The 57,671-nt window shown below is 53.6% G+C and carries 54 protein-coding genes, 1 other RNA gene and 1 other annotated feature (2 of these 56 running past the window's edge); of the genes, 29 read left to right on the top strand and 26 right to left on the bottom strand.

Features of this window, described 5'->3' with window-relative positions; translation table 11 throughout:
• From LCS67_RS16340 to amtB, 4 genes are all read left to right on the top strand, one after another.
• Window positions 1-913, top strand: partial view of a SmdA family multidrug ABC transporter permease/ATP-binding protein gene (locus tag LCS67_RS16340; RefSeq protein ID WP_001235559.1) — the 3' portion only. The gene continues 860 nt to the left of window position 1, outside the view; only the last 913 of its 1,773 coding nucleotides appear in the window; its start codon lies off the left edge, out of view; it ends in the stop codon at window positions 911-913.
• Window positions 906-2,687 carry a SmdB family multidrug efflux ABC transporter permease/ATP-binding protein gene (locus LCS67_RS16335; RefSeq protein WP_001256070.1) on the top strand — a complete coding sequence of 594 codons (1,782 nt, stop codon included), beginning with the start codon at window positions 906-908 and terminating at the stop codon, window positions 2,685-2,687. The genes LCS67_RS16340 and LCS67_RS16335 overlap by 8 nt, the downstream gene beginning before the upstream one ends.
• 212 nt (window positions 2,688-2,899) lie before the next feature.
• Window positions 2,900-3,238: a P-II family nitrogen regulator gene (gene glnK, locus LCS67_RS16330; RefSeq protein ID WP_000780341.1), complete on the top strand. Its 339-nt coding sequence runs from the start codon at window positions 2,900-2,902 to the stop codon at window positions 3,236-3,238.
• 31 nt (window positions 3,239-3,269) lie between these two features.
• Complete coding sequence (gene amtB, locus LCS67_RS16325; protein ID WP_000684912.1) at window positions 3,270-4,556, top strand: ammonium transporter AmtB; 1,287 nt, start codon at window positions 3,270-3,272, stop codon at window positions 4,554-4,556.
• A 99-nt stretch (window positions 4,557-4,655) separates the two neighbouring features.
• Here amtB and tesB read toward each other — a convergent pair whose 3' ends face one another.
• Window positions 4,656-5,516 carry an acyl-CoA thioesterase II gene (tesB, locus tag LCS67_RS16320; RefSeq protein ID WP_000084176.1) on the bottom strand — a complete coding sequence of 287 codons (861 nt, stop codon included), beginning with the start codon at window positions 5,514-5,516 and terminating at the stop codon, window positions 4,656-4,658.
• A 214-nt stretch (window positions 5,517-5,730) separates the two neighbouring features.
• On the opposite strand from tesB, the gene LCS67_RS16315 reads away from it, so the two are divergent.
• Window positions 5,731-6,300 (top strand): YbaY family lipoprotein, encoded by a 570-nt coding sequence (locus LCS67_RS16315; RefSeq protein WP_000779802.1) that lies wholly within the window; start codon window positions 5,731-5,733, stop codon window positions 6,298-6,300.
• A 32-nt stretch (window positions 6,301-6,332) separates the two neighbouring features.
• Here the strand turns inward: LCS67_RS16315 and LCS67_RS16310 are convergent, their stop codons facing one another.
• Entirely contained in the window at window positions 6,333-6,722 is a 390-nt protein-coding gene (locus LCS67_RS16310; protein ID WP_000961285.1) for an MGMT family protein, read from the bottom strand.
• An 84-nt stretch (window positions 6,723-6,806) separates the two neighbouring features.
• Here LCS67_RS16310 and ffs point away from each other — a divergent pair.
• Window positions 6,807-6,903: signal recognition particle sRNA small type (gene ffs, locus LCS67_RS16305), an RNA gene on the top strand.
• 49 nt (window positions 6,904-6,952) lie between these two features.
• Here ffs and LCS67_RS16300 read toward each other — a convergent pair.
• Window positions 6,953-8,503, bottom strand: coding sequence for an EAL domain-containing protein (locus tag LCS67_RS16300; RefSeq protein ID WP_000213131.1), 1,551 nt, complete (start codon window positions 8,501-8,503; stop codon window positions 6,953-6,955).
• A gap of 224 nt (window positions 8,504-8,727) precedes the next feature.
• Here LCS67_RS16300 and LCS67_RS16295 point away from each other — a divergent pair, with 224 nt between their 5' ends.
• Together LCS67_RS16295 and ykgO are read left to right on the top strand one after the other, a co-directional pair.
• On the top strand, window positions 8,728-8,988 hold the full coding sequence (locus LCS67_RS16295) for a type B 50S ribosomal protein L31 (RefSeq protein WP_000801415.1): 261 nt from the start codon (window positions 8,728-8,730) through the stop codon (window positions 8,986-8,988).
• A 5-nt stretch (window positions 8,989-8,993) separates the two neighbouring features.
• Window positions 8,994-9,134, top strand: coding sequence for a type B 50S ribosomal protein L36 (gene ykgO, locus LCS67_RS16290; RefSeq protein WP_001197749.1), 141 nt, complete (start codon window positions 8,994-8,996; stop codon window positions 9,132-9,134).
• 54 nt (window positions 9,135-9,188) lie between these two features.
• Here ykgO and LCS67_RS16285 read toward each other — a convergent pair whose 3' ends face one another.
• The 6 genes from LCS67_RS16285 to acrA form a co-directional block, all read right to left on the bottom strand.
• Window positions 9,189-9,659, bottom strand: a complete 471-nt coding sequence (locus tag LCS67_RS16285) for a YlaC family protein (RefSeq protein ID WP_000136183.1) — start codon at window positions 9,657-9,659, stop codon at window positions 9,189-9,191.
• Window positions 9,660-9,775: 116 nt separating this feature from the next.
• Window positions 9,776-10,327 (bottom strand): maltose O-acetyltransferase, encoded by a 552-nt coding sequence (gene maa, locus LCS67_RS16280; RefSeq protein ID WP_001278786.1) that lies wholly within the window; start codon window positions 10,325-10,327, stop codon window positions 9,776-9,778.
• A gap of 178 nt (window positions 10,328-10,505) precedes the next feature.
• Complete coding sequence (locus LCS67_RS16275) at window positions 10,506-10,724, bottom strand: HHA domain-containing protein (protein ID WP_001280991.1); 219 nt, start codon at window positions 10,722-10,724, stop codon at window positions 10,506-10,508.
• 27 nt (window positions 10,725-10,751) lie between these two features.
• On the bottom strand, window positions 10,752-11,126 hold the full coding sequence (gene tomB / locus LCS67_RS16270; RefSeq protein ID WP_000344807.1) for an Hha toxicity modulator TomB: 375 nt from the start codon (window positions 11,124-11,126) through the stop codon (window positions 10,752-10,754).
• Between the two features lie 495 nt (window positions 11,127-11,621).
• Window positions 11,622-14,771, bottom strand: a complete 3,150-nt coding sequence (gene acrB / locus LCS67_RS16265; RefSeq protein WP_001132508.1) for an efflux RND transporter permease AcrB — start codon at window positions 14,769-14,771, stop codon at window positions 11,622-11,624.
• A 22-nt stretch (window positions 14,772-14,793) separates the two neighbouring features.
• Window positions 14,794-15,987: a multidrug efflux RND transporter periplasmic adaptor subunit AcrA gene (gene acrA / locus LCS67_RS16260; protein WP_001039202.1), complete on the bottom strand. Its 1,194-nt coding sequence runs from the start codon at window positions 15,985-15,987 to the stop codon at window positions 14,794-14,796.
• 141 nt (window positions 15,988-16,128) lie between these two features.
• Here acrA and acrR point away from each other — a divergent pair, with 141 nt between their 5' ends.
• A complete protein-coding gene (gene acrR / locus LCS67_RS16255) occupies window positions 16,129-16,782 on the top strand; it encodes a multidrug efflux transporter transcriptional repressor AcrR (protein ID WP_000101760.1) in 654 nt (217 codons plus the stop codon).
• Window positions 16,783-16,900: 118 nt separating this feature from the next.
• Complete coding sequence (gene mscK / locus LCS67_RS16250) at window positions 16,901-20,263, top strand: mechanosensitive channel MscK (RefSeq protein WP_000178236.1); 3,363 nt, start codon at window positions 16,901-16,903, stop codon at window positions 20,261-20,263.
• 41 nt (window positions 20,264-20,304) lie between these two features.
• On the opposite strand, the gene LCS67_RS16245 is transcribed toward mscK, so the two are convergent.
• The 3 genes from LCS67_RS16245 to priC form a co-directional block, all read right to left on the bottom strand.
• Window positions 20,305-21,228: an Rpn family recombination-promoting nuclease/putative transposase gene (locus tag LCS67_RS16245; RefSeq protein ID WP_000440512.1), complete on the bottom strand. Its 924-nt coding sequence runs from the start codon at window positions 21,226-21,228 to the stop codon at window positions 20,305-20,307.
• Window positions 21,229-21,297: 69 nt separating this feature from the next.
• On the bottom strand, window positions 21,298-21,465 hold the full coding sequence (rsmS, locus tag LCS67_RS16240) for a pleiotropic regulatory protein RsmS (RefSeq protein WP_000051161.1): 168 nt from the start codon (window positions 21,463-21,465) through the stop codon (window positions 21,298-21,300).
• A gap of 13 nt (window positions 21,466-21,478) precedes the next feature.
• Window positions 21,479-22,006 (bottom strand): primosomal replication protein N'', encoded by a 528-nt coding sequence (priC, locus tag LCS67_RS16235; protein WP_001575715.1) that lies wholly within the window; start codon window positions 22,004-22,006, stop codon window positions 21,479-21,481.
• A gap of 68 nt (window positions 22,007-22,074) precedes the next feature.
• Here priC and LCS67_RS16230 point away from each other — a divergent pair, with 68 nt between their 5' ends.
• The 8 genes from LCS67_RS16230 (at window position 22,075) to hemH (ending at window position 30,196) form a co-directional block, all read left to right on the top strand.
• Window positions 22,075-22,452, top strand: coding sequence for a DUF454 family protein (locus tag LCS67_RS16230; RefSeq protein ID WP_001189860.1), 378 nt, complete (start codon window positions 22,075-22,077; stop codon window positions 22,450-22,452).
• 152 nt (window positions 22,453-22,604) lie between these two features.
• Window positions 22,605-23,156 carry an adenine phosphoribosyltransferase gene (apt, locus tag LCS67_RS16225; RefSeq protein WP_000127350.1) on the top strand — a complete coding sequence of 184 codons (552 nt, stop codon included), beginning with the start codon at window positions 22,605-22,607 and terminating at the stop codon, window positions 23,154-23,156.
• A gap of 113 nt (window positions 23,157-23,269) precedes the next feature.
• Entirely contained in the window at window positions 23,270-25,198 is a 1,929-nt protein-coding gene (dnaX, locus tag LCS67_RS16220) for a DNA polymerase III subunit gamma/tau (RefSeq protein ID WP_000121958.1), read from the top strand.
• Window positions 24,531-24,595: a sequence feature (DnaX frameshifting element), on the top strand. It overlaps the preceding gene by 65 nt.
• Before the next feature lie 45 nt (window positions 25,199-25,243).
• A complete protein-coding gene (locus tag LCS67_RS16215; protein WP_000467098.1) occupies window positions 25,244-25,573 on the top strand; it encodes a YbaB/EbfC family nucleoid-associated protein in 330 nt (109 codons plus the stop codon).
• Window positions 25,573-26,178, top strand: a complete 606-nt coding sequence (gene recR / locus LCS67_RS16210; RefSeq protein WP_001195023.1) for a recombination mediator RecR — start codon at window positions 25,573-25,575, stop codon at window positions 26,176-26,178. Before LCS67_RS16215 ends, recR begins: the two co-directional genes overlap by 1 nt.
• 110 nt (window positions 26,179-26,288) lie before the next feature.
• Window positions 26,289-28,163, top strand: a complete 1,875-nt coding sequence (gene htpG, locus LCS67_RS16205) for a molecular chaperone HtpG (protein ID WP_001610808.1) — start codon at window positions 26,289-26,291, stop codon at window positions 28,161-28,163.
• A 241-nt stretch (window positions 28,164-28,404) separates the two neighbouring features.
• On the top strand, window positions 28,405-29,049 hold the full coding sequence (gene adk / locus LCS67_RS16200) for an adenylate kinase (RefSeq protein WP_001220237.1): 645 nt from the start codon (window positions 28,405-28,407) through the stop codon (window positions 29,047-29,049).
• Between the two features lie 184 nt (window positions 29,050-29,233).
• A complete protein-coding gene (gene hemH, locus LCS67_RS16195; RefSeq protein WP_001250078.1) occupies window positions 29,234-30,196 on the top strand; it encodes a ferrochelatase in 963 nt (320 codons plus the stop codon).
• Here the strand turns inward: hemH and aes are convergent.
• Window positions 30,193-31,164: an acetyl esterase gene (aes, locus tag LCS67_RS16190; RefSeq protein ID WP_001529070.1), complete on the bottom strand. Its 972-nt coding sequence runs from the start codon at window positions 31,162-31,164 to the stop codon at window positions 30,193-30,195. The genes hemH and aes overlap by 4 nt on opposite strands.
• 152 nt (window positions 31,165-31,316) lie before the next feature.
• Here aes and gsk point away from each other — a divergent pair, with 152 nt between their 5' ends.
• Window positions 31,317-32,621 carry an inosine/guanosine kinase gene (gene gsk / locus LCS67_RS16185; protein ID WP_000671593.1) on the top strand — a complete coding sequence of 435 codons (1,305 nt, stop codon included), beginning with the start codon at window positions 31,317-31,319 and terminating at the stop codon, window positions 32,619-32,621.
• Window positions 32,622-32,669: 48 nt separating this feature from the next.
• Here gsk and ybaL read toward each other — a convergent pair whose 3' ends face one another.
• The gene (gene ybaL, locus LCS67_RS16180) at window positions 32,670-34,346 is read right to left on the bottom strand and encodes a YbaL family putative K(+) efflux transporter (protein ID WP_000546209.1); all 1,677 of its coding nucleotides are present in this window, start codon (window positions 34,344-34,346) and stop codon (window positions 32,670-32,672) included.
• A 214-nt stretch (window positions 34,347-34,560) separates the two neighbouring features.
• Entirely contained in the window at window positions 34,561-35,781 is a 1,221-nt protein-coding gene (locus LCS67_RS16175) for an MFS transporter (RefSeq protein WP_001251593.1), read from the bottom strand.
• Window positions 35,782-35,953: 172 nt separating this feature from the next.
• Here LCS67_RS16175 and ushA point away from each other — a divergent pair, with 172 nt between their 5' ends.
• Window positions 35,954-37,606, top strand: a complete 1,653-nt coding sequence (gene ushA, locus LCS67_RS16170; RefSeq protein ID WP_000670402.1) for a bifunctional UDP-sugar hydrolase/5'-nucleotidase UshA — start codon at window positions 35,954-35,956, stop codon at window positions 37,604-37,606.
• Window positions 37,607-37,722: 116 nt separating this feature from the next.
• On the opposite strand, the gene ybaK is transcribed toward ushA, so the two are convergent.
• From ybaK to copA, 4 genes are all read right to left on the bottom strand, one after another.
• Window positions 37,723-38,202 (bottom strand): Cys-tRNA(Pro)/Cys-tRNA(Cys) deacylase YbaK, encoded by a 480-nt coding sequence (gene ybaK, locus LCS67_RS16165; protein WP_000186618.1) that lies wholly within the window; start codon window positions 38,200-38,202, stop codon window positions 37,723-37,725.
• A gap of 201 nt (window positions 38,203-38,403) precedes the next feature.
• Entirely contained in the window at window positions 38,404-39,198 is a 795-nt protein-coding gene (locus LCS67_RS16160) for a TraB/GumN family protein (protein ID WP_000421865.1), read from the bottom strand.
• Between the two features lie 85 nt (window positions 39,199-39,283).
• Window positions 39,284-40,111, bottom strand: coding sequence for a lysozyme inhibitor LprI family protein (locus LCS67_RS16155; protein ID WP_000488532.1), 828 nt, complete (start codon window positions 40,109-40,111; stop codon window positions 39,284-39,286).
• Window positions 40,112-40,263: 152 nt separating this feature from the next.
• Window positions 40,264-42,765 (bottom strand): copper-exporting P-type ATPase CopA, encoded by a 2,502-nt coding sequence (gene copA / locus LCS67_RS16150; protein WP_000083913.1) that lies wholly within the window; start codon window positions 42,763-42,765, stop codon window positions 40,264-40,266.
• 109 nt (window positions 42,766-42,874) lie between these two features.
• On the opposite strand from copA, the gene cueR reads away from it, so the two are divergent.
• Window positions 42,875-43,291, top strand: a complete 417-nt coding sequence (gene cueR / locus LCS67_RS16145) for a Cu(I)-responsive transcriptional regulator (RefSeq protein WP_001026760.1) — start codon at window positions 42,875-42,877, stop codon at window positions 43,289-43,291.
• On the opposite strand, the gene LCS67_RS16140 is transcribed toward cueR, so the two are convergent.
• Window positions 43,292-43,744 (bottom strand): NfeD family protein, encoded by a 453-nt coding sequence (locus LCS67_RS16140; protein WP_000561177.1) that lies wholly within the window; start codon window positions 43,742-43,744, stop codon window positions 43,292-43,294.
• On the bottom strand, window positions 43,741-44,658 hold the full coding sequence (locus tag LCS67_RS16135) for an SPFH domain-containing protein (RefSeq protein ID WP_000906146.1): 918 nt from the start codon (window positions 44,656-44,658) through the stop codon (window positions 43,741-43,743). The genes LCS67_RS16140 and LCS67_RS16135 overlap by 4 nt, the downstream gene beginning before the upstream one ends.
• Window positions 44,659-44,804: 146 nt before the next feature.
• Here LCS67_RS16135 and fetA point away from each other — a divergent pair, with 146 nt between their 5' ends.
• The gene (gene fetA / locus LCS67_RS16130; RefSeq protein WP_000140195.1) at window positions 44,805-45,482 is read left to right on the top strand and encodes an iron efflux ABC transporter ATP-binding subunit FetA; all 678 of its coding nucleotides are present in this window, start codon (window positions 44,805-44,807) and stop codon (window positions 45,480-45,482) included.
• Window positions 45,469-46,248 (top strand): iron efflux ABC transporter permease subunit FetB, encoded by a 780-nt coding sequence (fetB, locus tag LCS67_RS16125; protein ID WP_001002130.1) that lies wholly within the window; start codon window positions 45,469-45,471, stop codon window positions 46,246-46,248. The genes fetA and fetB overlap by 14 nt, the downstream gene beginning before the upstream one ends.
• 85 nt (window positions 46,249-46,333) lie before the next feature.
• Here the strand turns inward: fetB and cnoX are convergent, their stop codons facing one another.
• The 3 genes from cnoX to tesA form a co-directional block, all read right to left on the bottom strand.
• On the bottom strand, window positions 46,334-47,188 hold the full coding sequence (cnoX, locus tag LCS67_RS16120; RefSeq protein ID WP_031564412.1) for a chaperedoxin: 855 nt from the start codon (window positions 47,186-47,188) through the stop codon (window positions 46,334-46,336).
• 59 nt (window positions 47,189-47,247) lie between these two features.
• Complete coding sequence (locus tag LCS67_RS16115; protein ID WP_001172804.1) at window positions 47,248-48,018, bottom strand: SDR family oxidoreductase; 771 nt, start codon at window positions 48,016-48,018, stop codon at window positions 47,248-47,250.
• A gap of 154 nt (window positions 48,019-48,172) precedes the next feature.
• Window positions 48,173-48,787: a multifunctional acyl-CoA thioesterase I/protease I/lysophospholipase L1 gene (gene tesA, locus LCS67_RS16110; RefSeq protein WP_001010574.1), complete on the bottom strand. Its 615-nt coding sequence runs from the start codon at window positions 48,785-48,787 to the stop codon at window positions 48,173-48,175.
• On the opposite strand from tesA, the gene ybbA reads away from it, so the two are divergent.
• The 6 genes from ybbA to LCS67_RS16080 all read left to right on the top strand — a co-directional run bounded on the left by ybbA (window position 48,758) and on the right by LCS67_RS16080 (window position 55,966).
• Window positions 48,758-49,444 carry a putative ABC transporter ATP-binding protein YbbA gene (gene ybbA / locus LCS67_RS16105; RefSeq protein ID WP_031564408.1) on the top strand — a complete coding sequence of 229 codons (687 nt, stop codon included), beginning with the start codon at window positions 48,758-48,760 and terminating at the stop codon, window positions 49,442-49,444. The genes tesA and ybbA overlap by 30 nt on opposite strands.
• Entirely contained in the window at window positions 49,441-51,855 is a 2,415-nt protein-coding gene (ybbP, locus tag LCS67_RS16100; RefSeq protein WP_000561766.1) for a putative ABC transporter permease subunit YbbP, read from the top strand. The genes ybbA and ybbP overlap by 4 nt, the downstream gene beginning before the upstream one ends.
• A 185-nt stretch (window positions 51,856-52,040) precedes the next feature.
• Window positions 52,041-53,174 carry a porin gene (locus LCS67_RS16095; RefSeq protein WP_000152866.1) on the top strand — a complete coding sequence of 378 codons (1,134 nt, stop codon included), beginning with the start codon at window positions 52,041-52,043 and terminating at the stop codon, window positions 53,172-53,174.
• 256 nt (window positions 53,175-53,430) lie between these two features.
• Window positions 53,431-54,261, top strand: coding sequence for a MetQ/NlpA family ABC transporter substrate-binding protein (locus LCS67_RS16090; protein ID WP_000524317.1), 831 nt, complete (start codon window positions 53,431-53,433; stop codon window positions 54,259-54,261).
• Window positions 54,262-54,297: 36 nt separating this feature from the next.
• Window positions 54,298-55,314, top strand: a complete 1,017-nt coding sequence (gene sfbB, locus LCS67_RS16085; RefSeq protein ID WP_000569660.1) for a virulence-associated ABC transporter ATP-binding protein SfbB — start codon at window positions 54,298-54,300, stop codon at window positions 55,312-55,314.
• Window positions 55,307-55,966, top strand: a complete 660-nt coding sequence (locus LCS67_RS16080; protein WP_000342247.1) for a methionine ABC transporter permease — start codon at window positions 55,307-55,309, stop codon at window positions 55,964-55,966. Before sfbB ends, LCS67_RS16080 begins: the two co-directional genes overlap by 8 nt.
• Before the next feature lie 38 nt (window positions 55,967-56,004).
• Here LCS67_RS16080 and mnmH read toward each other — a convergent pair whose 3' ends face one another.
• Window positions 56,005-57,090, bottom strand: a complete 1,086-nt coding sequence (gene mnmH / locus LCS67_RS16075; protein ID WP_000997740.1) for a tRNA 2-selenouridine(34) synthase MnmH — start codon at window positions 57,088-57,090, stop codon at window positions 56,005-56,007.
• Between the two features lie 95 nt (window positions 57,091-57,185).
• On the bottom strand, window positions 57,186-57,671 hold the final stretch of the coding sequence (gene purK, locus LCS67_RS16070; RefSeq protein WP_031564395.1) for a 5-(carboxyamino)imidazole ribonucleotide synthase. Its footprint extends 582 nt past the window's final position; the window shows 486 of its 1,068 coding nt (coding positions 583-1,068); its start codon lies off the right edge, out of view; its stop codon occupies window positions 57,186-57,188.

Below are 57,671 nucleotides of genomic sequence, written 5' to 3'. Positions count from 1 at the left end.
GATTTGGCCGATGCTGGCGCTGGCCTGGATGTTTAATATCGTGGAGCGGGGTAGCGCCGCATACAGCCGCATCCGCGCCATGCTGGCGGAAGCGCCGGTAGTTAAGGATGGCGAAGAGCCGGTCCCGGCGGGGCGCGGCGAACTGACGGCGGCCATTCGTGAGTTTTGCTATCCGCAAACGACGCATCCGGCGCTGGAGAATGTGAACTTTCGCCTTAAACCGGGTCAGATGCTGGGGATATGCGGTCCGACCGGCGCGGGGAAAAGCACAATATTGTCGCTTATCCAGCGCCATTTTGATGTGACGCAGGGAGAGATCCGTTTCCATGACATGCCGTTGACGCATCTGCAACTGGATAGCTGGCGTAGCCGACTGGCGGTCGTCAGCCAGACGCCGTTTTTGTTCTCGGACTCTATTGCCAATAATATTGCGCTCGGACGCCCGGAGGCGACTCAGGAGGAGATTGAACAGGTGGCGCGTTTAGCCAGCGTACATGAGGATATTCTCCGTTTGCCTCAGGGCTACGACACGCAGGTAGGTGAACGTGGCGTCATGTTATCGGGAGGGCAAAAACAGCGTATCTCGATTGCCAGAGCGCTGCTGTTGAATGCGGAAATTCTGCTTCTTGATGATGCGCTCTCAGCAGTAGATGGTCGCACGGAGCATCAGATTTTGCATAATTTGCGCCAGTGGGGCGAAGGGCGTACGGTCATTATCAGCGCGCATCGTTTATCCGCGCTGACCGACGCCAATGAAATTATCGTTATGCAACATGGTCATGTTGTTCAGCGCGGCGATCACGATCAACTGGCGCAGCAGATTGGCTGGTATCGCGATATGTATCGCTATCAGCAACTGGAGGCCGCGCTGGATGACGCGCCGGAACGCGGCGAGGAGGCGGCGAATGCGTAGTTTTGGACAGCTATGGCCGACGCTGAAACGGTTACTGGCGTATGGCTCGCCATGGCGAAAACCGCTCTCTGTCGCGGTGATGATGCTGTGGATTGCGGCGGCGGCGGAAGTTAGCGGTCCGCTGCTGATCAGCTATTTCATTGATAACATGGTGGCCCGCCACCATTTACCGTTGGGCAAGGTCGCGGGGCTGGCGGCCGCCTATGTGGGGCTACAATTTCTGGCGGCGGGTCTGCATTACGCCCAGTCTTTATTATTTAACCGGGCGGCCGTTGGCGTGGTTCAGTCCTTGCGCACGGACGTCATGGATGCCGCCTTGCGTCAGCCGCTAAGCGCCTTCGACACGCAGCCTGTCGGACAATTAATTTCACGCGTGACCAACGATACGGAAGTCATCCGCGATCTGTACGTCACGGTCGTCGCGACGGTATTACGTAGCGCGGCGTTGATCGGCGCCATGCTGGTCGCCATGTTCAGCCTTGACTGGCGGATGGCGCTGGTGGCGATTTTGATTTTTCCGGCGGTATTGACCGTGATGATCATTTATCAGCGCTACAGCACGCCGATTGTACGCCGCGTGCGGGCATATCTGGCGGATATTAACGACGGCTTTAACGAAATCATCAACGGGATGAGCGTAATCCAGCAGTTTCGCCAGCAGGCGCGCTTCGGCGAACGCATGGGCGAGGCCAGCCGCTCGCACTACATGGCGCGGATGCAGACGCTACGCTTAGACGGCTTTTTATTGCGTCCGCTGCTTAGCCTCTTTTCTGCGCTCATTTTGTGTGGTTTGTTAATGCTTTTCAGCTTTACGTCTGCCGGCACGATTGAGGTCGGGGTGCTGTATGCGTTCATTAGCTATTTGTCACGTCTGAACGAGCCGCTCATTGAACTGACCACCCAGCAATCCATGCTACAGCAGGCGGTTGTGGCGGGAGAGCGTGTTTTTGAACTGATGGATCGCCCGCGCCAGCGCTATGGCAGCGACGACAGGCCGTTACAAAGCGGGGCGATTGATATTGATCATCTGTCGTTTGCTTATCGCGACGATAATCTTGTTTTACAGGACATTACGCTATCAGTACCGTCCCGTAGCTTTGTGGCGCTGGTGGGGCACACCGGCAGCGGGAAGAGCACGCTCGCCAGCTTATTAATGGGGTATTACCCCCTGACACAAGGCGAAATTCGGCTGGATGGGCGAGAAATCGCCTCTCTTAATCATCGCGTTTTACGCCAGGGCGTGGCGATGGTTCAACAGGACCCGGTAGTGATGGCGGATACCTTTCTGGCTAATGTGACGCTGGGGCGCGATGTCTCCGAGGCGCAGGTGTGGCAGGCGCTGGAAACGGTACAACTGGCAGACCTGGCGCGCGGCCTGAGCGACGGGCTGCATACGCATCTCGGCGAGCAGGGAAATACGCTGTCCGTCGGGCAAAAACAGCTACTGGCGCTGGCGCGCGTGCTGGTTGACGCCCCGCAAATATTAATTCTTGATGAAGCGACGGCCAGCATCGATTCCGGCACTGAGCAGGCGATACAGCAGGCGCTGGCGGCGATTCGCGAGCGCACCACGCTGGTGGTTATTGCCCATCGGCTATCGACAATCGTGGAGGCGGATACCATTCTGGTTCTCCATCGCGGCCAGGCGGTGGAGCGCGGGACGCATCAACAATTGCTGGCGGCGCAAGGGCGCTACTGGCAAATGTATCAATTACAGCTAGTTGGCGAGGAGTTAGCCGCCAGCGTACACGAAGAACCCGGCCCTGCGGCGTAAGGTTTTGCGCCACAGGGCAAAACCTCGCCCATTATGCACCGTCGTGGTGCGTTTTTCTTTCCCTGCTTCAATGTTGGGGCGCGTCAATATAAAGACGCGCCGCTAACCGCGCTTTTCCTCGCTCGCCAGCTTCTGGCACATCCTTTGCAATATCCATTCTGAAGAGTCCATGCGCGGCGGCAGCCGTTACCTAATTCTGACTGGAGGGTTCTATGAAGCTGGTTACCGTGATTATCAAACCGTTCAAGCTGGAGGACGTGCGGGAGGCGCTTTCTTCCATTGGCATTCAGGGACTGACCGTCACCGAAGTGAAAGGGTTTGGCCGTCAGAAAGGACACGCCGAACTGTATCGCGGCGCGGAGTACAGCGTGAATTTCCTGCCGAAGGTCAAAATTGATGTGGCTATCGCCGACGACCAACTGGAAGAGGTGATCGATATCATCAGTAAAGCGGCTTACACCGGAAAAATTGGCGACGGCAAAATTTTCGTCGCGGAGCTCATGCGCGTTATTCGGATTCGTACCGGCGAAGCTGACGAAGCAGCGCTGTAAGACCCGCCACACAGCAACAGGAAATGAAAAAATGAAGATAGCGATGATAAAAACCACACTGGCTTCACTGGCGCTGCTGCCTGGGCTAACGATAGCCGCGCCGGCGGTTGCCGATAAAGCGGATAGTGCTTTTATGATGATTTGCACCGCGCTGGTGCTGTTCATGACGATACCGGGTATCGCGCTGTTTTACGGCGGATTAATTCGCGCTAAGAACGTGTTGTCAATGTTAACGCAAGTGACCGTCACCTTTGCGCTGGTCTGTATTTTATGGGTGGTGTACGGCTATTCGCTGGCTTTTGGCGAAGGGAATCATTTCTTCGGTAATGCCGATGGGGCGATGTTGAAGAATATCGCGTTGACGGCGGTAACGGGGACGATTTATCAGTATATTCATGTCGCGTTTCAGGGATCTTTCGCCTGCATTACCGTCGGGCTGATTGTCGGCGCGCTGGCGGAGCGTATTCGTTTTTCGGCGGTACTGATTTTTGTCGTGGTGTGGTTCACGCTCTCTTATATCCCGATTGCGCACATGGTGTGGGGCGGCGGCCTGCTGGCTGCTCACGGCGCGCTGGATTTTGCCGGTGGTACGGTGGTGCATATTAACGCCGCTATCGCCGGGCTGGTAGGGGCTTATTTAATTGGCAAACGCGTCGGCTTTGGGAAAGAAGCATTTAAACCCCATAACCTGCCGATGGTCTTTACCGGTACTGCGATTCTGTATATCGGCTGGTTTGGATTTAACGCGGGTTCTGCGGGGAGCGCAAACGAGATAGCAGCGCTGGCCTTTGTGAACACCGTGGTGGCGACCGCCGCCGCGATTCTGGGGTGGATTATCGGCGAGTGGACGCTACGCGGTAAGCCTTCCCTGCTAGGGGCGTGTTCCGGCGCGATTGCCGGTCTGGTCGGCGTGACGCCAGCCTGTGGCTATGTTGGCGTTGGCGGCGCGCTGGTTATCGGCGTTATTGCGGGTCTGGCGGGATTGTGGGGAGTCACCATGCTTAAACGTCTGTTACGGGTAGATGATCCGTGCGACGTATTTGGCGTTCACGGCGTTTGCGGAATAGTCGGCTGTATCCTGACCGGCGTTTTTGCCGCCAGTTCGCTGGGCGGCGTTGGCTTTGTCGACGGCGTTACGATGGGACATCAGGTGATGGTACAGCTGGAAAGTATTGCTATTACGGTCGTCTGGTCCGGCGTTGTCGCGTTTGTTGGTTACAAACTGGCGGATATCCTTGTTGGACTGCGTGTACCGGAAGAGCAGGAGCGCGAGGGGCTGGATGTGAACAGTCACGGCGAGAATGCGTATAACGCGTGATTGCGCAACATGCCTGATGGCGCTGCGCTTATCCAGTTTACCGTAGGCCGGATAAGCGCAGCGTCATCAGGCCATTAACGCCGCATAGCGGCATGTTTTTTAATTGTGATTACGCATTACCCCTTCCTGCACGGTTGAAGCGACCAACGCGCCATCCTGAGTATAAAACTCGCCGCGAACAAAGCCCCGGGCGCTGGAGGCGGAAGTGCTCTCCACGCTATAAAGTAGCCATTCATTAAAATTGAACGGACGATGGAACCACATAGAGTGATCGATAGTGGCGATCTGAATGCCCTTTTCCAGAAAACCGATGCCGTGAGGCTGAAGCGCGACGGGAAGGAAATTCAGATCCGAGGCGTATCCCAGTAAATATTGATGGACGCGAATGTCATCCGGAACGGTGCCGTTGGCGCGAATCCATACCTGACGCACAGGCGCGGCGACGTGACCTTTCAACGGATTGTGAAATTCGACGGGACGAATTTCCAGCGGGCGATCGCAGAGAAACTTTTCTTTCAGAATCGGCGGCAGTAAATGCGCCAGCGATTGCGCGATTTCCGTTTCTGACGGTAGTCCTTCCGGCCCGACTGCCGTCGGCATGGTTTTTTGATGTTCAAAACCCGGTTCCGGCGCCTGGAATGAGGCGGTCATATAAAAGATGGGTTTCCCGTTCTGAATAGCGGCAACGCGGCGGGCGCTGAAGCTGTTCCCATCGCGCAGCACTTCTACGTCATAGATAATGGGTTTTTGGCTGTCGCCTGGCCGCAGAAAATAACTGTGGAATGAATGCACCAGTCGCGCTTCCGGCACCGTTTCTTTGGCGGCATAGAGCGCCTGGCCCACCACCTGACCGCCAAATACCTGGCGCAGCCCTAAGTCTTCACTTTGGCCCCGAAAGAGTCCTTCTTCAATTTTTTCCAGATTCAATAATGTCAGCAAATTATTCAGTGTCTGACTCATACATACTCTCCAGGTGACAACGATGCCGAAGCGAGGTAGGGCAGAGTATAACGCAATTTTGCAAGTGGTCCGATGGGTACAAAAGTCTGAATAACAGACCAATTCCAGGCAAAAATGAGTGACATGTGCCACACTTAATCACGTTATGTTTCTGTTAACCACTCTTCCGGCGGGGGGAAAGGCCTGCTGGTGCATTGATGATAAGGAGAATTGAATGAAACTCGTGCACATCGTAAGTGGTTTAGCGGTTGCGATATCTCTGGCGGCCTGCGCTGATAAAAGCGCTGATATCCAGACGCCTGCGCCAAACCCTAACATGTCGATTACAGCTAACCAGTCTACTATTCAGCAACCCAATGTTTCCGGTACCGTCTGGATCCGCCAGAAGGTCGCTCTGCCGCCAGATGCGGTGCTGACCGTGACGCTTTCAGATGCTTCGCTGGCTGATGCGCCGTCTAAGGTGCTGTCGCAAAAAGCGGTACGTACCGAAGGTAAACAGGCGCCTTTCAGTTTTGTGTTGCCGTTTAACCCATCAGATATTCAACCTAACGCGCGTATTCTCCTGAGCGCGGCCATCACCGTTGACAATAAGCTGGTATTTATTACCGATAGCGTGAAACCGGTGATTAATAATGGCGGCACTAAAGCGGATCTGACGCTGGTACCGGTACAGCAAACGGCGGTGCCTGTGCAGGCCAGCGGTGGTGCGACGACGACGGTTCCATCGACTTCGCCGACCCAGGTCAATCCGTCTTCTGCCGTTCCTGCGCCTACCCAGTATTAATCCTGCGCCAACCCTCTCCGTTACGGAGAGGGTTAATACACCCAGCGATAGCGTTGTAAATCGATTTGTCCGCTTCCCGACACCACCACGCCTTCCGCCAGTAATGCCTGACGTTGCCGTTGTAGATCCGGCCCGGTAAGTGATATCGCGCCGTGGCGGTTCACCACCCGATGCCATGGTAAAGTGCTGCCTTCCGGCAGACGTTTTAAAACTCCGCCGACCTGACGCGCCGCCCGAGGCGAACCGGCAAGCCGGGCGACATCGCCGTAGGTCGTGACAAACCCTTCCGGGATCGAAGCGACGATTTGCCAGACGCGTTGAGGAAATGTGTCCTGAATATCCATAATAGAATCCTGCGTTAATGCTTCAGGATAATCTGGAATAAGGGGGGAGGAAAGCCCGGATGCGCAAGAAACCAGCATCCGATGCCTGATGGGTTGCAATTGCACGATATAGCAGTGATAATGCGCCTGCGCGTTGGTTCACAACGCTCTCAATGGGGGCTCTGTTGGTTCTCCCGCAACGCTACTCTGTTTACCAGGTCAGGTCCGGAAGGAAGCAGCCAAGGCAGATGACGCGTGTGCCGGGATGTAGCTGGCAGGGCCCCCACCCATTTGTGCCTCTCCACACTGTTCTTTTCTGCTGTGCGACGTTATAGCCGCTGTTCCGCCCAAAGAATAAATGCCGTAGCGGGTAGGGGTTTACTGTATAACCAGCCCTGACCATAATGCACGCCATGCTGGCGTAGCCACTGTTCTTGCCTGATCGTTTCGATGCCTTCTGCGACCATCTTAAGTTTGAGCGTTTTCGCCATTTCAATAATATGCGGCGTGACGTTTTTATATTCCAGCGCATCGACAAAAGATTTATCAATTTTAAGGACATCCACATCCAGATTTTGTAAGTAGCTGAGGCTGGAATAGCCGGTGCCAAAGTCATCAATATAAATGGAATGTCCCGCGTTACGGTATCTGGCGACAATGGGCGCGCTGGTTTTCGGATCGGCGAACTCGCGCTCCGTTAATTCAAGCGCGATTTGCGACGGAGAAATTTGGCTACGGTTCAGCAGCGTGCTTAACAGCGTCGGCAACGTTTCCGACGCCAGATCGGATGCCTCAAGATTGATTGAAATATGTTGTTCGGGATGGGACTTTAACCAACTCCCCATGTCTTCAAAAACGGTGTCGATGATTAGCCGGGTTAGCGGCTCTGTGAGCCCGGTTTGTTCAGCCAGCGCGATAAAAATTTCCGGCGAAAGGAAGGTGCCGTCCGCCTGTTGCCAGCGAGCTAAAGCTTCGGCACCGACAATTTTTCCGCTGTTCAGGGAGACAATAGGCTGATAGTGTACGTTAATTTCGCGATTGTCTATCGCATCCTGGAGACGGTGGCGGGGCGACTGTAGCCGACGCAAAATACGCAGAATAAAGGCCGCAGCCAGCAGACCCGTTACGATGCCCGCCGGTAGCCAGATAAATGCCTGTCGATACCAGCTCCTTTCCAGCGGAGCGGTCGGTGCCCAGCTTACGATAGTAATGCCCATTTCCGGAAAGGGGTGAATAGCATACTGAATGCCTCGGTTTTCCAGCCGCAGGGGCGTCTCATGGTGAATGAGCGGAAGAATAGCGAGGTCAAGGTTACCGCTGCTGGCAACCACAGTATTGCGTTCCCGGCCAATAATAGCGACGTCAATCGGCCATGCGCCAAACGGAATCACATCGATAAAGGACGCCGGGTCGATCATCACGATATAGCTGTCGCTCCCGAGTGCCGCCATATAGCGTTTTATACCCAGATCGTTTTGCGCCGTAAACCAGGCGCGATAACCGTCGCGAGTGATTTTCATGGGCGGAGGGAAAGCGGGAATATGGCTCTCTTTTTCAAGTGAGGAGCAAACGGGAATCGAATTTTTAAGATACAGAACTTCCTGGACATACCGAAAGCTATAAGACACGCGGCGCATGGCGAGTAAATGGGCGCTGCTGCAGGGCTCGCCTTTAAAGGAGGCAATATGCGTTAACGCGGCTTTTGCCTGGTCACTGACCCTTTCTGTACGTAGCGCCACCCGGGACGAGAAGATATCCAGCTCTTCGTTAAACCTTTTTTCAACTTGACGGTGCGCCAGCCACAGACTCAATCCTATCGGGAAAAGGACAGACAGGATAAGCACTCCCGTTACCAGGCTGACCAGATGTCGTGTTGTCACAGTGATGTCCTTATAAACACAGCGTAGAGAAAGTATATCCGATCGTAAATCGCGCCCTCGAATGATAAAGCTATTTTATCGATTTTACAGATATAGGGGCCAGACTAACGCGTTACGCCACATTGCTTTTGCCGCCAGGAAGAGATCGTGAATGTTTACCGGTTGAAAAAGGAGCGTTGATAGCGTATTTTATTGTTATGTTATAACATAATTGAGAGGGCGCAATGAAACCTGATATTCATCCTGTATACCGCACCGTCGTATTTCACGACACCAGCGCAAATGAATATGTGAAAGTGGGATCAACTATCAAAACTGAACGTGAAATCGAACTGGACGGCGTGACATATCCGTATGTCACTATTGATGTGTCATCAAAATCGCATCCTTTTTATACCGGTAGACAGAAAACGTTTGATAGCGAAAGTAGCGCCGCACGCTTCCAGAAACGTTTCGGTCATTTTATCGGCGCTAAAAGGGGGTAAATGAAATGCAGGTGTTAAACTCACTTCGCAATGCAAAACAACGGCATCCGGATTGCCAGATAGTCAAACGCAAAGGACGCTTATACGTGATTTGTAAAACAAATCCGCGTTTTAAGGCGGTTCAGGGGCGTAAAAAAAGACGTTAAAAACCAACAGTTCAGGGAAAGCAGTGCGTACCAGGGAGGGTGCGCACTTTTTTATTACCGGCTGGCTTCTGCGCGGGCCAGCGTAAAAATATCGTAGAAGGAAAGTTCGCCCTTACGGGCAACCATTTTTTGCAGCTGGACTTTATGTTCATTATCCACCTGTGGAGATTGAAGAATCGTCTCAATGAGCGTGGGGGGAACAAAGCGGGTGTTGTACCATTCGCCGTTGTAACAGACCCGGAGGTCCAGCACATCGATGTCGTTATAGTGATAACGCGGGGCGATGTCGAAAAAGAAGAAGCCATTAAATGCGATAAATAACACCACTAACAGCCACACTGACCCCACCAGCGTTTCTGATTGCAGCATGACCGCCAGCGTCGCAAACCAGGCCGCATACATCGCGATAAATAACCCAGGATGCTTGCGGATAAAACTGATACTAAAACGCGGCCTGTTATCGCGTTTTTCACGGACGTTTAAGTCATCAATAGTTTCGCTAAGCAGGCGCTGTATCTCTGTCATCTTTTGCCTTCATGATTTCTGCGACATAGGGGTAGTAACAGCCCATTTTAAAGGGAGGTGTAACGTGAAAAAAGTAACAGATTAACCACGAATTAGCATAACAGTTATCATTTTGACTACAATTTTTTAATGATTCGCGCCGGATTTCCGCCTACCACGACGTCTGGCGGTACGTTTTTTGTCACCACAGCGCCTGAAGCGACGACGACGTTATCGCCGATGGTTACGCCAGGATTAACGACGGCTCGTCCGCCTATCCAGACGTTATTTCCGATAGTGACGGGTTTACCGAATTCTCTGCCGCTGTTGCGTTCGACGGCGTCCAGCGGGTGCGTGGCGGTATAGATATGTACCCCTGGCGCGAGCATACAATTATCGCCAATATGAATTGGGCAAACATCAAGCATGACGCAGTCGAAGTTAGCGTAAAAGGAGTGACCAAGAAAAATATTATAGCCGTAGTCGCAACGGAAGGAAGGTTCAATATAGGCGTCTTCGCATCGACCCAACAGGTCGCGTAAAATCGCCTGACGCTTATTTATTTCATCAGGCGTACTATAATTGTATTGATGGATGAGTTGACGCGCCCGCAGTCGATCCTGGCATAAAGTTTCATCGGTCGGGCAATACAGTGCCCCAGCGATCATTTTTTGTTTTTCGTCACTCATCGCGCGCTCCCCTTGGTGGATATTATCGCAATAGAAGCAATAATAAAGCATTAGAGGGAACGTTCCCTGCTATTGGTATGTGATCTATATCACTGTTCTATAATAGCCCGTTGTGTTATTAGCCAGAACGAGGAGGCAGATAACACCTGCGTGTTCTCTAAAAAGTAATGTAGCGTGATTAACGAATGAATTTCCATACTGAAGAGGGGATCTTGTCGTAGAGTTTGTTCATCGTCAATTCTGCAAGACGGTGATCCGCAGCTGAGTAAAATACAGCCAGCTCATTGTCGGACAATTCATATTTATTTTTCTCAATGACGCGCTCCAGAGTGTCAATTGTCTGACAGCGCCGTAAACGCATCAAATAATCAGTTTTAGTTAATGGTTTATCAGACATAAATTCTACCTATGATTGTAATAATTTTTAACAAGACAAACTAACAGGATTAGCCCTGGTGGCGTTGACGAAACAACGGAACAGGCGGTTGCCCGATTTACGCCATTTTTGCAAATCCTGCGTATTAATACCATAGCTGCTGAACAACATAAAGGTGTCGTCCAGGTATTCATCTATCTGCGCAATCAATTTATTGTCTTCATTGTACTTAATTTTATAATTAAGAGCGAAAGTTGCAATATGCTCTATCAGCTCATTGAGCTGCAGGTTGACTGCTGAGGTCGGGTCATTAACCCAGCCATGGTTGCTTTCTTCAAGGTTTGCAAGACAGTCATGATACAGGGTTTCGCAAAGAAATTTAAGCTGTGCTATATCATGTCTTTTGGGTGAGTATTCGTCCATAATGCATCCCCTTTTTAGTGGCTTAAACTAACCGAACACCTTCGGGATGGATACAACTAACTAACCTGGTACTTCCCACGTCACCTTATGATTTAACTATAATCTACTCTAAAAAACTTTTCATCGTCATATTACGAAAAATTACAATTGCGTGAAAGCCGCGTGTTGCCATACTTTTTCGAATTTTAACAGTGATCGTCGGTCGCCTAAAAAGGAACCAGTTTTATTGTTTGTGTAATCATTGGGTTAACGTTTTTTAGCTTTTCAGGCTAAAACAATAGACTCTGACAGGAGAAAATAGCCAGGAATATTCTTAATATTTCTTAATTAATGGCTGAATTAAGAAATGGCCAACTTTCCTAAGAAAAGCCTTTAACGCAGTAAGGATTATACCTTTTATTAATATGGCAAAAAATAATCAATCTAACAATAAGCGTATTTTATGATTTTTGCGTAAAAAAGGCCGCTTGCGCGGCCTTATCAACAGTGAGCAAATCAGCGATGTTCTGTCGAATGACTATGCTCAATATCTTCGCTTTTACGGCTAAAGCGGCGGCGTACCACCACGAAGAAGACCGGTACGAAGAAAATAGCCAGTACGGTTGCCGTTACCATCCCGCCCAGTACGCCAGTACCTACCGCATTCTGCGCGCCGGAACCCGCGCCGGAACTGATAACCAGCGGCATAACCCCCAGCATGAACGCTAACGAGGTCATCAGAATCGGGCGCAAACGCATCCGAACGGCCTCCAGCGTCGCTTCTACCAGACCTTTCCCTTCTTTATCCATTAAGTCTTTGGCGAATTCGACGATAAGTATCGCGTTCTTCGCCGACAACCCAATGGTTGTGAGCAGGCCCACCTGGAAGTAAACGTCGTTAGTCAGTCCGCGGAAGGTCGCGGCCAGCAGCGCGCCGATAACCCCAAGCGGAACAACCAGCATTACGGAGAACGGGATAGACCAGCTCTCATACAATGCCGCCAGACACAGGAAGACGACGATCAGCGAGATAGCATACAGGGCAGGGGCCTGGTTGCCGGACAACCGCTCCTGGTAGGACATCCCGGTCCAGTCATACCCAATGCCTGACGGCAGCTTGCTGGCCAGTTCCTCCATCATCGCCATCGCTTCACCAGTACTCTTGCCTGGCGCCGCCTGACCCAGAATTTCCATCGAAGGCAGACCGTTATAGCGTTCCAGACGCGGCGAACCATATTCCCAGCGGGAAGAGGAGAATGCGGAGAATGGCACCATCTGACCATCGCTACCACGAACGTACCAGTCGTTAATATCATCCGGCAACATGCGGTATTTCGCTTCGGACATCACGTAAACTTTCTTCACACGACCGCGATCGATAAAGTCGTTTACATAGCTGCCGCCCCATGCTGCGCCCAGCGTGGTATTAATGTCGCTAATAGACACGCCCAGCGCCTGAGCTTTTTCCTGGTCGATATCGATTTTAAACTGCGGCGTATCTTCCAGACCGTTAGGTCGAACGCCGACCAGCAGATCAGGATATTTCGCCACCTCGCCGAACAACTGATTACGTGCCTGGGTGAGTTTTTCATGACCAAGTCCCGCCTGGTCAATCAACTCGAAGTCAAACCCGGTTGCGGTGCCCAGTTCAACAATCGCCGGCAGGTTAAAGGCGAAGACCATCGCATCTTTAATTTGTGAAAACGCTGCGGTTGCCCGCTGGGTAATCGCTTCAACCTTGTTTTTTTCGCCTGGACGATCGGCCCAGTCTTTCAACGACACGAATGCAATACCGGTATTCTGACCGCGCCCTGCAAAACCGAAGCCGTTGACGGCGAATACCGATTCAACGTTGGCTTTCTCTTTGTTCAGATAGTAATCCGTGACCTCATCCAGCACTTTTTGCGTGCGCTCTTGCGTCGCGCCGGCGGGGAGCTGGACCATTGTCAGGAATACGCCCTGGTCTTCATCCGGCAAGAAAGAGCTTGGCAGACGAACGAACAGATAAGCCATACCGACGACGATAATGAGATAGAGCAGCAGATAACGCCCGGTGCTGCGCAGAATATTACCTACGCTATCGGTGTAGTGATGCGTGCTCTTATCGAACAGGCGGTTAAACCAGCCGAAAAAGCCTTTTTTCCCTTCGCCATGATCGCCTTTGGCGACGGGTTTGAGCATCGTCGCGCACAGCGCGGGCGTCAGGATCAGCGCGACCAGCACCGACAGCGCCATCGCCGATACGATGGTGATAGAGAACTGACGATAAATTGCCCCGGTTGAGCCGCCAAAGAAGGCCATCGGAATAAATACCGCCGACAGTACCATCGCGATACCCACCAATGCGCCCTGAATCTGGCCCATGGATTTGCGCGTCGCTTCCTTCGGCGGAAGGCCTTCTTCCGTCATAACACGTTCGACGTTCTCGACCACCACGATGGCGTCATCCACCAGCAAGCCGATGGCGAGCACCATCCCGAACATCGTCAGCGTGTTTATCGAGAAACCGAATGCCGCAAGCACGGCAAAGGTTCCCAACAACACCACCGGAACCGCAATAGTCGGAATCAACGTCGCGCGGAAGTTCTGCAGGAACAGGTACATCACCAGGAACACGAGGATAATCGCTTCGACCAGCGTTTTTACCACTTCATGAATAGAGATCTTCACGAACGGCGTGGTGTCATACGGGTAGACGATTTTCATCCCTGGCGGGAAGAACGGTTCCATTTTTTTCAGTTCGGCGCGAATAGCGGTAGCGGTATCCAGCGCGTTGGCGCCGGTAGCCAGTTTGATGCCAAGACCTGACGCTGGCTGACCGTTAAATTTCGCGATGACGTCGTAGTTTTCGCCGCCAAGCTCAATTTTCGCTACATCCCGCAGACGAACCTGGGAGCCATCCTGATTCACCTTCAGCAGGATTTTGCCAAACTCATCCGTTGAGGTCAGACGCGTTTGGGCAATAATCGATGCGTTAAGCTGCTGGCCTTTTACCGGCGGCGTACCACCGAGCTGACCTGCTGCGACCTGGGCGTTCTGCGCTTTGATCGCGTTAATCACGTCGACCGGCGTCAGTTGGTATTTGGTCAGCTCTGTCGGATTCATCCAGATACGCATCGCATATTGCGAACCAAACAGCTGGACGTCGCCCACCCCAGAGGTACGGCTGATCGGATCTTTCATATTGGCGGCAACGTAATCCGAAATATCCTCCTGGGTCATGGTGCCGTCGGTGTTAATGACGCCCACTACCATCAGGAAGCTACTTGAGGACTTCTCAACGCTTACGCCCTGTTGCTGTACTTCCTGGGGAAGTAACGGCATTGCCAGTTGCAACTTGTTCTGAACCTGAACCTGCGCGATATCCGCATCGGTGCCGGATTCAAAGGTCAGCGTGATCTGCACGGTCCCCGTGGAGTCACTGTTGGAGGACATATACATCAGGTTATCGATACCGTTCATATTCTGTTCGATAACCTGCGTGACGGTATCCTGTACCGTTTTCGCATCAGCGCCAGGGTAGGTTGCGGAGATCGTCACTGCTGGTGGCGCAATCGTCGGATATTGCGCTACCGGCAATTTGAGGATCGCGAGCCCCCCTGCCAACATGATGATGATGGCGATCACCCACGCAAATATAGGGCGATCGATAAAGAAATTAGGCATGTCTTAACGGCTCCTGTTTAAGTTAAGACCTGGGCTGAGCAGGTTGATCACCGCTTGCGGCTTGCTGTTTGTTATCCGCGGTAATTTCCTGCACTTTAACCTGTGCGCCAGGACGTACTTTTTGCAGCCCGCTGACGACTACGCGGTCGCCCGCTTTCAACCCGTCAGTCACCAGCCACTTATCGCCGATCGCCTGGCTTGCGACGATTTGGCGGGTTTCCACTTTGTTATCAGCGCCAACCACCAGCACCGTGGCATCGCCGCGTGGAGTACGGGTAACGCCCTGTTGTGGAACCAGTAATGCCGTCGGTTTTGTCCCTTCCTGCAGACGTGCGCGAACGAACATTCCTGGCAATAAGGTGTGATCCGGGTTAGGGAAGATGGCGCGCAAAGTAATAGATCCGGTGGTTTGGTCAACGGTCACGTCGGAGAACTCAAGCGTACCGGATTGCGGGAATTTGATACCGTCGCTGGTCACCAGATCGACCTTCGCTTTGCCGTTTTCCTGCTTCAGCGAACCATTTGCCAGCTCCTGCTTCAGGCGCAGGAAATCATTGCTGGACTGGGTCACATCGACATAAATAGGGTCCAGCTGCTGCACTGTCGCCAGCGCCGACGCCTGACCGTTCTGTACCAGCGCGCCTTCCGTTACGGATGACTTACCAATACGACCGCTAATCGGTGAGGTGACTTTGGTATACGCCAGGTTGATACGTGCGGTTTCAACGGCGGCTTTTGCTGCGACAACGGCGGCAGTCGCTTGTTGCGCGTCAGCCAGCGCCTGATCGTATTCCTGCTTACTGATGTACTGCGTACCCAGCAGCTTTTGATAACGCTTCACCGTCAGTTCAGCGATATTCGCGGCGGCCTGCGCTTTTGCCAGATCGCCCTTAGCGCTGTCGTAAGTCGCCTGGTAGGTCGCAGGATCAATCTGATAGAGAGAGACTCCCGCTTCGATATCACTTCCCTCAACGAAATTACGCTTCAGGATAATGCCGCTTACCTGCGGGCGAACTTCGGCGATACGGTAAGCAACGGTACGACCCGGAAGTTCAGTTGTGATTTGCAGTGGTTCCGTTTTTAGTGTGACAACTCCAACTTCTGGCATCTGCTGGCCGCCTTGCTGGTCCTGTTTGTCGTCACATCCTGTTAGCGCTAAGCTGCCTGAGAGCATCAGAACGACCGCCAGAGGCGTTAACCCTCTGTTTTTGTTCATATGTAAACCTCGAGTGTCCGATTTCAAATTGGTCAATGGTCAAAGGTCCTTAAACCCATTGCTGCGTTTATATTATCGTCGTGCTATGGTACATACATCCATAAATGTATGTAAATCTAACGCCTGTAAATTCACCGACATATGGCACGAAAAACCAAACAACAAGCGCTGGAGACACGACAACACATCCTGGATGTGGCCCTGCGTTTGTTCTCGCAGCAAGGCGTATCGGCAACCTCGCTGGCGGAGATTGCGAACGCTGCTGGCGTGACGCGCGGCGCAATCTATTGGCATTTCAAAAATAAGTCGGATTTATTCAGTGAGATCTGGGAGCTATCAGAATCCAATATTGGTGAGCTTGAGATTGAGTATCAGGCAAAATTCCCCGACGATCCACTATCTGTATTAAGAGAAATTTTAGTTCATATTCTTGAAGCTACTGTAACAGAAGAACGACGCCGCTTATTGATGGAGATTATATTCCATAAATGTGAGTTTGTCGGAGAAATGGTTGTGGTTCAACAGGCGCAACGTAGCCTTTGTCTGGAAAGTTACGATCGGATTGAACAAACGTTAAAACATTGTATTAATGCTAAAATGCTGCCTGAAAATCTGCTGACCCGTCGTGCGGCGGTACTGATGCGCAGCTTTATTTCAGGGCTCATGGAAAACTGGTTATTTGCTCCGCAATCGTTTGATTTAAAAAAAGAAGCTCGCGCCTACGTCACGATCCTGCTGGAGATGTATCAATTGTGTCCGACGCTGCGCGCGTCGACGGTCACCGGCTCCCCCTGATAATATTCCAGGAAAACTCCTGGACATTTTCTGTGTCGCTATTCTGTTTGTTACAGGCGTGATATTCTTGCGACTCAATTATTTCCGGTCTGCTTGCCGGTTCAGACACTTCATTCTCATGACTATGTTGCAGCTTTATAAACGTTCACAGCATTTTGTTTTTATTACAATTAGCGTCCTTATTATCCTGCTGTCCTGTCAGTCTCTGGCATTTGCCCGGGGGCAAACGAATGGCGACCTGCCGTCAAAAGCGGATGTGCAAAACCAGCTGGATACGCTGAATAAGCAAAAAGATCTCTCCGCCCAGGATAAGCTCGTCCAGCAAGACCTTATTGATACGTTAGCTACGCTGGAGAAAATCGAGCGGGTGAAAGAGGAGACCGTACAGCTACGGCAGAAGGTGGCGCAGGCGCCTGAAAAAATGCGCCAGGCGACGGCTGCGTTGAATGCGCTGAGCGATGTCGATAATGATGCTGAAATGCGAAAAACGCTGAGTGCGCTTTCGTTACGTCAGCTTGAGCTGCGTGTGGCGCAGGTACTGGATGATTTGCAAAATTCGCAAAACGATCTTGCCGCTTATAACAGCCAGCTTGTTTCGCTACAGACCCAGCCTGAGCGCGTGCAAAACGCCATGTATACCGCCTCGCAGCAAATACAGCAAATCCGTAACCGTCTGGACGGCAATAACGTCGGGGAAGCCGCGCTTCGCCCCAGCCAACAGGTGTTATTACAGGCAAAACAGGCGCTGCTTAATGCGCAGATCGACCAGCAACGTAAGAGTCTTGAAGGGAATACCGTTTTGCAGGACACCCTGCAAAAACAGCGGGATTACGTGACGGCCAACAGTAATCGCCTTGAACATCAGCTTCAACTTTTACAGGAGGCGGTCAACAGTAAACGACTTACGCTAACGGAAAAAACGGCCCAGGAGGCCATTTCGCCGGACGAAACGGCGCGTATCCAGGCGAACCCACTGGTAAAACAGGAACTGGATATTAACCATCAACTCAGCCAGCGTCTGATTGTCGCGACCGAAAACGGCAATATGTTGATGCAGCAAAACATTAAAGTAAAAAACTGGCTCGATCGCGCGCTGCAGTCGGAAAGAAATATCAAAGAACAGATTGCCGTCTTAAAAGGCAGCCTGTTGCTGTCGCGTATTCTTTATCAACAGCAGCAAACCCTGCCCTCCGCCGACGAACTCGAAGATATGACCAACCGCATTGCGGATTTGCGTCTGGAGCAGTTTGAAATCAACCAGCAGCGTGATGCCTTATTCCAAAGCGATGCCTTTGTCGACAAGCTGGAGGAGGGGCATACCAGCGAGGTGAATGATGAAGTTCATGATGCGTTGCTTCAGGTGGTGGAGATGCGCCGTGAGCTATTGGATCAGCTAAATAAACAGTTGGGTAACCAGCTGATGATGGCGATTAACCTGCAAGTTAACCAGCAGCAGTTGATGAGCGTCTCGAAAAATCTGAAAGCCATTCTGACGCAGCAGATTTTTTGGGTGAACAGTAACCGCCCTATGGACTGGGACTGGCTTAAAGCGTTCCCCCAAACGTTAAAAGAGCAATTCAGCGCCATGAAAATCACGGTGAATTGGCAAAAAGCCTGGCCCGCGGTATTTATTGCTTTTTTGGCCGGGTTGCCGCTCTTGCTCATCGCCGGTTTAATCCGCTGGCGTCTGAAATGGTTAAAAGCGTATCAACAGAAGCTGGCCGCCGCCGTGGGATCGCTGCGTAACGATAGTCAGCTCAATACGCCAAAAGCTATTCTGATCGATCTGATCCGCGCGCTGCCGGTGTGCCTGATTATCCTCGCGCTTGGACTGATCTTGCTGACCATGCAGCTAAATATCAGCGATCTGCTCTGGGCCTTTAGTAAAAAGCTCGCGATGTTCTGGCTGGTCTTTGGACTGTGCTGGAAGGTGCTGGAAAAAGAGGGCGTGGCGATACGCCATTTTGGTATGCCGGCGCAGTTGACCAGCCACTGGCGTCGCCAGATTGTACGCATTAGCCTCGCATTGCTGCCGCTGCACTTTTGGTCTGTGGTGGCGGAGTTGTCGCCGCTGAATCTGATGGATGACGTGCTGGGGCAGGCGGTTATTTTCCTCAATCTGCTGGTCATAACATTGCTGGTGTGGCCACTGTGCCGGGAAAGCTGGCGCGATAAAGAATCTCACGGCATTCGACTGGTGACCGTGACGATTCTTTCCATCATTCCGGTGGCGTTAATGGTATTAACGGCGACCGGCTATTTCTATACCACCCTGCGCCTGGCGGGGCGCTGGATTGAAACCGTCTATCTGGTCATTATCTGGAACCTGCTTTATCAAACGGTGCTGCGCGGGTTAAGCGTAGCGGCGCGCCGGATTGCCTGGCGACGCGCGCTGGCTCGTCGTCAGAACCTGGTAAAAGAGGGAGCGGAAGGCGCGGAGCCACAGGAAGAACCCACCATCGCGTTGGAGCAGATTAACCAGCAAACATTACGTATCACGATGCTGCTAATGCTTGCCCTGTTCGGCGTTATGTTCTGGGCGATTTGGTCCGATTTGATCACCGTATTCAGCTACCTTGATAGCATCACGCTGTGGCACTACAACGGCACAGAAGCTGGCGCTGCGGTGGTGAAAAGCGTGACGATGGGCAGCTTGCTATTCGCCATTATTGCCGCGATGGTGGCCTGGGCGCTCATCCGCAACTTACCCGGCCTGTTGGAAGTGCTGGTGCTTTCACGCCTGAATATGCGCCAGGGGGCTTCGTATGCGATCACCACGATCCTTAACTACGTCATTATCGCTGTTGGCGCGATGACAGTATTCGGATCGCTCGGCGTCTCGTGGGATAAACTCCAGTGGCTGGCGGCGGCGTTGTCGGTGGGTCTCGGTTTTGGGCTACAGGAGATCTTCGGTAACTTTGTCTCGGGTTTAATCATCCTCTTCGAACGTCCGGTACGCATTGGCGATACGGTAACGATCGGCACCTATTCCGGCACGGTCAGTAAGATTCGTATTCGCGCCACCACTATTACCGATTTTGATCGTAAAGAAGTGATCATTCCGAACAAAGCGTTCGTAACGGAGCGGCTGATTAACTGGTCCCTCTCCGATACCACGACACGTCTGGTTATCCGGCTTGGCGTGGCTTATGGCTCGGATCTGGAGAAAGTGAAAAGAGTCTTGCTACAGGCGGCGATGGAGCATCCGAAGGTGATGCACGATCCGGAACCTGCCGTATTCTTCACCACCTTTGGCGCCAGCACTCTGGATCATGAACTGCGTCTGTACGTGCGTGAATTGCGCGATCGTAGCCATACGGTGGATGAACTGAACCGCGCGATCGATCGACTGTGCCGTGAAAATGATATCAATATCGCCTTTAACCAGCTTGAGGTACATCTGCATAACGCGAAGGGTGACGAAGTCACTGAAGTGAAGCGCGATCTCAACGGCGGCGATCTGGCGCCGGCGGCAAGCTAAAAGGCGGTGGGCTGCGCGCTTTATGAGTGCGCGCGGCGCCGCTAATGCGAAAGCGTAGAAAGCTCTTCCGGCGTAATGCCGGTGACGCTGGCGATGAGCCCGGGTTCCAGCCCGTTGGCAAGCATTTTGCGGGCAATAGCGCGCGCTTCGGCCTCACGGCCTTGTGCTAACCCTTGCTCAAGGCCTTTTTGCAACCCTTCCGTTCGGCCTTTTTCTTCCAGCCATTCCGCTATTGTCATCAGTTGTTCCTTATACTGCGGCGCGCCCTGCGCCAGTTGACGAATCAGCGCTCCGGGTTCTGCGGCGTTTCCTGCTTTCAACATATAGTTGATTAGTACACTGAGCTGCGTGTCCGTCAAATGATCCTGCGTTAAAAGCGTGATAAGGGGGTCGAGCAGTTCGCTTAAATCGCGTTGACGAATGTGTTTTTGCAGGAGCTCTAACATCGCTATCCGCCGATGCTGCAAAAGCTGATTATCCGGCATTATCGTCAGGTCGACCAGCGCAAATTCGCAGCTGTATAAGGCCTTCGCCATATCCGGTTTCACAAACATATTATGCCAGTTAAGGCTATAGGGCCACGGGCTTTCCGGACCGTGATAAAAGAGGATTGGTACCACCAGCGGCAAGGTATCATGACCGGCATCCAGATGACGCTGCATGGCGGCAATGGCGTACCGCATCAGGCGAAAAGCCATCAGCCGGTCTGATTTGCTCTGATGTTCAATGAGCGCGTAAACATACCCGGGGCCGTGTTGGGTATGCAGAGAGTAGAGAATATCTGAATAGCGGCTGCGTAAATTGTCTTCAACAAAACTCCCTGACTCCAGCTTCAGTGAATCCAGATCGCAGATTGCAAGAAAGTCTTCTGGCAAGTGGATAGCCAGAAAGTCGCGGGCGACCTCTTTTTGCATCAGCATCTGTCGAAATACCGCATCGTGCGGCGTGGTGGGTAGACGTTCCATGACCCGTCCCTTGTTGCCTGACTGTAGCGACCACTCTGTCAGCGACAACGAGGACAAACCAGAGGGCAATTACTCTGTTTGCGAGTCGTCTTCCGTACTTTTTAACTTGTTTTCATAATCTCGCATAACTATTTCCAGCGCGCGTAGCACCGTTCGTGCCGGTAAGCGATTCTCTTCAAGCAGCACAATTAAATCCACGGCCAGTTTGACTTCATCAGGGGCATTTTCAAGCGACATACTTTCTCCAGGGTTAACGGGTTAAACGCGCCAGTACGTTTTCTATTTTCTCCAGCGCATGTCGGCAGCGCGCCAGCCGTCCTTCATAGATCTCGACTTCCTTTTGCAGCGTTTGTTGTTCGACAAGGCCGGTCGCCTGCGCCAGACGAATTTTGCGCTCCTGTGTCATCGCCAGTAGTCGACGTTCAAACTCCTGATGCTGTATTCGTCTGCGCTGCCAACGGCCAAGCCCTGGCGCGGCGGCGTCCCACTGGCGCAGCGACCAGGCGGCGGTTTCACGCGATATCGCCTCCAGTTGCGAAGCCAGATGTTCCGCCAGCCAGGCGACTTGCGGCAGTTGCTCATGTTTTACCGCCTGACGCAACGCGGCGAGATTGGCGTCTGCCTCTTCCAGATATCCCTGCAACAGAGTACTGCGGGTACGGAAAAGGTGTCGGTCAAAGCGCGCGCTTAACGTCGCATGTTGCGCCAGCGGCGCGCAGCGTTGGCGTAGCGTCGCCAGCCTCTCTTCCAGCGTCTGTAACAGCATAGCGGTTTTCAATTCAACACCCCGATGAAAATAAGACAGGCTGTGCTACAGTAGCCTTCTGTTTGATAACGATTCGCATTATGCAACGTACTATTTTAATCATCATTGGCTGGCTGGCGGTAGTATTAGGGACATTGGGCGTGGTTTTGCCCCTGTTGCCGACAACGCCGTTCATTTTACTGGCGGCCTGGTGTTTCGCCCGCTCGTCGCCGCGTTTCCATGCCTGGTTGTTATACCGCTCATGGTTTGGCGGTTATCTGCGCCACTGGCAGCGCTATCGGGCCATGCCGCCGGGAGCGAAACCGCGAGCGATCGCGTTGATATTGCTGACCTTTGGTATCTCGCTGTGGCTGGTGAATATGATGTGGGTGCGGGTGCTGCTGTTGGTTATTTTGGCCTGCCTGCTGATTTTTATGTGGCGGATACCGGTGATTGATGAAAAGCAACAAAAGCGCTGAAGCACACGAATCGCTGTTGCAATTGTCGTTCACAGCCAGTAAATTCGACCGTTTTCGAGCACAGGCGCAGGCGGTCAAAGAGTAACCGAGCGTTACCCCTGACTGAAAAGTATTGCGCCGTGAGTAACACCGTACTTAGCAGGCATATATCCATGACCGCGACTGCACAGCAGCTTGAGTTTCTCAAAAACAGCATCAAAAGCATTCAGGATTACCCGAAACCGGGCATTCTTTTCCGTGATGTCACCAGCTTACTGGAAGACCCGAAAGCCTACGCGCTCAGTATTGAACTGTTGGTTGAGCGTTATAAAAATGCGGGTATCACCAAAGTGGTCGGCACCGAAGCGCGTGGCTTCCTGTTTGGCGCGCCGGTTGCGCTTGGGCTGGGCGTTGGTTTCGTTCCGGTACGTAAACCGCGCAAATTACCGCGTGAAACTATTGCCGAGACCTATGAATTAGAGTACGGCACCGATCAGCTGGAAATCCATGTCGACGCGATTAAACCTGGCGACAACGTGCTGGTCGTGGATGATCTGCTGGCGACTGGCGGCACCATTGAGGCGACCGTGAAGCTGATCCGTCGTCTGGGCGGGAAAGTCACCGATGCGGCGTTCATCATCAATTTGTTCGATCTGGGCGGCGAGCAGCGTCTGGAAAAGCAGGGGATTACCTGTTATAGCCTGGTGCCGTTTCCAGGGCATTGATTCAGGCTATCCGCACTGCTATTTTAGCCAGAGAGACAACCTCGCTGTATCGGCGAGGTTGTGTTAGCATTACCCTTCTATGAATCCACCTTCCAGCGTTTCAGAGCCTGCCAATGAGTTATCAGGTCTTAGCCAGAAAATGGCGCCCACAAACCTTTGCTGACGTCGTCGGCCAGGAACATGTGCTGACCGCACTGGCGAACGGCTTGTCGTTAGGGCGCATTCATCACGCATATCTTTTTTCCGGCACGCGCGGCGTCGGTAAAACCTCTATCGCCCGACTGCTGGCGAAGGGGCTGAACTGCGAAACCGGTATTACCGCGACGCCGTGCGGCGTTTGCGATAATTGTCGGGAAATTGAGCAGGGGCGTTTTGTCGATCTCATTGAGATTGACGCCGCATCGCGTACCAAAGTCGAAGACACCCGCGACCTGCTGGATAACGTCCAGTACGCGCCTGCGCGCGGTCGCTTTAAAGTCTATCTGATCGATGAAGTCCACATGCTGTCGCGCCACAGCTTTAATGCGTTACTTAAAACGCTTGAAGAGCCGCCAGCGCATGTGAAATTTTTACTGGCGACCACCGATCCGCAGAAGCTGCCGGTGACCATTTTGTCGCGCTGCCTACAGTTTCATCTCAAAGCTCTGGATGTTGAACAGATTCGCCATCAGCTTGAGCATATTCTCAATGAGGAACATATCGCTCACGAACCCCGCGCGTTGCAGTTGTTATCACGTGCGGCTGACGGCAGCCTGCGCGATGCATTAAGTCTGACTGACCAGGCGATCGCCAGCGGCGACGGGCAGGTTTCGACGCAGGCGGTAAGCGCCATGCTCGGTACGCTGGACGACGACCAGGCTTTGTCATTAGTCGAGGCAGTGGTTGACGCTAACGGCGAACGCGTCATGTCGCTTATCAACGAGGCGGCGGCGCGCGGTATTGAATGGGAAGCGCTGCTGGTCGAAATGCTTAGCCTGCTGCACCGTATTGCGATGGTGCAACTTTCGCCTGCCGCGTTAGGCAGCGATATGGCGGCTATCGAGCAACGGATGCGCGAACTTGCCCGGACGGTGCCTCCCGGCGACCTTCAGCTCTATTATCAGACGTTGTTGATTGGTCGCAAAGAATTGCCCTGGGCGCCGGACCGGCGGATGGGCGTTGAAATGACGTTACTGCGTGCGCTGGCGTTTCACCCGCGTATGCCCTTGCCGGAGCCTGAAACGCCGCGGCAGTCTTTTGCGGCCGTGGCCCCAACGGCGGTAATGACGCCGCCACAGGTGCAGCAGCAGTCGGCGCCCGCGCCGCAGACATCGCCAGCGCCGCTGCCGGCGTCTACCAGTCAGGTGCTGGCGGCGCGCAATCAGCTACAGCGCGCGCAGGGAGTAACCAAAACAAAAAAGAGTGAACCGGCAGCCGCATCCCGCGCGCGGCCGGTGAATAACTCTGCGCTGGAGCGGCTGGCCTCGGTTTCGGAGCGCGTACAGGCGCGCCCGGCGCCGTCTGCGCTGGAAACGGCGCCAGTAAAGAAAGAGGCTTATCGCTGGAAGGCCACCACGCCGGTAGTACAAACCAAAGAAGTGGTGGCTACGCCAAAAGCGCTTAAGAAAGCTCTGGAGCATGAAAAAACGCCGGAGCTGGCGGCTAAACTGGCGGCGGAAGCGATTGAGCGCGATCCGTGGGCGGCGCAGGTAAGCCAGCTTTCTTTGCCTAAGCTGGTGGAGCAGGTGGCGCTTAATGCCTGGAAGGAGCAGAACGGCAACGCGGTTTGTCTGCATCTGCGCTCGACGCAGCGGCACCTCAATTCCAGCGGCGCGCAGCAAAAGCTGGCGCAAGCGCTCAGCGATCTGACGGGAACGACGGTTGAACTGACCATCGTTGAAGATGATAATCCCGCGGTGCGTACGCCGCTGGAATGGCGTCAGGCTATTTATGAAGAGAAACTCGCGCAAGCGCGTGAGTCAATTATCGCGGATAATAACATTCAGACGCTGCGTCGATTCTTCGACGCCGAGCTGGATGAAGAGAGTATCCGCCCCATTTGATCGTAAGCCTGGCTTGCGATTGTGAACCATCAAGAGAGAGAGCTTATGTTTGGAAAAGGCGGTCTGGGCAATCTGATGAAACAGGCCCAGCAGATGCAGGAAAAAATGCAGAAAATGCAGGAAGAGATTGCGCAGCTGGAAGTGACCGGCGAATCCGGCGCGGGTCTGGTGAAGGTTACCATCAACGGCGCGCATAACTGCCGCCGCGTGGAAATTGACCCAAGCCTGCTGGAAGATGACAAAGAGATGCTGGAAGATCTGGTCGCTGCGGCCTTCAACGATGCGGCGCGCCGCATTGAAGAGACGCAAAAAGAGAAGATGGCCTCCGTCTCTTCCGGTATGCAACTGCCGCCAGGCTTTAAGATGCCATTCTGATGCAAACCAGTCCGCTGTTAACTCAGCTTATGGAAGCGTTGCGCTGCCTTCCGGGCGTCGGCCCTAAGTCGGCGCAGCGGATGGCGTTTACCCTGTTGCAGCGCGATCGCAGCGGCGGAATGCGCCTGGCGCAGGCGCTGACCCGGGCGATGTCGGAAATCGGCCACTGCGCCGACTGCCGCACCTTTACCGAGCAGGATGTTTGTAATATCTGTTCGAACCCGCGGCGTCAGGAAAACGGCCAGATTTGCGTGGTGGAGAGTCCTGCGGATATCTACGCCATTGAGCAGACCGGGCAATTTTCCGGGCGGTATTTCGTGCTGATGGGCCACCTGTCGCCGCTGGACGGCATCGGGCCGGATGATATCGGTCTCGATCGTCTGGAACAGCGGCTGGCGTCAGAAAAAATCAGTGAGCTGATCCTCGCGACCAACCCGACGGTTGAAGGGGAGGCTACCGCGAACTATATTGCCGAGCTGTGCGCGGAGGCCGGCGTCGAAGCCAGTCGTATCGCCCACGGCGTGCCGGTTGGCGGCGAACTGGAGATGGTCGACGGTACGACGCTGTCCCACTCGCTGGCGGGACGCCATAAGATTATTTTCTGAACAAACGGAGGCGGCATTCGCGGCCTCCGCTTGAAATCACACCCGCTTGTCCCCATCTCACCCTCAACGTATTTTTACCATTAAAAATGGCATTGTTGAGGTCTATCCACATGAAAGGACAAGAAACGCGTGGTTTTCAGTCAGAAGTTAAACAGCTTCTGCACCTGATGATCCATTCTCTTTATTCCAATAAAGAAATCTTCCTGCGTGAACTCATCTCTAACGCCTCAGATGCGGCGGACAAGCTGCGTTTCCGCGCTCTGTCAAACCCGGACCTGTATGAAGGAGATGGCGAGCTGCGTGTGCGCGTCTCTTTCGATAAAGATAAGCGTACGTTGACCATTGCCGATAACGGCGTGGGGATGAATCGTGATGAGGTGATTGACCACTTAGGCACCATTGCCAAGTCCGGCACCAAATCTTTCCTCGAATCAATGGGGTCCGATCAGGCGAAAGATAGCCAGCTCATCGGTCAGTTTGGCGTAGGCTTCTACTCAGCGTTTATTGTGGCCGATAAAGTGACCGTACGTACCCGTGCGGCAGGCGACAAGCCGGAAAATGGCGTGTTCTGGGAATCGGCAGGCGAAGGCGAATACACCGTTGCCGATATCACCAAAAATGACCGTGGTACGGAAATCACCTTACACCTGCGTGAAGGCGAAGATGAATTCCTCGATGACTGGCGCGTACGCTCGATTATCAGCAAATATTCCGATCACATCGCATTGCCGGTAGAGATTGAAAAACGGGAAGAAAAAGACGGCGAAACCGTGATTTCCTGGGAGAAAATCAACAAGGCCCAGGCGTTGTGGACCCGCAACAAGTCGGAAATTAAAGACGACGAGTACAACGAGTTTTACAAGCACATCGCGCATGATTTCACCGATCCGCTGACCTGGAGCCACAACCGCGTGGAAGGTAAGCAGGAGTACACCAGCCTGCTGTATATCCCGTCGCAGGCGCCGTGGGATCTGTGGAACCGCGATCACAAACATGGTCTGAAGCTTTACGTACAGCGCGTGTTCATTATGGACGATGCCGAGCAGTTCATGCCGAACTATCTGCGTTTCGTGCGCGGCCTGATTGATTCTAACGACCTGCCGTTGAACGTCTCCCGTGAAATCCTGCAGGACAGCACGGTAACGCGTAATCTGCGCAGCGCCCTGACCAAACGTGTTCTGCAAATGCTGGAAAAACTGGCGAAAGACGACACGGAAAAATATCAAACCTTCTGGAAACAGTTCGGTCTGGTGCTGAAGGAAGGCCCGGCGGAAGATCACGCCAACCAGGAAGCGATCGCCAAACTGTTGCGCTTTGCCTCCACCCATACCGACTCTTCCGCCCAGACCGTGTCGCTGGAAGATTACGTCTCCCGGATGAAAGAAGGGCAGGAAAAAATCTACTACATCACCGCAGACAGCTATGCGGCGGCGAAAAACAGCCCGCACCTGGAACTGCTGCGTAAGAAAGGCATTGAAGTGCTGCTGCTCTCCGATCGCATCGATGAGTGGATGATGAACTACCTGACCGAGTTTGACGGTAAAGCATTCCAGTCGGTCGCTAAAGCCGATGAGTCCATCGAAAAACTGGCAGATGAAGTCGACGAAAACGCGAAAGAAGCGGAAAAGGCGCTTGAGCCGTTCGTGGAGCGTGTCAAAACCCTGCTGGGCGATCGCGTGAAAGAGGTGCGTCTGACGCATCGTTTAACCGACACGCCGGCGATTGTCACCACCGATGCGGATGAAATGAGCACCCAGATGGCGAAACTGTTCGCTGCGGCCGGTCAGTCCGTGCCGGAAGTGAAATACATCTTTGAGCTCAACCCGGATCATGTGCTGGTCAAACGCACTGCCGATACCGAGGATGAAGCGCAGTTTAAAGAGTGGGTCGAGCTGCTGCTGGATCAGGCGCTGTTCGCTGAACGCGGTACGCTGGAAGATCCGAACCAGTTTATCCGCCGTATGAACCAGTTGCTGGTGTCCTGATAACGCTCATCTGATTGCCGGATAGCGACGCGAAGCATCTTATCCGGCCTACGGACGGGTACTGTTTGTAGGCCGGATAAGCGCCAGCGCCATCCGGCATTTTTTATAATACCTTCTCTTTTCTCGATTTCTCTTCGTTAACCGTTTCAGCATCAGGCGGCTTCCTTGAGCGAAATGCGTGATGGTGGTATCGTTTAGCGCTTTTTAAAAAATATCGACAACCTTTGAGGGGATTTTCGTAATGCGTATTATTCTGCTTGGCGCTCCGGGCGCGGGTAAAGGAACTCAGGCTCAGTTCATCATGGAGAAATATGGTATTCCGCAAATCTCCACTGGCGATATGCTGCGCGCCGCAGTGAAATCAGGCTCCGAGTTGGGCAAACAGGCGAAAGATATCATGGACGCCGGTAAACTGGTGACCGATGAACTGGTGATTGCGCTGGTTAAAGAGCGTATCGCCCAGGAAGACTGCCGTAACGGTTTTCTGCTGGACGGTTTCCCGCGCACGATCCCGCAGGCTGACGCGATGAAAGAAGCGGGTATTGTCGTGGATTACGTGCTGGAATTCGACGTACCGGACGAACTGATCGTTGACCGTATTGTGGGTCGCCGCGTACACGCCGCCTCTGGCCGCGTTTACCACGTAAAGTTTAATCCGCCGAAAGTGGAAGGCAAAGATGACGTCACCGGCGAAGATCTGACCACCCGTAAAGACGATCAGGAAGAGACCGTTCGCAAACGTCTGGTGGAATATCATCAGATGACCGCGCCGCTGATTGGCTACTACCAGAAAGAAGCGGAAGCGGGCAACACCAAATACGCTAAAGTTGACGGTACGCAGGCCGTTGCCGACGTGCGTGCAGCGCTGGAAAAAATCCTCGGTTAATTTTTTCGCGTAGTGAACCGCTTATCAGGCCTGCCATTATCCCGCAGGCCTGAACGCCTTATCCGGCCTACTGGCATCGTTAGCGCCATTCGGCAAATTCTCGTCTTACCTCTCGCAGCAATTAGTTCTTCTTTATCACTTTTCCGCTACAATTATCAACAATTTGAATAGATAAGAGGCGGCAATGCGTCAGACGAAAACCGGTATCCTGCTGGCTAACCTTGGCACGCCAGATGCCCCAACTCCCGAAGCGGTAAAGCGCTACCTGAAACAATTTTTAAGCGACAGACGCGTGGTGGATACTCCTCGTCTGCTGTGGTGGCCGCTGCTGCGTGGCGTTATTTTACCGCTGCGTTCGCCGCGCGTCGCGAAACTCTATCAATCTATCTGGATGGATGGCGGTTCGCCGCTCATGGTATATAGCCGCGAACAGCAACAGGCGCTGGCCGCGCGGCTGCCAGACACGCCCGTCGCGCTGGGGATGAGCTACGGCTCGCCCTCGCTGGAAAGCGCTGTCGATGAACTGTTAGCAAGCGACGTCGACCATATCGTCGTGCTGCCGTTGTACCCGCAATACTCTTGCTCAACGGTGGGCGCAGTCTGGGACGAACTGGGGCGGATACTGGCGCGTAAACGCCGTATTCCCGGTATCTCATTTATTCGCGATTACGCGGATGACGGCGCTTATATCGATGCGCTGGCGAAAAGCGCGCGTGAGTCGTTCGCCAGACACGGCGAGCCGGATGTGCTTCTGCTCTCCTATCACGGCATTCCACAACGTTATGCGGATGAAGGCGATGACTACCCGCAGCGCTGTCGCGATACCACGCGCGAACTGGTTTCCGCATTGGGACTGCCGCCGGAAAAGGTAATGATGACGTTCCAGTCGCGCTTTGGCCGTGAACCGTGGCTGACGCCGTACACCGATGAAACGCTAAAAATGTTGGGTGAAAAGGGGACTGGCCATATTCAGGTCATGTGTCCGGGATTTGCCGCGGATTGTCTGGAGACGCTGGAAGAGATAGCGGAACAGAACCGCGAGATTTTCCTTGAAGCGGGCGGTAAAAAATATGCGTACATTCCGGCGCTGAACGCGACGCCGGAACATATTGATATGATGTTAAAACTCACGGCGCCGTACCGTTAACGCGGCGTCTTCATCCTCGCCATAAAGAAGCGCGCGCCGTCCTGCAAGGCATCGTCGGCGATTGTCATCATTCGCGAATAGTGCAGAAAGGCGTGCAGCGTGCCGGGATACATTTTGTATTCGCAGGGCTGCTGGTGCGCCTGTAATGTCTGGTGCAGCAAGCGGCTGTCATCAATGAGCGGATCAAACTCCGCGCTGGCAATAAAGCAGGGCGGCACATCACGCGTGAGATCGTTATTAAACAGACAATACCAGGGCGATTCCCGATCGTCTTCGTTACGCAGATAGGCCTTTTCGTACATGTCCAGATCTTCACGCGTCAGGCCGTCCCACGCGCCGCCGAACAGACGGCGGCTTACCGAATCCTGCAACCCATACAGCCCATACCACAACAGAATCGCGATAACGTTACCGCAGCGAATGTGCTTATCACGTAGCCAGAGCGCGCTGGCAAGCGCCAGCATGGCGCCTGCGGAATCCCCGGCGAAACCGATTTTCTCCACGTTGAGCGAGTATTCATCGGCATGTTGAGAGAAGTAGCTGCATACCGCGACGGTTTCTTCGATGGCCTGCGGATAACGCGCTTGCGGCGACAGCGAATAATCAATACCGATCACGGTGCAGCCGGTATAACGCGCCAGCAGACGCATTATCCGGTCATGCGTATCCAGATTACCGAGGATAAATCCGCCGCCGTGCAGATAGTATAAGGTGGCCTGACTGGTCGGCTGCGGCGAGTAGAGCCGGGTTGTTACATCGCCATAAGGCGTAGGGACGGCGCAGGTGCGGGTGGTCATGGACGGCGCGTCGGCATTCCAGAAACGGCGCTCAAGAAGATAATACTGACGCTGAGTCTCAATATCGCCATCGGCAGGCCAGGGGGGAAGGCCTGGTTGCTGGAAGTTTACGACGGCTGTCATTTCGTCTGACAGTCGGGTGAGTACGGGAATTTTATTTTCCGGCTTCATAAAACGCTCCTTGTGAAAGTGAACCATTGTAAAAAACGCGGCCGGAGAAACTGCGATCTCGTCGTCCGATATTGAAACGCCATCGTCCGTCGCGCGCAGCGGGGGGAATGTGCTACCATGCAGCGCTCCGTTATTCATCCGTAAGCACAATCATGAAATTTCCCGGTAAACGTAAATCCAAACACTATTTTCCCGTCAATGCGCGTGACCCGTTGTTGCAACAAATTCAGCCAGAACAGGAAACCAACGCCTCCTGGGTCGTCGGTATCGACCAGACGTTGGTGGATATTGAGGCGAAAGTGGATGACGATTTTATTACACGCTATGGATTAAGCGCCGGGCATTCTCTGGTGATAGAAGACGAGGTGGCGGAGAAGCTGTATCAGGAACTGACGCGGGAAAATCTGATCACCCATCAGTTTGCTGGCGGCACCATAGGCAATACGATGCATAATTACTCGGTACTGGCGGATGACCGTTCGGTGTTACTGGGCGTGATGTGCAGCAACATTGAGATTGGCAGCTACGCTTATCGTTACCTGTGTAATACTTCCAGCCGTACTGACCTGAATTATTTGCAAGCGGTAGATGGCCCGATTGGCCGCTGTTTCACGCTAATTGGCGAATCCGGCGAGCGTACCTTCGCTATCAGCCCCGGCCATATGAATCAGCTACGGGCGGAAAGTATTCCGGAAGCGGTGATCGCTGGCGCTTCCGCGCTGGTGTTGACCTCATATCTGGTGCGCTGTAAGCCTGGCGAACCTATGCCTGACGCGACGATGAAAGCGATCGAATACGCGAAAAAGCATAACGTGCCGGTTGTCATGACGCTGGGCACCAAATTTGTGATCGCCGATAATCCGCAGTGGTGGCAGGCGTTTCTCAAAGAGAATGTCTCGATTCTGGCAATGAATGAAGAAGAAGCGGAAGCGCTGACCGGCGAAAACGACCCGCTGCTGGCGGCGGATAAGGCGCTGGACTGGGTCGACCTGGTGTTATGCACCGCCGGGCCGATAGGGTTATATATGGCAGGCTTCACCGAAGAGGAAGCAAAACGTAAAACCCAGCATCCTCTGCTGCCGGGGGCTATTGCTGAATTTAACCAGTATGAATTTAGCCGGGCAATGCGCCATAAAGATTGTACTAATCCGCTGCGCGTTTATTCGCATATTGCGCCGTATATGGGCGGGCCGGAAAAAATCATGAACACCAACGGCGCGGGCGATGGCGCGCTGGCGGCGCTGCTGCACGATATTACGGCGAACAGTTACCATCGTAGCAACGTACCGAACTCCAGTAAGCACAAATTCACCTGGCTGACCTATTCGTCGCTGGCGCAGGTGTGTAAATATGCTAACCGTGTCAGTTATCAGGTACTGAACCAGCATTCTCCGCGTCTGACACGCGGGCTGCCGGAGCGTGAGGACAGCCTGGAAGAGTCGTACTGGGATCGCTAATCTGGCTTGCCCGATAGCGCTGCGCGCATCGGGCCGTCCGGCAAACCCTTAACTGGCGACGACTTCACCTGCGGGCGGCGTTTCAAGCAGTTCCAACATCGCCCGGGCAATTTCTCGCTCGCCCATCACTACCTGATTGGCTCCCCGCTCGGTAATATATTTCACTTCATCATCATAGTGCGCGCGGGCGATTATCTCGATATCAGGACTTTTTTCCCGCGCTGAGGCGACAATCTCGCCGGCTTCGTAACCGTTGGGGATGGTCAACAACAGCCAGCGGGCGCAGTCCAGATGCGCCAGATTCATGATTTCTTCGTTAGCGGCGTTGCCCAGCACGGCGCGAATCCCGCGTTCGCGCAGCTCATCCACGCGGGTACGGGACGTTTCGATAACCACCAGCGGAATCCCCGCCGCCAGTAATTTTTCTCCCAGCAGACTGCCTACGCGGCCAAAACCCACCAGCAGGGCATGATTACAGATATCCACCGGAATTTGCTTCTCTTCTTCGATAGCCTCTTCCAGAGTTTGCTCTTCCAGCGTTTCGGTTTTCGCCAGATACTTCTCCAGCAGGGTAAACAGTACGGGATTAAGCATAATCGACAAAATAGCGCCTGCCAGCACCAGGTTCTGTCCCGCTTGCGGCAGCAGGTTGAGCGCCATGCCGAGTCCGGCGAGAATAAAGGCGAACTCGCCGATTTGCGCCAGGCTGGCGGCAATGGTCAGCGCGGTTCGCGGCGAGTGGCCGAACATACGCACCAGGAAAAATGCAGCGATCGATTTGCCAAAGACGATAATAGCAAGCGTCGCCAGCACCGCCAGCGGCTGTTGAATCAAGACTAACGGATCGAACAACATGCCGACGGAAACAAAAAACAGGACGGCAAAGGCGTCGCGCAGCGGCAAAGTATCGTGCGCCGCCCGGTGACTCAGTTCCGACTCATTAAGCACCATTCCAGCGAAGAACGCACCCAGCGCAAAAGAGACGTCAAACAGTTCTACCGCGCCAAACGCAATGCCTAACGCCAGCGCCAGTACGGAAAGGGTAAATAATTCGCGCGAACCGGTGGCGGCGCTGCGGGCCATAATCCACGGCACCAGGCGGCGTCCGACCAGCATCATGATGGCGATAAACGCTACCACTTTACCAATGGTTATCCCCATATCGACCGTCAGCGAGGCTATGCCGACATCGCCTTTTTCCACCATGCCGGCAACGGCGGGCAGCAAGACCAGCGTCAGCACCATCACCAGATCTTCGACAATCAGCCAGCCGATGGCGATTTGTCCGCGCTGGCTATCAAGGAGTTGTCGCTCCTCAAGCGCGCGCAGCAGGACGACGGTACTGGCGGTAGACAGACAGAGCCCAAAAACGATGCCGGTCATTAATGACCATCCCAGCACGGCGGAAAGCGCCATACCCAGCAGCGTCGCCACCGCTATCTGAGCGACAGCGCCGGGAATGGCGATAGACTTTACCGCCATCAAATCCTTCAGCGAAAAATGCAGCCCGACGCCGAACATCAATAGAATCACGCCGAGCTCCGCCAGCTCCGGCGCCAGTTTGGTATCCGCAACAAAACCAGGGGTAAAAGGTCCCGCCAGAACGCCCGCTAACAGATATCCCACCAGTGGAGAAATACGCAATTTGTTGGCAATCATGCCGAGAATAAAAGCGAGCACAAGGCCGCCGACAATGGTGGTGATAAGCGGGGTAGCGTGATGCATTCCGTCTCCTTTGGTTGCTGGACTCCAAAACTCCGGGTAATAGTTTATGACAATTTCAATCAGGATGTTTATAAAAAATGGTTGTGTTTTATAAAAAGATACGATCTGAAGGCAAAAAGAGCACGGAACGTAAAAGTGATAAGTATGGGATGGACAAAGCAAGATGGCATCAGGATGTACAGGCGGTTAAAGCGTACCTTTAACCGCCATAAAATCACGCTTTATGTCGATTATCAGGTAAGAATATGGTCAGTATCCCCAGAAGCGGCAGGAAAGCACAGATTTTATAAACTAAATAGATACTGGTATGGTCGGCAATCAGCCCCAACACCGCTGCGCCCAGGCCTCCCATTCCGAAGGCAAACCCGAAAAACAGGCCGGAAACCATACCGATGCGTCCTGGCAGCAGCTCCTGGGCATACACCAGAATGGCGGAAAACGCCGACGCGAGAATAAAGCCGATAATCACCGTTAAAATCCCCGTCCAGTACAGCGTGGCGTAGGGTAAAACAAGGGTAAACGGCGCGACGCCGAGAATAGAGCCCCATATCACATATTTTCTGCCGATTTTATCGCCCACCGGCCCGCCGATTACCGTCCCGGCAGCCACCGCAAACAGGAAGGCAAACAGATGGAGCTGCGCGTTTTGTATTGATAATCCGAATTTTTGCATCAGATAAAAGGTGTAATAGCTACTGATGCTCGCCATATAAAAATATTTCGAGAAAATGAGTAGCAATAACACGCTGACCGCCAGCACGACTTTATTGCGCGGCAGCGGGTTAGCGATTATCGCTTTTGGCTTGCCTTTCGCTATCCGGTGCTGGGCTGCATACCAGCGGCTGATCTGCGCCAGCACCACGATCGCCAGCAGCGCGGCCAGCACAAACCAGGCGACATTCCCTTTGCCATAGGGCGCGATAATCACGGCGGCCAGCAGCGGGCCCAATGAACTGCCGAAGTTTCCGCCGACCTGGAAGATAGACTGCGCCAGACCATGACGTCCGCCGGAGGCCATGCGCGCCACGCGGGACGATTCCGGGTGAAAAACGGACGAGCCGGTACCCACCAGCGCCGCAGCGAGCAATACGCCGCCAAAACTTCCCGCCATTGCCAGCAGTACCAACCCGCTCAGGGTAAAACACATGCCGACAGGCAGCGACCACGGCATGGGATACTTATCCGTCCAGTAGCCGACGACCGGTTGCAGCAGCGATGAGGCGAGCTGGAACGTCAGGGTGATCAAACCTATCTGGACGAAGGTCAGCGAGAACTCCGCCTGCAACAGGGGATAAATGGCTAAGATTAGCGACTGGATCATATCGTTCAGCAGATGGGAAAGACTGATCGCGCCCAAAATACCAAACGAAGTACGTGCTTTAGCGGCCGCTGCGGGCGCGCCGGCTAACGGCTGGGTTGGTTCACTCATGGCCATAGAAAGTCACTTAAATTTTATGCGATGTTGGAGATAGTAGGATGTGTAATTATTACTTGCCTAACATACCTGTGAAATGTGTTTGAAGGAAGTCTCAATTCTGAAAACATATTTGTCTATTATTGCAAGGAAAGGTAATTTCTGCGGTTGATATTGAGTCAGGGAGAGAAAGATGAAATTTTTGAAACGGGGTGTGGCGCTGGCGTTACTGGCGGCGTTCGCGCTGACGACTCAGCCTGCACAGGCTTACGAAAAAGATAAAACCTATAAAATTACTATCCTGCATACCAACGATCACCACGGTCACTTCTGGCGCAGCGAATATGGCGAATATGGTCTGGCGGCGCAAAAAACGCTGGTGGACAGTATCCGTAAAGAGGTGGCGCAAGAGGGGGGAAGCGTCCTGTTGTTATCCGGCGGCGACATTAATACCGGGGTGCCGGAATCCGATCTCCAGGATGCGGAGCCCGATTTCCGCGGGATGAATCTGATTGGCTACGACGCTATGGCCGTCGGTAATCATGAGTTTGATAACCCGCTCACCGTATTGCGCCAGCAGGAAAAGTGGGCGAAGTTTCCCTTTCTTTCCGCCAATATTTATCAAAAAAGTACCGGCGAGCGTCTGTTTAAGCCGTGGGCTATTTTTACACGCCAGGATATAAAAATCGCGGTAATTGGCTTAACCACCGATGACACGGCGAAAATAGGCAACCCGGAATATTTCACCGATATTGAGTTTCGTAAACCTGCTGAAGAAGCAAACGTGGTGATTCAGGAACTTAATATGAATGAAAAACCGGACGTGATTATCGCGACCACGCATATGGGACATTATGACAACGGCGATCACGGTTCGAACGCGCCGGGCGACGTTGAGATGGCGCGTAGCCTGCCTGCCGGTTCGTTGGCGATGATTGTGGGCGGTCACTCACAAGACCCGGTATGCATGGCGTCGGAAAATAAAAAACAGGTGAATTACGTACCGGGAACGCCCTGCGCGCCGGATAAGCAAAATGGTATCTGGATCGTGCAGGCGCATGAGTGGGGTAAATATGTGGGCCGCGCGGATTTCGAATTCCGTAACGGCGAGATGAAAATGGTTAACTACCAGCTTATTCCGGTAAATCTCAAGAAAAAAGTGACCTGGGATAACGGGAAAAGCGAGCGTGTACTTTACACGCCGGAAATCGCCGAAAATCCGCAAATGCTCTCGTTATTAACGCCGTTCCAGAATAAAGGTAAAGCGCAACTGGAGGTGAAAATTGGTAGCGTGAATGGCCTTCTTGAAGGCGATCGCAGTAAGGTCAGATTTGTCCAGACCAATATGGGACGGGTGATTCTGGCTGCGCAGATCGCGCGCACCGGCGCCGATTTTGGCGTGATGAGCGGCGGCGGTATTCGCGACTCGATTGAGGCGGGAGATATTACCTATAAAAGCGTGCTCAAGGTACAGCCGTTCGGCAACATTGTGGTGTATGCCGATATGAGTGGCAAAGAGGTGGTTGATTATCTCACCGCCGTAGCGCAGATGAAGCCGGACTCCGGCGCCTATCCACAGTTCGCCAATGTGAGCTTTGTCGCCAAAGAGGGCAAGCTCACCGATCTGAAAATCAAAGGCGAGCCTGTTGATCCGGCCAAAACCTATCGCATGGCGACGCTGAGTTTCAACGCCACGGGCGGCGATGGTTATCCGCGCATCGATAACAAACCGGGATACGTGAATACCGGGTTTATTGACGCGGAAGTGCTGAAAGAGTTTATTCAGCAGAATTCACCGCTGGATGCGGCGGCGTTTACGCCAAAGGGTGAGGTGAGCTGGCTGTAGCGGTACGGATAGCCATTTCTGCCTGATGGCGCGCAGCCTTAAGGCCTACGGATTATGTCTGCTGTAGGCCGGATAAGGCGTTTGCGCCGCTATCCGGCAATGTATTTTACGCAGGCTTAATCCCGACGCGCGATATCAGCGAATTTAGCACCCAGTATGGCGGCCAAATCGTCAGCCGCCAGTTCAATATCCAGCCCGCGTTTACCACCGGAAACATAAATAGTGGCAAACGTGCGGGCAGGCGCGTCAATCAGCGTGGGCAGCCGTTTCTTCTGTCCCAGCGGACTGATCCCGCCGACCAGATATCCCGTGGTGCGTTGCGCCACCATCGGGTCGGCCATATCGACCTTTTTCGCGCCCAGAGCTTTGGCGACTTTTTTCAAATCCAGCTGCCCGGCTACAGGCGTTACGGCGACGGCCAGTTGCTTCATATCGCCATTCACGGCAACCAAAAGCGTTTTATACACCTGATCGGCGTTTAGCCCGAGCTTACGCACCACTTCATCGCCAAAGTTAGTTTCATTCGGATCGTGATCGTAGGTGTGAATGTTAAACGGAATCTTGTTTTTTTCGAGTAACTTAACTGCGGGTGTCATAACGTTCCTTCTTACTACAGACGTGATTTGCCATCAGCATACGCCCGAAAGCGGACTAAAAAATAGTATAATCTTGTGCATTAGGTCTTGGCAGTTGCGGCAACTTTGAGCGACAATCTGAAGATCCGAAGCGAAAGCGTCGGGATAATAATAACGATGAAATTCCTCTTTGACGGGCCAATAGCGATATTGGCCATTTTTTTATTTCAATATTTGCGGTAGGTTGCCTTCGCCGTACAGATGTAGCGCCCCTACGGCTACCACGTAGCGTCCCGGCGGCAGTGCCAGCAGCGCGTCGCGCCAGGCTTCATTGCGTTTTACCATCAGTACATCATACAGCGGTTGGCTAAACGTTCTGGGGAGCGAAGCGCCGACGCTGGTCGGCGGCTGTTCAAGCCACCAGCCGATCATCACCTGCAAAAGCCGTGCGTTGGTGTGCCAGTGCGTCAGCGTGTCGTCGAGCAGCGCCATCCCGCCATCGGGCAGATCGCAGAGTAGTTCGAGCTGGTGTTTCGCCCCTTCCAGCTCTTGCACCGGCAGCGACATTTCGCGGGCAGCCTGTAATAGCTGATAATCAATGCCATAGTCCGGGCGCAATCCCAGCCGTTGCGCCTGCGTGGCCTGTAGCACCATAGCTATCTGCCATAAAGGTTGATTATCAAAATGGATCAGCGGCATACCCAACTCGCTGACCCGTTTTTCCAGTGCGCTTAGCTGCCCGGCGCTGAGACGTTCGACCAACGGCGGGTATTTGGGGAGATTGCTGAATGGCGTTTCGTTACCAGAAATATCCGCTTCAACGACCAGCGCGTCGGCCTGGCGTAGCTTTTTCACCAGCTTTGCTGGAAGAGGAGCCATATCGCGCGTCCCCATATGAATACTGCCAACCAGATGCAGATGACGACCGCCGGGCAGGGAGAGATCGATAGCAGGCCAACTATTTGGGGTACCACGCAGCGCGCGCCATAAACGTTTAAGTTGATTTAATAGCTCCATACGCGCTCCCTTTGAAAAAGCTCATGCTAGCGCGTTGGAGAAAAGGGCGCAATGCGCCCTGACGGGACGTCAACGATCGGTCGGGTTATTCGCTGCCGTCGAGATAGGCCGTTCTGGCGATGGTCATTTCAAGCTGGCATTTATAAATACTGATGCGCTTTTCAGCAGGTATGGCCTCGGATTTTGCATCGCTAAGTTTGCCGCACTGCTGCTCTTTTTTTGTCACCCAGACTCGCTGCTCTTGTTTTAATGCCGTTCGGGCAGAGGCGGGTAGTGAATTCCAGACCTGATTAAGCTCGCGATCTCTACTCTCAAATTTCTTTGCTGCGATTTCAATCAGTGAGCTATTTTTTTTCTTTATGAGATTATCACCAGATACCGTCATTCTTGCCATTACATAAATAGACCACGCCAATTTATCGGTTTTTTTCACCGGGGTGACGACAATATCTTTGTTGTTGTCAGCAAGCTGGATATTGTAGTTAACCTCTTTCCAGGTCACCGTATTGTTTATTACCTGTCCATTCCCTTGTGAAATATAGAATAGAGTATCTGGTAAGTATTTAATTACTTTAAACAATGACTGAGGAATACCCATGGCGACGGTAGCCGAGCAAATTCGTAGGTTGGCATTTTCTGATTGAGGATTTTGCGTTATTACATCACTGAATTGAACAGGAATAGCCCGGAGTTGCTGCTCGTACTGAGTCTGGGGGATATCGAAGAAAAGCGTGGAAGGCGCTTTAATATAGTCTTGCTGTAAACGACCTAATGCTTCATTATAGATCCACTCTTTTGCCGCCGTGACTGCATTATCGTTGCCGCATTTTAACTCTGGACTGGAATCAAATAATCCTGCATAACTAACTGCGGGAGAAAGCAGGAAAAGAAGAGTAACTGCTTTTCTAAACATAAATAACACATCCTTATGATTCAAAAAAACATTATAAAATGTTGTTTTTTATTTTTCTACAGGATGTGCGGTTAAATTTTTATATATTGATACGGTAAATTACTGATGGCTTAATAATATATCAGGCAGCTAATGCTGCCTGATAGGACTTTTTACGCTTTCGGTTTAAAGCGCAATAGCCGGTTGGCATTGCTCACGACGGTAATGGAAGACAGCGCCATTGCCGCACCCGCTACTACCGGGTTTAACAAGGTACCGGTAAACGGCCACAGAATACCGGCGGCCACCGGGATACCAATGCTGTTGTAGATAAATGCGCCAAGCAGGTTTTGCTTCATATTGCGCAACGTCGCGCGCGAAATGGCCAGCGCATCCGCCACGCCCATCAGACTATGGCGCATCAGCGTAATCGCCGCGGTTTCAATCGCCACATCACTGCCGCCGCCCATCGCGATACCGACGTCCGCCTGCGCCAGCGCGGGCGCATCGTTGATACCATCGCCGACCATCGCAACCTGACGACCCTGGCTTTGCAGACGTTTAATCGCATCGGCTTTGCCATCCGGCAGAACGCCCGCAATCACTTCATCAATACCCGCTTCTTTGGCAATCGCGTTAGCCGTCGTTGGGTTATCCCCGGTGAGCATCACCAGACGGTATCCGGCGTTGTGCAGGCGTTCAAGCGCGGCAATACTATCGCTGCGCAATGGATCGCGTACCGCCAGTAACGCCGCCGCTTTACCGTCAATCGCCAGCAGGACCGGAGTAGAGCCTTGCGAGGCCTGCGCGGTGATTTCCGCCGTCATATCATCCGTGGCGACGTGCTGTTCGTTCAGCAACGCCTGGTTCCCCAGAAGCAGTTGATGACCTTCCGCTTCACCGCTGACGCCCAGTCCGCGCAGCGTTCTGAAACCGTTCACCTGAGGCAGTTTATCGTCGCCGGCTTTTTCCAGAATCGCATGGGCCAGCGGGTGGCTGGAGCCTTGTTCGAGCGCGGCTGCCAGACGTAATGCCTGAGCTTCCTCAACGCCGTTAAAGGTTTTTACCGCCACCACTTGCGGCTTGCCTTCCGTCAGCGTCCCGGTTTTATCAAAAACGAGGGTATCCAACGTACTGGCGCGTTGCAGGGCATCGGCGTCGCGTACCAGCACGCCGAATTCGGCAGCGCGGCCTACGCCGGAAATAATCGACATTGGCGTCGCCAGGCCTAATGCGCAAGGGCAGGCGATAATCAGTACGGTGGTGGCGATGACCAGCGTATAAACAATTTGCGGCGCCGGTCCGAAGAAATACCAGATAGCGGCGCTGAACAGCGCAATGGCCACGACGACGGGAACGAACACCGCGGAGATTTTATCGGCCAGTTGGCCAATTTCCGGTTTACTGCTTTGCGCCTGGCGTACCATGCGAATAATGCGTGACAGCGTGGTATGACTGCCCACCGCGCTGGCGCGGAACAGGACGCTGCCGTCCTGGACGACGGTGCCGGCATGAACGCTATCGCCTTCGCCTTTTTGCTGTGGAATGGGTTCGCCGGTCAGCATGGCTTCATCAAGCCACGCTTCGCCCTGGGTAATTTCGCCATCCACCGGCACGCGATCGCCGGTAGTGAGCCGCAACAGCATCCCTGGCTGAACGTCCGCCAACGGGACGCTTTTTTCGCCGTCTTCTGTCACGACGCGTGCGGTGGGCGGGGTGAGATCGAGTAATTTTTCCAGCGCTTTTGAGGAACGCTGACGGGCGCGCGCTTCCAGCATGTGTCCGAGATTAATCAGACCGATAATCATCGCGCTGGCTTCGTAATAAAGGTGCCGCGCTTCCATCGGGAACCACTGCGGCCACAGGTTGACGCTCATGGAGTAGAGCCAGGCGACCCCGGTGCCGAGCGCCACCAGCGTATCCATCGTCGCCGTGCCGTTCAGCAGGCTTTTCCACGCGTTACGGTAAAAATGACCGCCCGCAAAGACCATCACCGCAAGCGTGATCAGGCCAATAGCCAGCCACAGGCTGCGGTTGTCGCCGGTCACCATCATGTTATCGCCGATCATCCCCCAGACCATGACCGGTATACCGACCGCCAGAGCGACGATGGCCTGCCAGCGAAAACGTTTCATGGTGGCGATGGCGGTTTCCTGCTGGCGCTCGCGGCGTTTGATGTCATCTTCAATCGCCTCTGCGCCGTAGCCGGCTTTTTCCACCGCCTGCACTAAATCAGCGGCGGACGCGCTGCCCATCACCAGCGCAGTGCGTTCCGCCAGGTTTACCCGTGCCTGCGTGACGCCCGGTACGCTTTGTAGCGCATGTTGTACGCGGGTGACACAACTGGCGCAGCTCATGCCGCTTAACAGCAACTGTTGGCTTTCTTCATCGGCCGTCGCTACCGGAAGCTCATGAGGAACCGCTGCCAGTGCTTCCGACGGGATTGATGACTCCGTCAGCGGTTTAGCCTTTGGGTGGCTTAACGTCGCGCCATACCCGGCTTGTTTGATGGTTTCAATTAACGCGTCCGCACTGGCGGTACCGGTAACGTGCGCTTCGGTTACGGTGACGTCCGCCAGCTCAACATCCGGACGTTGTTCAAGACTTTCTTTCACGCGTTTAACGCAATGACCGCAGGACAAACCGTCCAGGGTCAGGTCGATAGTTTGAGACATAGTAAAAACTCCTTTATGATTGGTCATCAATTCATTGACCTTAGTAATCGTAGTGACTCACTGTGATAAAGGTTAAACCTTCCAGCAAGGTTAAGGTCAAGGGGGAAATATGAATATTAGCGATGTGGCGAAAAAAACCGGTTTAACCAGCAAAGCCATTCGGTTTTATGAAGAGAAAGGTCTGGTGACGCCGCCATTACGTAGCGAAAATGGTTATCGCACCTACACGCAGAAGCATTTAAACGAGCTGACGTTGCTGCGACAGGCGAGGCAGGTGGGGTTTAATCTGGAAGAGTGTGGCGAACTGGTCAATCTGTTTAACGATCCGCGACGCCATAGCGCAGATGTGAAAAAGCGGACGCTGGAAAAGGTCGCGGAGATCGAGCGCCATATCAGCGAGCTGCAATCAATGCGCGATCAATTGCTGGCGCTGGCGGAGAGTTGTCCCGGCGATGACAGCGCCGACTGCCCGATTATTGATAATCTTTCCGGCTGCTGTCATCACAAGGCGCAAAAGCCACGTTGATTAAACGGCGCGAATGCGTAAGGTGATGCCTTCCACGGCGATCACTTCGACATGCGTACCTGCGCGCAGGTCTTCGTCAGCGCATACCGGCCACGAGCTGTCGCCGACACGCATATGACCCCGTCCGTTCACTAACGCGGCATCAAGCATAAACCGGCGGCCTACCAGTTGTTGTCCGCGTTGGTTAAGGCGGCTGTCGGTCGGCTTCTGTTCCCGCACGCGACGCGCCAGCCAGCGCCACCAAAGCCAGGCCGCCAGCAACGTTAAGGCCGCAAACAGCACGCCCTGCCATTCCCAGCCGAGCGGTAAGAGCCAGACGGTTAAGCCGGTAATCACTGCCGCCACGCCGCTCCACAGCAAATAGCCGTTACCGCCGAGCATTTCCGCAGCCAACAACAGGCCGCCGAGGCTAAGCCAGAAGATATGCGGATGTACCAGAATCATCGCTATCATGCTTTTTTCCGTTCGCTGGCGCTGTCCTTAACCAGCTCGCTGATCCCGGCGATAGCGCCCATCAGACTGCTGGCATCCAGCGGCATCATGACCACTTTGCTGTTATTCGCCGAGCCGATTTGCTGTAACGCTTCGGTGTATTTCTGCGCCACGAAGTAGTTTATCGCCTGAATATCCCCGGCGGCGATGGCTTCAGACACCATCTGCGTAGCGCGGGCTTCCGCTTCGGCGGAACGTTCGCGCGCTTCCGCCTGCAGGAAAGCGGACTGACGTTCGCCTTCGGCTTTCAGAATCTGCGACTGTTTTTCCCCCTCGGCTTTCAGGATTTCCGCCTGACGTACCCCTTCGGCCTCAAGGATATAGGCGCGTTTGGTACGTTCCGCTTTCATCTGGGCGTTCATCGAGGAGATCAATTCCGCCGGAGGGCGGACATCGCGAATTTCGATACGGGTAACTTTAATTCCCCACGGGTTGGTGGCTTCATCGACAATATGCAGCAGCCGCGTGTTGATGCTGTCGCGCTGGGAGAGCATTTCATCCAGCTCCATCGAACCGAGCACCGTACGGATATTGGTCATGGTCAGGTTAATGATCGCCAGTTCCAGGTTACTGACTTCATAAGCGGCGCGCGGCGCATCGATAACCTGAATAAAACAGACCGCATCGATAGTGACGTTGGCGTTATCTTTTGAGATCACCTCCTGCGACGGAATATCCAGCACTTGCTCCATCATATTGATCTTGCGGCCAATTCTGTCCATAAACGGTACAACAAGGCTTAATCCCGGCTGCAGGGTTTTGGTGTAACGTCCAAAGCGCTCCACCGTCCACTGGTATCCCTGCGGAACGATTTTGACGCCCGCGCCGACGATCACCAGCGCGACGAAAATGAGAATAGGGATAAGAATGAGCATAGCTAAACCTCCTGTTGCGTTGTCCATAAACCGATTTTGCTGACGAATTAAGCGAATTATACCTGATTCAGTAAAGCATGTTCCCCCCTTATTAATTACAGGGATACACTATCGCTATAAAAATATGAACAACGGATGCGCAATAAATGACAGAACGTAGCATGTTGCTTGAGTTAAAGCAGGTCGGTTACCGGACTGCGACGACAAAAATAGTGAATAACATCAGTTTTACGCTGCAACGCGGCGAATTTAAGTTAATTACCGGTCCTTCTGGCTGCGGAAAAAGTACGTTGTTGAAAATGGTGGCCTCATTAATAAGCCCTGATATCGGCGTGATTCTTTTTGAGGGGCAGGATATTACTACTCTGAGTCCGGAAGCCTATCGCCAGCAGGTTTCTTATTGCGCTCAGACGCCAGCGCTATTTGGTGATACGGTTTACGATAACCTGATTTTTCCCTGGCAAATTCGCCATCAGCGCCCGCAGCCGACAGCCTTCGCAGACGATCTGGCGCGTTTTGAACTGCCGGAGACGATTCTGCAAAAACCGATTACCGCGCTTTCCGGTGGAGAAAAACAGCGTATTGCTCTAATTCGTAATCTACAGTTTCTGCCGAAAATACTGTTACTCGACGAAATAACCAGCGCGCTGGATGAACATAACAAACGGAATGTGAATGATATTATTCATCGCTATGTTCGCGATAAGCAGGTCGCTGTCTTGTGGGTAACGCATGATAAAGATGAAATTCAACACGCGGATAAGGTGATAACGTTAACGCCATCTGCCGGAGAGATGCAGGAGGCGCGTTATGAACGAGCATAATATTACCAATACCTCGCTGGCGTTATCGATGCTGCTGGTGGTGGTCGCGATGCTCATCAGTCACAAGGAAAAGCTGGCGCTGGAAAAAGATATTCTGTGGAGCGTATGCCGGGCGGTGATACAGCTCATTATTGTCGGCTATGTACTGAAATACATCTTTGGCGTTAATCATGCCGCCCTGACGCTGCTGATGGTGCTGTTCATCTGTTTTAACGCCGCATGGAACGCGCAAAAGCGCAGTAAATATATCGATAAGGCATTTCTCTCCTCGTTTATCGCCATCACCGTCGGCGCCGGGCTAACGCTGACGGTACTGGTGCTTACCGGTTCGATTGAATTTGCGCCGATGCAGGTGATTCCCATCGCTGGCATGGTCGCCGGTAATGCGATGGTAGCGGTAGGGCTGTGCTACAACCAACTGGGGCTGCGTTTTCATAGCGAGCAGCAGCAAATCCAGGAAAAGTTAAGTTTGGGCGCAACGCCGAAAATGGCCTCCGCCGGGCTTATCCGCGATAGCATCCGCGCATCGCTTATCCCGACGATCGACTCGGCAAAGACCGTTGGGCTGGTGAGCCTGCCGGGGATGATGTCCGGGCTGATTTTTGCCGGGATCGATCCGGTAAAAGCGATTAAATATCAAATTATGGTAACGTTTATGCTGTTGTCGACAGCCAGCCTGTCTACCATCATTGCCTGCTATTTAACCTACCGGAAGTTCTATAATTCGCGTCATCAGTTGGTAGTGATGCCGCTCAAGAAATCATGATAGTTGCCGGATGATGGCGCAAGCGCCTTATCCGGCCTGAGGACGACAGGTAGGCCAGATAAGCGCGCCATCAGGCAAGAGAGGATTAATACAGTAGCGCGTACAACTGGCGGCGGTATTTCGACGCCAGCGCGTCGCCGGTGCCGAGCGCGGCAAGGATCTCCTGGAAGGTTTTGCGCGTCTGTCCCTCGGCGGCGGCAAGATCTTTTCTCAGATGGCTGAACAGCAATTCCAGCGCTTCTTCATTACGTCCGACCTGGTGCAACTGCAACGCCAGTTGCGTTGCCAAAGCCGCATCCTGCGGATTCTCCGCGACTTGCTGCTGAAGTTGCTGAATTTCCGGCGTATCCGCCGCCTGTTTAAGCAGTTCGATCTGCGCGACCAGCCCCTGATAACGGGTATCCTGATCCTGTAGCGGGATAGTTTTTAACACCGCTCCGGCCTCTTCAGAGCGGTTCAGCGCAATTTGCGCTTCCGCCAGTAACAGGCCAATCTCACTGTTCTGCGAAGAGAGCTGCCAGGCGTCTTTGAGCAACGGCAGCGCGTCAACATAGTTGCCCTCCTGCATTAACTGCATCGCTTGTTGCGCTTTTAGCTCTTCTTCACGCGGCAGTACTTTATCCAGCAGAGCGCGGATCGCCTCTTCCGGCTGCGGTCCCTGGAAACCATCGACCGGTTGGCCATTCTGGAACAGATAGACTGTCGGGATGGCGCGCAGACCAAACTGAGCGGCGATCATCTGTTCGGCGTCGCAGTCCAGCTTTGCCAGAATAAACTGACCGTGGTACTGGGCAGCCAGACTTTCCAGCACTGGCGTTAATTGCAGACAGTGTTGGCTGCGTTCAGACCAGAAATAGAACAGTACCGGCGTGGTCATGGACTGCTCTAAGGTCTGCTGCAGGTTGGATTCATTAATATTGACAATGTTCTGTACGGACATGGCGTCGCTCTCTTTTGTCTGTGTCACGTTTACATGGGGGCTGACGGGCGCGCTTCAACTCAGCTTTGTAAAATTTTATCCAGCATCCGGCCCGGCAATAGGCGTTTCAGCGCCATCACTGCCCAGGTGACCAGCGTAACGGGATAGCGCAGCCTGGGTTTATCGCTTGCAAAAGCATGACGCACTTTCGCTACTACCGCGTCAGGATCGCGGGTGAAACGTGCGGCGATGCCGGGATTTTCTACCGGTTTATCACGCTGCGTCTGGTTAACGTTATCCGTAAAACGGGTACGAATTGGTCCCGGTTCTATCAGACTCACTTTAATGCCTGTGTGCCGTAGCTCCATACGTAGCGCGTCAGACCAGGCTTCGAGCGCATATTTGCTGGCGGCGTAAGCGCCGCGCCCTGGGGTGGAAATCAGCCCCATCACCGATGAGGTCATCACAATGCGTCCTTCGCCATGCGGCAACATGGCGGGAAGTAAGCGCATGGTAAGCTGATGCGCGCCGAAGAAATTACTGGAAAACTGTTGCTCCATCTGCTCACGGCTGATGGTGGAAAGGGGGCCATACACGCCGTAGCCGGCATTGTTAAAGATCCCATACAGACGATTATCGGTCAGGGCGATCACTTCATCGGCGGCACGATCCACGCTTTCAGGGGAGTCGAGATCGATCAACACGCCGGTAAATCCCATACTGTTCATCCGGGCGACATCATCAGGTTTGCGGCAGCCCGCCAGGATTTGAAAGCCCTGGCGTTTAAGTTCAAGCGCGCTGTCCAGACCGATTCCGCTGGAACATCCTGTTATTAAGACCGATTTTTGCATAACTTTACCTGTCAGGATCTCCGTTGATTTAAGAGTCGTGGTTAACTATACCCGTCATACTTCAAGTTGCCTGTGCGTTCGTTTACTCCAGTCACATAGGTATCTATGCTCCTGGACATTCTCTTACGTGCCGCCCTCATGCAACTCGAATTATTCAGGAGAGAAAAGGGGTCAACTGCTTCGCCATCCAGTCGGCAATAAACGGCTGGGCGTCGCGGTTGGGATGAATGCCGTCATCCTGCATCCACTGCGGTTTCAGATATACCTCTTCCATAAAAAACGGTAACAGAGGAATATCGAACTCTTTGGCGAGCTTAGGATAAATGGCGCTAAAGGATTCATTATAACGGCGACCGTAGTTAGCGGGCAGATGAATTTGCATCAGTAACGGTTGGGCATCGGCGGCTTTCACCGTCTGAATGATTTTACGTAGCGTCTGTTCGGTTTGCGCAGGCGCAAAACCGCGTAGGCCATCGTTGCCGCCAAGCTCCACCACTACCCAGCGCGGGTGATGCTGTTGCAACAGTGCCGGCAAACGCGCCAGTCCCTGCTGCGAGGTATCTCCGCTTATACTGGCATTAACGACCGACGTTTTGTTTTGCCATTTATCATTAAGGAGCGACGGCCATGCCGCGCTGGCGGCCATACGGTAACCGGCGCTGAGGCTATCGCCCAGAATTAATAAGGTGTCTGCGGCGGCGGCACGGAAAGTTAACAGGATCAAAAACAGGAAGGGCAAATGCCAGCGGAAAACAGTGTTGAAGTTCATCGTCTCAGGAAGTCCGTCGGTCAGGGTGAGCATGAGCTTTCCATCCTTACCGGAGTTGAACTGGTTGTCAAACGCGGCGAAACCATTGCGCTGATTGGCGAATCAGGATCGGGAAAATCTACGCTGCTGGCGATTCTCGCCGGACTGGATGACGGCAGTAGCGGAGAGGTCAGTCTGGTGGGGAAACCGCTTCACCAGATGGACGAAGAGGCGCGGGCGCAGCTTCGCGCTCAGCATGTCGGTTTTGTTTTTCAATCCTTCATGCTTATTCCTACGCTTAACGCGCTGGAAAACGTTGAGCTACCGGCCCTGCTACGCGGTGAAAACAGCGGTCAGAGTAAGGCGGGGGCGAAAGAGCTGCTCGAACAACTGGGACTGGGAAAACGGCTTGACCACCTTCCGGCACAGCTTTCCGGCGGCGAACAGCAGCGCGTAGCGCTGGCGCGCGCGTTTAACGGGCGTCCTGATGTGCTGTTTGCCGATGAGCCGACGGGCAACCTCGACCGCCAGACCGGAGATAAAATCGCCGACCTGCTATTTTCGCTTAACCGCGAACACGGCACCACGCTGATTCTGGTGACGCACGACCCGGCGCTGGCGGCGCGCTGCGACCGACGGCTGCGGTTGGTCAACGGTCAGTTACAGGAGGAGGCATGATAGCTCGCTGGTTCTGGCGCGAATGGCGTTCGCCGTCGCTGATTATTGTCTGGCTGGCGTTGAGCCTGGCGGTGGCCTGCGTACTGGCGCTCGGCAGTATCAGCGACCGGATGGAAAAAGGGTTAAGTCAGCAAAGCCGTGAGTTTATGGCAGGCGATCGGACGCTGCAAAGTTCGCGAGAGGTACCGAAAGCCTGGCTTGAAGAGGCGCGTAAACGCGGTCTTAACGTGGGCGAGCAGTTAACCTTTGCGACCATGACGTTTGCCGGCGATACGCCGCAACTGGCCAGCGTGAAGGCGGTAGATAGCGTTTATCCGATGTACGGCGAATTGCAAACCCGTCCTGACGGAGTGAAACCGCAGCCGGGTAGCGTACTGCTGGCGCCGCGTCTGATGGCGCTGCTTAATTTGAAAACGGGCGATACCATTGATGTCGGCGACGTGACCTTGCGTATTGCCGGTGAAGTGGTGCAGGAGCCGGATTCCGGGTTTAACCCTTTTCAGATGGCGCCGCGTCTGATGATGAATATGGCCGATGTGGCAAAAACCGGTGCGATACAGCCGGGGAGTCGCGTGATGTGGAGGTATAAATTCGGCGGAACGCCGCAACAGCTTGCTGGCTATGAAAGCTGGCTGTTACCGCAGCTTAAACCGGAACATCGCTGGTACGGACTGGAGCAGGATGACGGGGCATTGGGGAAATCGCTCGAACGTTCGCAGCAGTTTTTGCTGCTTTCGGCGTTATTAACGCTACTGCTGGCGGTAGCTGCCGTCGCGGTGGCGATGAGCCATTACTGCCGTAGCCGCTACGATCTGGTGGCGATTTTAAAAACGTTGGGCGCGGGCCGGGCCCAGTTGCGTAAACTTATCATCGGACAGTGGTTGATGGTGCTGGGGCTTTCCGCCGTCACGGGAGGCGCGATTGGGTTACTGTTTGAAAACATATTGCTGGTGCTGCTAAAACCGGTATTGCCCGCCGATTTGCCGCCCGCCAGCCTGTGGCCCTGGCTGTGGGCGCTGGGTGCGATGACGGTCATCTCTCTGCTGGTCGGTTTACGGCCTTATCGATTGTTGCTGGCGACCCAGCCGCTACGGGTGCTGCGCCGCGATGTTGTCGCTCGCGTCTGGCCGTTAAAAATTTATTTGCCTGTCGCCTGCGCCGTCGTGGTGGCGCTGCTCGCCGGATTGATGGGCGGAAGTATGCTGTTGTGGGCGGTTCTGGCGGGTGCAGTGATACTGGCGCTGCTGTGCGGTCTGGTGGGCTGGATGCTGCTTAACGTGCTGCGCGGCATGACGTTGACGTCGCTACCGCTGCGTCTGGCCGTCAGCCGACTTCTGCGTCAGCCGTGGTCAACGTTGAGCCAGCTTTCGGCGTTTTCGCTTTCGTTTATGCTGCTGGCGCTCTTGCTGGTGCTGCGCGGCGACCTCCTTGATCGCTGGCAACAGCAGCTCCCGCCGGAAAGCCCGAACTATTTCCTTATCAATATTGCTTCAGAGCAGGTCGCGCCGCTGAAAGCCTTTTTGGCGGAACATCAGGTGATTCCGCAGACGTTTTATCCGATTGTGCGGGCGCGGTTAACCAGGATAAATGGTAATCCGACGGAAGGTCAGCAGGATGAGTCGCTCAACCGTGAACTGAATTTGACCTGGCAGGATACGCGCCCGGCGCATAATCCGCTGGTCGCCGGTCACTGGCCGCCAAAACCGGGCGAAGTCTCTATGGAAGAGGGGCTGGCGAAGCGGTTGAACGTCAAACTCGGCGATAGCGTAACCTTTATGGGCGATACCCAGGCATTTAGCGCTAAAGTCACCAGCCTGCGTCAAGTGGACTGGGAAAGCCTGCGTCCCAACTTTTTCTTCATTTTTCCTTCCGGGGCGCTGGACGGGCAACCACAAAGCTGGTTGACCAGTTTTCGCTGGGAGAATGGCAACGGCATGTTAACGCAGCTTAACCGCGAGTTTCCTACCGTCAGCCTGTTAGATATCGGGGCGATCCTGAAACAGGTGGGACAGGTGCTGGAGCAGGTCAGCCGGGCGCTGGAGGTGATGGTTGTGCTAGTCACCCTCTGCGGCATGTTGCTATTACTGGCCCAGGTACAGGTCGGGATGCGTCAGCGCCATCAGGAGCTGGTGGTGTGGCGCACGTTAGGAGCCGGAAAGAAACTGTTGCGTACCACACTCTGGTGCGAATTCGCCATGCTGGGATTAGTTGCCGGGCTGGTCGCCGCGATTGGCGCGGAAACGGCGCTGGCGATCTTACAAATCAACGTTTTTGATTTCCCCTGGGAGCCGGACTGGCGTTTATGGGGCGTACTGCCGTTTTGCGGCGCGCTGCTGCTTTCCGTATGCGGCGGCTGGCTTGGCGTTCGTTTGCTGAAAGGCAAAGCGCTATTCCGCCAGTTTAGCGGATGATTCATGATGTGAATAATTTCGCGCCGGTTTTTAAAACGGCGCGTACTTTTTTAGTCGCACAAATTGATAACTCCTTGATTTTTAGTAGCACAAATCATTAAAAAATACACAACACGTAAGGTTTTATAACAGTTATTATTTGCCTGCTAAATGATTTGGATTGGCTATCTATCAAGGAAAATATAATGACAATTAAAATAACAGCGTTGGCGGCATCGATCGGCGCGGCAGTGGCTTTCATGCCTTTCGCTACTCAGGCGGAAATCACCGTTTTAAAACAAGATCCCCAGGCGGGTAATCCACTCAGCCGACTCAATTTCACCGTCGGCGGGAGTATTCGTCCGCAGTTCCAGAATATGACCGGCAATGACGGCGCGAACGGTTATAAACGTAATGGTTTTGATGGCGGGACGCGTTTCCGCTTCGCCGCGGATTACTATCTGTTTGATGATATCAGTTGGATTAGCTATTACGAGCTGGGCGTCAATATCCCTGCGGTATTTGACTGGGATAACCATTATGCGAAGGGTGCGACTGATACCACTCGCCGTATGCTGTATACCGGCTTCAAGAGCGCGACGTGGGGAACGCTGACCTTCGGTCAACAGAACAGCATTTATTACGATGTGGTGGGCGCAAAAACCGATATCTGGGATTACGACATGATAGGTCAGGCGCCGGGCAACGGGATTAACGGCGACTACGATGGTTCTTATCGCACGCGTAAATCATTGAAGTATAAGAAAAGCATTGGTAATGTCGATCTCTACGCGTCTTATCTGTTCAGCGACGATTATAATGCCAATAACGGCCTGAATTACAAACGTAAAGGCGGCGGTTCTTTAGGCGCGGATTACCATCTCACCGACGATCTGACCTGGGGGACGGCATGGAACTATACCCGTGCGGAGATGCGCGGCAACGGCAATAAAACTTACGATCAAAATATTGTCGGTACCGCGTTAAGCTGGACGCCGGAAAACTGGACTATTGCCGCAGGCGGCGGTTGGTATCAGAACTTTATGACGACCAAAAAAGTGTCTGTGAATGATTACTTTGCCGGCGATGCGTGGGGTCTGGAATATTTTGTCGGTTACGCTTTCCCGATTGGTCAGTATGCCGTAAAAGCTATTCAACCGTACTTTATGGGCGACCGCATTGAATATGTGAATGGCCGCGACTATCTGCGTACCGATAACGGCGTGGGGATCACCTTCCAACTGGATTATGGTTTCCGCGTTGATTATGAACATGTTTTCACCTCCAGCACTGATAATCTGGGCGATATGAACCTGGTGCGTCTGCGTTACGATTTCTAAAGCGTTTTCCTCTGCCGGATGTTGGCGTTAAGACCTCTTATCCGGCATTTCCCTTTACGCCATTCCCGCCTGACACACGCCTGAGCGCCTGCCTCGTACATTTAACGACACACCAGGAAACATCATGAAATAATTTCAAGGACAGCAGGCTGTGATCTGTGTCATGTTAAGAAATAGCCTTTCGTTTGGGCCAAAACAGACGATGCCGCATGAACGGCATCCGGCACAGCATCACACTATTTAAAATGGAGAAATTATGGGATTGCGTCAGAGTTTACGCATTGCGGCCAGCACGCTATTACTGGCCTGCGGATTACAGTTTGCCCATGCCGATAGTTCCCCGCAAACGATCGTATTTGGCGTCGCGCCAGGGCCGTATGGCGACATGGTGAAGCAGGCGATTGCGCCGACATTAAAAGAAAAAGGGTATAAGGTCGTGGTGCGCGAGTTTAGCGACTATGTCCAGCCCAATATGGCGTTAGCTAACGGCAGCATTGACGCCAACCTCTTTCAACATACCCTCTATTTTGACAAATTCACCGCTGACAAAGGGTTGAAGCTCAGCAAACTTATTGTGGTACCGACCGCCGGGATGGGCTTCTATTCACGTAAAATCAACAGTCTGGATGCGCTTAAAAAAGGGGACATTATTACCCTCTCCAACGATCCGACCAACCTGGCGCGCGGCCTTCGCTTCCTGCAATCGTTGGGGCTTATCACGATTAAGGACAATATCGATCCGACCAAAGCCTCTGAACGAGATATCGCCAGCAATCCAAAAGGACTGGTTTTCAAACCGCTGGAAGCCGCACAGCTACCGCGCACGCTGGATGGCGTGACCGGCGCGCTGGTTAACGGGAACTTTGCGGTGGCGGCAGGACTGGATCTTTCCAGCGCGATTAAGCAGGAACACCTGGATGAGAATCTGAAAAATATCATTGCGGTACGCAGTGAAGATGCCGATAAGCCGTTTGCCAAAGATATTGTCGAGGCGGTGAAATCGCCGGCTTATCGCGCGGTCATCGACGATCCAAAGAATATTTATAGCGCCTTCCAGAAACCGGAATGGATGACCGCGACACCCTGATCGCAGCGGTAGCCATCCCCAATTTCTGAGGTGAATATGATTGAAATAGAAAAAGTCTGCGTCGATTTTACCGCCGGTCGCGGTACCCCCACGCGCGCGGTGGATGATGTGAGCCTGCATATCGCCGCGGGCGAGATTTTTGGCATTGTTGGTACCAGCGGCGCAGGAAAAAGCACTCTGCTGCGTACCCTGAACGCCTTAACGCGTCCCAGCCAGGGGCGCGTCAACGTCAACGGCGTGGAAATTTCGGCGCTGGACGGAAAAGCGTTACGCCAGGCGCGGCAGCGTATTGGTATGATTTTCCAGCATTTTAACTTAATGCATACCCGGACAGTGGCGCAAAACGTTGCGTTTAGCCTGAAAGCGGCTGGCTGGGAACGCAGCAAAATCGCGCCGCGGGTGGCGGAAATTTTAACGCTGGTGGGCCTTGCCGATAAAGCGAACCGTTTTCCGGTACAGCTCAGCGGCGGGCAAAAACAGCGGGTGGGGATAGCCCGCGCCATCGCTAACCATCCGGATGTGTTGCTATGTGACGAACCGACTTCCGCTTTGGATCTGGAAACTTCCGCCACGATTCTGGCCCTGCTCAGACAGATCAATGCACAGCTCGGGATTACTATTGTGCTGATCACCCATGAAATGAACGTGATCAAATCTATTTGCGATCGCGTGGCGGTGATGTCGGGCGGTAAGGTTGTGGAATCGGGCGAGGTGTTTGATGTGTTTGCCCACCCGCAACACGCTTTCACACAGCAACTGGTGTCTCATACCCTTAATTTGACCCTGCCGGAACGTTTACGGGAACACCTGCCCGGGCAGTTGCTGAAAATTTTGTTTATCGGCGATTCGGCGGAGCAGCCGGTACTGTCAGAGGTGGCGATCAAGTTTGGCGTCGCGGTCAATATCCTGCATGGCAAGATTGAATATATCGGCGAACGCGCGTTGGGCATTCTGGTAGTGCAATTAACCGCGCCGCATAATCCAACGGCGGTGGCCGCCGCCGTGGAGCATATCCGTCAACGTACCGCACAGGTGGAGGTGATCCGTGGATGATTTATTGCCGGATTTAACGCTGGCGTTCAATGAAACTTTCCAGATGTTGAGTATTTCAACGGTGCTGGCGATTCTTGGCGGTCTACCGCTCGGTTTTCTGATTTTTGTCACCGATCGTCATCTGTTCTGGCAGAACCGTTTTATTTATCTCGTCGCCTCGGTTCTGGTGAATATTATCCGCTCGGTGCCATTTGTTATTTTACTGGTGCTGTTACTGCCGCTAACGCAGCTTTTGCTGGGTAATACGATTGGCCCGATTGCAGCCTCCGTCCCGCTGTCGGTGGCCGCAATCGCGTTTTATGCACGCCTGGTAGATAGCGCGCTCCGTGAAGTCGATAAAGGGATTATTGAGGCGGCGCTGGCATTCGGCGCTAGTCCGATGCGTATTATCTGTACCGTACTGTTGCCGGAAGCCAGCGCAGGGCTGCTGCGCGGCCTGACGATTACCTTGGTAAGCTTAATCGGCTACTCGGCGATGGCCGGGATTGTCGGCGGCGGCGGGGTAGGCGACCTGGCGATTCGCTATGGCTACTACCGTTACGAAACCGAAGTGATGGTTGTTACCGTAGTGGCGCTGATTGTGCTGGTTCAGGTCGTTCAGATGCTGGGCGACTGGCTGGCAAAACGTGCCGACAAGCGCGACAGACACTAAGCCGGCTCAATGTAGCGTCAGCCGGCAATAAAAATAAGCTATTGCGCTTTTAGCCAGTTGGCAACGTCTTGCCATGTGCCGCGAAAAACGATATTCGCGGCTTTTTTCTCCAGTTGATAGCGGTACATTGGGTCGTAATATTCGTTAAGTAGCGGAACCAGCCATGACATATGGCCGTCGGTGCTGCCGCTGGATAATTGTTCCGCCAGCGCCCTATCCAGCGTGTCCGTCAGTTCGGCAAAGCGTTGCAACCCCAGACGGCGGCGAATAGCGAACAGTCCATGGTGAAGATATTCACTATACGCCTGCCAACCGGCTTCATCGCCGTAGGCGTGGGTGAAGTCGTGATGCATACGGATGAAATACTCTTCACGCAGTCGTTCCAGACGAAGCGCAAACGGATCTTCCACTACCGCAATGGGGGCCTGCGCCATTCTTTCGCGTAAACACTCAGGCAGATGGTTGGCGCCGATCGTTCGCCCTTCATCTTCCAGTACCCACCTTTTTAGCGTCTGACGCGCGTTAATTTTCAGCAATTCAACGGCAAGTTTGTTTTCAAAACTGGCCTGGCTGAGCTGGGGTTTCAGCGTGCGGCCAAAAGAGGAGCCGCGATGACGCGCGAGACCTTCCAGATCCACGCCGTTGGGCTGTTGTCGCACCAGTTGCGTTTTGCCGCTGCCCGTACAGCCGCCAATTAAAAGTATCGGTTTTTGCGCCAGTTGCCAGGTCGCCTGAATTGCTGTCTGACGCAGCGCTTTATAGCCGCCTTCAATAAGCGGGCAGTCAATCCCTGTTTCTTGCAGCCAACGTTGTACGATATGTGACCGCTGACCGCCGCGCGCGCAGCACAGATACCCATTGGGGAAACGTTGATACGCGGCTTTCCAGGCCTCAAGCCGCTGCTGGCGAATGTCGCCGCAAACCAGCCGATGCCCCAACGCTAACGCCGCATCCGCGCCCTGACGTTTGTAGCAGGTGCCGACGGCGGCTCGCTCGTCGTCCATCATCAATGGCAGGTTGATGGCGCCCGGCATGGCGCCCTGTTCAAACTCAATCGGCGCGCGTACATCAATTAAAGGCGTATCGGCAAGGAGGAGCGCGCGATAGTCCGTTCCATCGTTCATGTGTAATCCCGAAAAACAAAACAGCAATAGCGAGATTTTACGCGCTGAGGGAGGAGCCGGGAAAGGGGAAGATCATTCTCCCGGCATTTTATGTGTTATTTAAGCTTACTTTGCGCCCAGATAATGTCGCTGGCGTATTCGCCCGGCAGGAGCGGAGAGAGCGCTTCCAGGGTGGCGCTAAGACGTGACGTATCGCTGTCGGTCAGATTCAGATGGCCGACTTTTCGCCCTGGACGTACCGCTTTATCATACCAGTGCAGATGTACCAGCGGCAGCTTCAGCCAGTCGTAATTCAGCTCGCTGCCGATCAGGTTGATCATCACCGACGGGGCGTTAATCACTGGCGCGGGCAACGGCAGGCCGGTAATCGCGCGCAAATGCAATTCAAACTGACTGATGCTGGCGCCATTTTGCGTCCAGTGTCCGCTGTTATGCACGCGCGGCGCCAGTTCATTGATTAACAGGCCTTCCGGCGTGATAAAACATTCCATCGCCATTACGCCGACGTAGTTCAGCGCCTGCATAATTGCTGACAGCATCGATTCCGCCTGCTCCTGCTGTTCGGCGTTCGCCTGTGGGAA

This window comes from Salmonella sp. A7, from assembly GCF_020181675.1.
In the GTDB taxonomy this organism is placed as follows: Bacteria; Pseudomonadota; Gammaproteobacteria; order Enterobacterales; family Enterobacteriaceae; genus Salmonella; species Salmonella enterica.
The sequence above is the reverse complement of the archived record's forward strand: the minus strand, read 5'-3'. Positions and strand labels throughout refer to the sequence as shown.

Coding starts and splice junctions, on each gene's coding strand:
- LCS67_RS16335 (WP_001256070.1), top strand. CDS start 906: ATGCGTAGTTTTGGACAGCTATGGCCGACGCTGAAACGGTTACTGGCG.
- glnK (WP_000780341.1), top strand. CDS start 2,900: ATGAAGCTGGTTACCGTGATTATCAAACCGTTCAAGCTGGAGGACGTG.
- amtB (WP_000684912.1), top strand. CDS start 3,270: ATGAAGATAGCGATGATAAAAACCACACTGGCTTCACTGGCGCTGCTG.
- tesB (WP_000084176.1), bottom strand. CDS start 5,516: ATGAGTCAGACACTGAATAATTTGCTGACATTATTGAATCTGGAAAAA.
- LCS67_RS16315 (WP_000779802.1), top strand. CDS start 5,731: ATGAAACTCGTGCACATCGTAAGTGGTTTAGCGGTTGCGATATCTCTG.
- LCS67_RS16310 (WP_000961285.1), bottom strand. CDS start 6,722: ATGCTGGTTTCTTGCGCATCCGGGCTTTCCTCCCCCCTTATTCCAGAT.
- LCS67_RS16295 (WP_000801415.1), top strand. CDS start 8,728: ATGAAACCTGATATTCATCCTGTATACCGCACCGTCGTATTTCACGAC.
- ykgO (WP_001197749.1), top strand. CDS start 8,994: ATGCAGGTGTTAAACTCACTTCGCAATGCAAAACAACGGCATCCGGAT.
- LCS67_RS16285 (WP_000136183.1), bottom strand. CDS start 9,659: ATGACAGAGATACAGCGCCTGCTTAGCGAAACTATTGATGACTTAAAC.
- maa (WP_001278786.1), bottom strand. CDS start 10,327: ATGAGTGACGAAAAACAAAAAATGATCGCTGGGGCACTGTATTGCCCG.
- LCS67_RS16275 (WP_001280991.1), bottom strand. CDS start 10,724: ATGTCTGATAAACCATTAACTAAAACTGATTATTTGATGCGTTTACGG.
- tomB (WP_000344807.1), bottom strand. CDS start 11,126: ATGGACGAATACTCACCCAAAAGACATGATATAGCACAGCTTAAATTT.
- acrB (WP_001132508.1), bottom strand. CDS start 14,771: ATGCCTAATTTCTTTATCGATCGCCCTATATTTGCGTGGGTGATCGCC.
- acrA (WP_001039202.1), bottom strand. CDS start 15,987: ATGAACAAAAACAGAGGGTTAACGCCTCTGGCGGTCGTTCTGATGCTC.
- acrR (WP_000101760.1), top strand. CDS start 16,129: ATGGCACGAAAAACCAAACAACAAGCGCTGGAGACACGACAACACATC.
- mscK (WP_000178236.1), top strand. CDS start 16,901: ATGACTATGTTGCAGCTTTATAAACGTTCACAGCATTTTGTTTTTATT.
- LCS67_RS16245 (WP_000440512.1), bottom strand. CDS start 21,228: ATGGAACGTCTACCCACCACGCCGCACGATGCGGTATTTCGACAGATG.
- rsmS (WP_000051161.1), bottom strand. CDS start 21,465: ATGTCGCTTGAAAATGCCCCTGATGAAGTCAAACTGGCCGTGGATTTA.
- LCS67_RS16230 (WP_001189860.1), top strand. CDS start 22,075: ATGCAACGTACTATTTTAATCATCATTGGCTGGCTGGCGGTAGTATTA.
- apt (WP_000127350.1), top strand. CDS start 22,605: ATGACCGCGACTGCACAGCAGCTTGAGTTTCTCAAAAACAGCATCAAA.
- dnaX (WP_000121958.1), top strand. CDS start 23,270: ATGAGTTATCAGGTCTTAGCCAGAAAATGGCGCCCACAAACCTTTGCT.
- LCS67_RS16215 (WP_000467098.1), top strand. CDS start 25,244: ATGTTTGGAAAAGGCGGTCTGGGCAATCTGATGAAACAGGCCCAGCAG.
- recR (WP_001195023.1), top strand. CDS start 25,573: ATGCAAACCAGTCCGCTGTTAACTCAGCTTATGGAAGCGTTGCGCTGC.
- htpG (WP_001610808.1), top strand. CDS start 26,289: ATGAAAGGACAAGAAACGCGTGGTTTTCAGTCAGAAGTTAAACAGCTT.
- adk (WP_001220237.1), top strand. CDS start 28,405: ATGCGTATTATTCTGCTTGGCGCTCCGGGCGCGGGTAAAGGAACTCAG.
- hemH (WP_001250078.1), top strand. CDS start 29,234: ATGCGTCAGACGAAAACCGGTATCCTGCTGGCTAACCTTGGCACGCCA.
- aes (WP_001529070.1), bottom strand. CDS start 31,164: ATGAAGCCGGAAAATAAAATTCCCGTACTCACCCGACTGTCAGACGAA.
- gsk (WP_000671593.1), top strand. CDS start 31,317: ATGAAATTTCCCGGTAAACGTAAATCCAAACACTATTTTCCCGTCAAT.
- ybaL (WP_000546209.1), bottom strand. CDS start 34,346: ATGCATCACGCTACCCCGCTTATCACCACCATTGTCGGCGGCCTTGTG.
- LCS67_RS16175 (WP_001251593.1), bottom strand. CDS start 35,781: ATGGCCATGAGTGAACCAACCCAGCCGTTAGCCGGCGCGCCCGCAGCG.
- ushA (WP_000670402.1), top strand. CDS start 35,954: ATGAAATTTTTGAAACGGGGTGTGGCGCTGGCGTTACTGGCGGCGTTC.
- ybaK (WP_000186618.1), bottom strand. CDS start 38,202: ATGACACCCGCAGTTAAGTTACTCGAAAAAAACAAGATTCCGTTTAAC.
- LCS67_RS16160 (WP_000421865.1), bottom strand. CDS start 39,198: ATGGAGCTATTAAATCAACTTAAACGTTTATGGCGCGCGCTGCGTGGT.
- LCS67_RS16155 (WP_000488532.1), bottom strand. CDS start 40,111: ATGTTTAGAAAAGCAGTTACTCTTCTTTTCCTGCTTTCTCCCGCAGTT.
- copA (WP_000083913.1), bottom strand. CDS start 42,765: ATGTCTCAAACTATCGACCTGACCCTGGACGGTTTGTCCTGCGGTCAT.
- cueR (WP_001026760.1), top strand. CDS start 42,875: ATGAATATTAGCGATGTGGCGAAAAAAACCGGTTTAACCAGCAAAGCC.
- LCS67_RS16140 (WP_000561177.1), bottom strand. CDS start 43,744: ATGATAGCGATGATTCTGGTACATCCGCATATCTTCTGGCTTAGCCTC.
- LCS67_RS16135 (WP_000906146.1), bottom strand. CDS start 44,658: ATGCTCATTCTTATCCCTATTCTCATTTTCGTCGCGCTGGTGATCGTC.
- fetA (WP_000140195.1), top strand. CDS start 44,805: ATGACAGAACGTAGCATGTTGCTTGAGTTAAAGCAGGTCGGTTACCGG.
- fetB (WP_001002130.1), top strand. CDS start 45,469: ATGAACGAGCATAATATTACCAATACCTCGCTGGCGTTATCGATGCTG.
- cnoX (WP_031564412.1), bottom strand. CDS start 47,188: ATGTCCGTACAGAACATTGTCAATATTAATGAATCCAACCTGCAGCAG.
- LCS67_RS16115 (WP_001172804.1), bottom strand. CDS start 48,018: ATGCAAAAATCGGTCTTAATAACAGGATGTTCCAGCGGAATCGGTCTG.
- ybbA (WP_031564408.1), top strand. CDS start 48,758: ATGCCAGCGGAAAACAGTGTTGAAGTTCATCGTCTCAGGAAGTCCGTC.
- tesA (WP_001010574.1), bottom strand. CDS start 48,787: ATGAACTTCAACACTGTTTTCCGCTGGCATTTGCCCTTCCTGTTTTTG.
- ybbP (WP_000561766.1), top strand. CDS start 49,441: ATGATAGCTCGCTGGTTCTGGCGCGAATGGCGTTCGCCGTCGCTGATT.
- LCS67_RS16095 (WP_000152866.1), top strand. CDS start 52,041: ATGACAATTAAAATAACAGCGTTGGCGGCATCGATCGGCGCGGCAGTG.
- LCS67_RS16090 (WP_000524317.1), top strand. CDS start 53,431: ATGGGATTGCGTCAGAGTTTACGCATTGCGGCCAGCACGCTATTACTG.
- sfbB (WP_000569660.1), top strand. CDS start 54,298: ATGATTGAAATAGAAAAAGTCTGCGTCGATTTTACCGCCGGTCGCGGT.
- mnmH (WP_000997740.1), bottom strand. CDS start 57,090: ATGAACGATGGAACGGACTATCGCGCGCTCCTCCTTGCCGATACGCCT.